General features: G+C 60.8%; 43 protein-coding genes and 2 riboswitches (2 of these 45 cut by a window edge). Of the genes, 20 read left to right on the top strand and 23 right to left on the bottom strand.

The genetic code is table 11. The features are described from left to right. The 6 genes in view from pepN to AC07S6_RS20695 are tightly spaced (at most 14 nt apart) and all read right to left on the bottom strand, a layout consistent with a single transcriptional unit that may run on beyond the window. Positions 1-2,645: the 5' portion of an aminopeptidase N gene (gene pepN, locus AC07S6_RS20720; protein ID WP_495112935.1), read on the bottom strand. It extends 13 nt beyond the left edge of the window; the window shows 2,645 of its 2,658 coding nt (coding positions 1-2,645); the start codon lies at positions 2,643-2,645; its stop codon lies beyond the left edge, outside the window. Positions 2,646-2,658: 13 nt separating this feature from the next. Continuing rightward, positions 2,659-3,489: a DUF2797 domain-containing protein gene (locus tag AC07S6_RS20715; protein WP_495112934.1), complete on the bottom strand. Its 831-nt coding sequence runs from the start codon at positions 3,487-3,489 to the stop codon at positions 2,659-2,661. Further along, complete coding sequence (locus AC07S6_RS20710) at positions 3,486-3,746, bottom strand: YeaC family protein (protein WP_003190750.1); 261 nt, start codon at positions 3,744-3,746, stop codon at positions 3,486-3,488. Before AC07S6_RS20710 ends, AC07S6_RS20715 begins: the two co-directional genes overlap by 4 nt. Before the next feature lie 14 nt (positions 3,747-3,760). Next, positions 3,761-4,630 (bottom strand): rhomboid family intramembrane serine protease, encoded by an 870-nt coding sequence (locus AC07S6_RS20705; RefSeq protein WP_072434500.1) that lies wholly within the window; start codon positions 4,628-4,630, stop codon positions 3,761-3,763. Beyond that, the gene (locus tag AC07S6_RS20700) at positions 4,627-5,601 is read right to left on the bottom strand and encodes a metallophosphoesterase (protein WP_161793215.1); all 975 of its coding nucleotides are present in this window, start codon (positions 5,599-5,601) and stop codon (positions 4,627-4,629) included. The genes AC07S6_RS20705 and AC07S6_RS20700 overlap by 4 nt, the downstream gene beginning before the upstream one ends. Then, positions 5,598-6,488 carry an NAD(+) kinase gene (locus AC07S6_RS20695; protein ID WP_003217892.1) on the bottom strand — a complete coding sequence of 297 codons (891 nt, stop codon included), beginning with the start codon at positions 6,486-6,488 and terminating at the stop codon, positions 5,598-5,600. Before AC07S6_RS20695 ends, AC07S6_RS20700 begins: the two co-directional genes overlap by 4 nt. A 144-nt stretch (positions 6,489-6,632) precedes the next feature. On the opposite strand from AC07S6_RS20695, the gene AC07S6_RS20690 reads away from it, so the two are divergent. Then, entirely contained in the window at positions 6,633-7,580 is a 948-nt protein-coding gene (locus AC07S6_RS20690; RefSeq protein WP_495112933.1) for a DUF1853 family protein, read from the top strand. A 114-nt stretch (positions 7,581-7,694) separates the two neighbouring features. Here the strand turns inward: AC07S6_RS20690 and AC07S6_RS20685 are convergent, their stop codons facing one another. From AC07S6_RS20685 to cobW, 4 genes are all read right to left on the bottom strand, one after another. Then, a complete protein-coding gene (locus AC07S6_RS20685; protein ID WP_495112932.1) occupies positions 7,695-8,297 on the bottom strand; it encodes a vWA domain-containing protein in 603 nt (200 codons plus the stop codon). A gap of 53 nt (positions 8,298-8,350) precedes the next feature. Continuing rightward, positions 8,351-9,355: a magnesium chelatase ATPase subunit I gene (locus AC07S6_RS20680; RefSeq protein ID WP_495112931.1), complete on the bottom strand. Its 1,005-nt coding sequence runs from the start codon at positions 9,353-9,355 to the stop codon at positions 8,351-8,353. A gap of 152 nt (positions 9,356-9,507) precedes the next feature. Further along, positions 9,508-13,269: a cobaltochelatase subunit CobN gene (cobN, locus tag AC07S6_RS20675; RefSeq protein WP_495112930.1), complete on the bottom strand. Its 3,762-nt coding sequence runs from the start codon at positions 13,267-13,269 to the stop codon at positions 9,508-9,510. Positions 13,270-13,271: 2 nt separating this feature from the next. Then, positions 13,272-14,333 (bottom strand): cobalamin biosynthesis protein CobW, encoded by a 1,062-nt coding sequence (cobW, locus tag AC07S6_RS20670; RefSeq protein WP_495112929.1) that lies wholly within the window; start codon positions 14,331-14,333, stop codon positions 13,272-13,274. A gap of 93 nt (positions 14,334-14,426) precedes the next feature. Next, a riboswitch (cobalamin riboswitch) is annotated at positions 14,427-14,626 on the bottom strand. Positions 14,627-14,667: 41 nt separating this feature from the next. Then, a riboswitch (cobalamin riboswitch) is annotated at positions 14,668-14,880 on the top strand. 97 nt (positions 14,881-14,977) lie between these two features. Here cobW and AC07S6_RS20665 point away from each other — a divergent pair. The 4 genes from AC07S6_RS20665 to cobM all read left to right on the top strand — a co-directional run bounded on the left by AC07S6_RS20665 (position 14,978) and on the right by cobM (position 17,087). Further along, positions 14,978-15,166 carry a CbtB domain-containing protein gene (locus tag AC07S6_RS20665; RefSeq protein ID WP_003190735.1) on the top strand — a complete coding sequence of 63 codons (189 nt, stop codon included), beginning with the start codon at positions 14,978-14,980 and terminating at the stop codon, positions 15,164-15,166. A gap of 11 nt (positions 15,167-15,177) precedes the next feature. Continuing rightward, positions 15,178-15,882 carry a CbtA family protein gene (locus tag AC07S6_RS20660; RefSeq protein WP_020301552.1) on the top strand — a complete coding sequence of 235 codons (705 nt, stop codon included), beginning with the start codon at positions 15,178-15,180 and terminating at the stop codon, positions 15,880-15,882. After that, on the top strand, positions 15,879-16,271 hold the full coding sequence (locus AC07S6_RS20655; RefSeq protein WP_495112928.1) for a cobalamin biosynthesis protein: 393 nt from the start codon (positions 15,879-15,881) through the stop codon (positions 16,269-16,271). Before AC07S6_RS20660 ends, AC07S6_RS20655 begins: the two co-directional genes overlap by 4 nt. 69 nt (positions 16,272-16,340) lie before the next feature. Next, positions 16,341-17,087: a precorrin-4 C(11)-methyltransferase gene (gene cobM, locus AC07S6_RS20650; protein ID WP_495112927.1), complete on the top strand. Its 747-nt coding sequence runs from the start codon at positions 16,341-16,343 to the stop codon at positions 17,085-17,087. Positions 17,088-17,203: 116 nt separating this feature from the next. Here the strand turns inward: cobM and nfuA are convergent, their stop codons facing one another. Beyond that, positions 17,204-17,788: a Fe-S biogenesis protein NfuA gene (gene nfuA, locus AC07S6_RS20645; RefSeq protein ID WP_003190728.1), complete on the bottom strand. Its 585-nt coding sequence runs from the start codon at positions 17,786-17,788 to the stop codon at positions 17,204-17,206. A gap of 213 nt (positions 17,789-18,001) precedes the next feature. Here nfuA and AC07S6_RS20640 point away from each other — a divergent pair, with 213 nt between their 5' ends. Continuing rightward, complete coding sequence (locus tag AC07S6_RS20640) at positions 18,002-22,354, top strand: SET domain-containing protein (RefSeq protein ID WP_495112926.1); 4,353 nt, start codon at positions 18,002-18,004, stop codon at positions 22,352-22,354. A 188-nt stretch (positions 22,355-22,542) separates the two neighbouring features. On the opposite strand, the gene AC07S6_RS20635 is transcribed toward AC07S6_RS20640, so the two are convergent. Next, complete coding sequence (locus AC07S6_RS20635; RefSeq protein WP_490614060.1) at positions 22,543-24,834, bottom strand: fatty acid cis/trans isomerase; 2,292 nt, start codon at positions 24,832-24,834, stop codon at positions 22,543-22,545. A 167-nt stretch (positions 24,835-25,001) separates the two neighbouring features. Between AC07S6_RS20635 and metH the strand changes: the two genes are divergently transcribed. The 3 genes from metH to AC07S6_RS20620 all read left to right on the top strand — a co-directional run bounded on the left by metH (position 25,002) and on the right by AC07S6_RS20620 (position 34,461). Beyond that, entirely contained in the window at positions 25,002-28,712 is a 3,711-nt protein-coding gene (gene metH, locus AC07S6_RS20630) for a methionine synthase (RefSeq protein WP_495112925.1), read from the top strand. Between the two features lie 633 nt (positions 28,713-29,345). Next, a complete protein-coding gene (locus tag AC07S6_RS20625; RefSeq protein ID WP_495112924.1) occupies positions 29,346-34,190 on the top strand; it encodes a dermonecrotic toxin domain-containing protein in 4,845 nt (1,614 codons plus the stop codon). 52 nt (positions 34,191-34,242) lie between these two features. Continuing rightward, a complete protein-coding gene (locus AC07S6_RS20620) occupies positions 34,243-34,461 on the top strand; it encodes a DUF2970 domain-containing protein (RefSeq protein ID WP_019820265.1) in 219 nt (72 codons plus the stop codon). On the opposite strand, the gene AC07S6_RS20615 is transcribed toward AC07S6_RS20620, so the two are convergent. Continuing rightward, complete coding sequence (locus AC07S6_RS20615; protein ID WP_495112923.1) at positions 34,458-35,525, bottom strand: ABC transporter substrate-binding protein; 1,068 nt, start codon at positions 35,523-35,525, stop codon at positions 34,458-34,460. The genes AC07S6_RS20620 and AC07S6_RS20615 overlap by 4 nt on opposite strands. A 425-nt stretch (positions 35,526-35,950) precedes the next feature. On the opposite strand from AC07S6_RS20615, the gene AC07S6_RS20610 reads away from it, so the two are divergent. From AC07S6_RS20610 to poxB, 4 genes are all read left to right on the top strand, one after another. Beyond that, positions 35,951-37,609 (top strand): nitrite/sulfite reductase, encoded by a 1,659-nt coding sequence (locus AC07S6_RS20610; protein ID WP_003190712.1) that lies wholly within the window; start codon positions 35,951-35,953, stop codon positions 37,607-37,609. Continuing rightward, complete coding sequence (locus AC07S6_RS20605; protein WP_003190711.1) at positions 37,593-38,087, top strand: DUF934 domain-containing protein; 495 nt, start codon at positions 37,593-37,595, stop codon at positions 38,085-38,087. The genes AC07S6_RS20610 and AC07S6_RS20605 overlap by 17 nt, the downstream gene beginning before the upstream one ends. A 207-nt stretch (positions 38,088-38,294) precedes the next feature. Next, positions 38,295-39,527: an NADH:flavin oxidoreductase/NADH oxidase family protein gene (locus tag AC07S6_RS20600; RefSeq protein WP_495112922.1), complete on the top strand. Its 1,233-nt coding sequence runs from the start codon at positions 38,295-38,297 to the stop codon at positions 39,525-39,527. Between the two features lie 78 nt (positions 39,528-39,605). Next, the gene (gene poxB, locus AC07S6_RS20595; RefSeq protein ID WP_495112921.1) at positions 39,606-41,330 is read left to right on the top strand and encodes a ubiquinone-dependent pyruvate dehydrogenase; all 1,725 of its coding nucleotides are present in this window, start codon (positions 39,606-39,608) and stop codon (positions 41,328-41,330) included. A gap of 113 nt (positions 41,331-41,443) precedes the next feature. Here poxB and AC07S6_RS20590 read toward each other — a convergent pair whose 3' ends face one another. After that, complete coding sequence (locus AC07S6_RS20590) at positions 41,444-42,001, bottom strand: NADPH-dependent FMN reductase (protein ID WP_073452303.1); 558 nt, start codon at positions 41,999-42,001, stop codon at positions 41,444-41,446. Positions 42,002-42,229: 228 nt separating this feature from the next. Here AC07S6_RS20590 and AC07S6_RS20585 point away from each other — a divergent pair, with 228 nt between their 5' ends. Next, a complete protein-coding gene (locus tag AC07S6_RS20585) occupies positions 42,230-42,466 on the top strand; it encodes a hypothetical protein (RefSeq protein ID WP_032874044.1) in 237 nt (78 codons plus the stop codon). Positions 42,467-42,515: 49 nt separating this feature from the next. On the opposite strand, the gene AC07S6_RS20580 is transcribed toward AC07S6_RS20585, so the two are convergent. Beyond that, positions 42,516-42,854, bottom strand: a complete 339-nt coding sequence (locus AC07S6_RS20580; protein ID WP_198862080.1) for a hypothetical protein — start codon at positions 42,852-42,854, stop codon at positions 42,516-42,518. 183 nt (positions 42,855-43,037) lie between these two features. On the opposite strand from AC07S6_RS20580, the gene AC07S6_RS20575 reads away from it, so the two are divergent. Further along, the gene (locus AC07S6_RS20575; protein WP_495112920.1) at positions 43,038-43,946 is read left to right on the top strand and encodes a LysR substrate-binding domain-containing protein; all 909 of its coding nucleotides are present in this window, start codon (positions 43,038-43,040) and stop codon (positions 43,944-43,946) included. Positions 43,947-43,950: 4 nt separating this feature from the next. Here AC07S6_RS20575 and AC07S6_RS20570 read toward each other — a convergent pair whose 3' ends face one another. The 3 genes from AC07S6_RS20570 to dnaQ all read right to left on the bottom strand — a co-directional run bounded on the left by AC07S6_RS20570 (position 43,951) and on the right by dnaQ (position 48,070). Further along, complete coding sequence (locus tag AC07S6_RS20570) at positions 43,951-44,520, bottom strand: GNAT family N-acetyltransferase (protein WP_019820276.1); 570 nt, start codon at positions 44,518-44,520, stop codon at positions 43,951-43,953. Between the two features lie 20 nt (positions 44,521-44,540). Then, positions 44,541-46,796: an Orn/Lys/Arg family decarboxylase gene (locus AC07S6_RS20565; protein WP_495112919.1), complete on the bottom strand. Its 2,256-nt coding sequence runs from the start codon at positions 46,794-46,796 to the stop codon at positions 44,541-44,543. Between the two features lie 533 nt (positions 46,797-47,329). Further along, entirely contained in the window at positions 47,330-48,070 is a 741-nt protein-coding gene (gene dnaQ, locus AC07S6_RS20560; protein WP_495112936.1) for a DNA polymerase III subunit epsilon, read from the bottom strand. Positions 48,071-48,274: 204 nt separating this feature from the next. Here dnaQ and AC07S6_RS20555 point away from each other — a divergent pair, with 204 nt between their 5' ends. Then, a complete protein-coding gene (locus tag AC07S6_RS20555; RefSeq protein ID WP_440841707.1) occupies positions 48,275-48,580 on the top strand; it encodes a DUF2388 domain-containing protein in 306 nt (101 codons plus the stop codon). 10 nt (positions 48,581-48,590) lie between these two features. Here AC07S6_RS20555 and AC07S6_RS20550 read toward each other — a convergent pair whose 3' ends face one another. The 5 genes from AC07S6_RS20550 to AC07S6_RS20530 all read right to left on the bottom strand — a co-directional run bounded on the left by AC07S6_RS20550 (position 48,591) and on the right by AC07S6_RS20530 (position 52,717). Then, positions 48,591-49,163 carry a nuclear transport factor 2 family protein gene (locus tag AC07S6_RS20550; protein ID WP_440841705.1) on the bottom strand — a complete coding sequence of 191 codons (573 nt, stop codon included), beginning with the start codon at positions 49,161-49,163 and terminating at the stop codon, positions 48,591-48,593. A 105-nt stretch (positions 49,164-49,268) separates the two neighbouring features. Further along, positions 49,269-50,372 carry an NAD(P)-dependent alcohol dehydrogenase gene (locus AC07S6_RS20545; protein WP_495112918.1) on the bottom strand — a complete coding sequence of 368 codons (1,104 nt, stop codon included), beginning with the start codon at positions 50,370-50,372 and terminating at the stop codon, positions 49,269-49,271. Between the two features lie 140 nt (positions 50,373-50,512). Continuing rightward, positions 50,513-51,427: a helix-turn-helix domain-containing protein gene (locus tag AC07S6_RS20540; RefSeq protein WP_495112917.1), complete on the bottom strand. Its 915-nt coding sequence runs from the start codon at positions 51,425-51,427 to the stop codon at positions 50,513-50,515. 47 nt (positions 51,428-51,474) lie between these two features. Next, a complete protein-coding gene (rnhA, locus tag AC07S6_RS20535; protein ID WP_003173571.1) occupies positions 51,475-51,927 on the bottom strand; it encodes a ribonuclease HI in 453 nt (150 codons plus the stop codon). A 31-nt stretch (positions 51,928-51,958) separates the two neighbouring features. Then, a complete protein-coding gene (locus AC07S6_RS20530; RefSeq protein ID WP_003190694.1) occupies positions 51,959-52,717 on the bottom strand; it encodes a class I SAM-dependent methyltransferase in 759 nt (252 codons plus the stop codon). Positions 52,718-52,782: 65 nt separating this feature from the next. Between AC07S6_RS20530 and gloB the strand changes: the two genes are divergently transcribed. From gloB to AC07S6_RS20510, 4 genes are all read left to right on the top strand, one after another. After that, the gene (gene gloB, locus AC07S6_RS20525) at positions 52,783-53,550 is read left to right on the top strand and encodes a hydroxyacylglutathione hydrolase (RefSeq protein ID WP_020301566.1); all 768 of its coding nucleotides are present in this window, start codon (positions 52,783-52,785) and stop codon (positions 53,548-53,550) included. 98 nt (positions 53,551-53,648) lie between these two features. After that, positions 53,649-55,049 carry a transglycosylase SLT domain-containing protein gene (locus AC07S6_RS20520; protein WP_020301567.1) on the top strand — a complete coding sequence of 467 codons (1,401 nt, stop codon included), beginning with the start codon at positions 53,649-53,651 and terminating at the stop codon, positions 55,047-55,049. Positions 55,050-55,259: 210 nt separating this feature from the next. Beyond that, on the top strand, positions 55,260-57,089 hold the full coding sequence (locus AC07S6_RS20515) for an extracellular solute-binding protein (protein ID WP_495112916.1): 1,830 nt from the start codon (positions 55,260-55,262) through the stop codon (positions 57,087-57,089). Next, a protein-coding gene (locus AC07S6_RS20510; protein WP_054920846.1) for an extracellular solute-binding protein crosses the window boundary here: on the top strand, positions 57,086-57,671 show its beginning. The gene runs 1,247 nt beyond the window's last position; only the first 586 of its 1,833 coding nucleotides appear in the window; its start codon is at positions 57,086-57,088; its stop codon lies beyond the right edge, outside the window. The genes AC07S6_RS20515 and AC07S6_RS20510 overlap by 4 nt, the downstream gene beginning before the upstream one ends.

Below are 57,671 nucleotides of genomic sequence, written 5' to 3'. Positions count from 1 at the left end.
TTGCTGACCACCTCAAACACATCGCTGGACAGTTCACCCGCGCCCAGGATGCGCTCCAGCTCCGCCTTCATCAGCGCCTGCCGGGCGCTGTCGTATTTACGCCAGCGTGTCAGCGGCGCCAGTTGGCGCGAGGCGATCTGCGGGTTCAAGGTATTGAGCTGAATCACCAGGTCCGCCAGGAAGCGATAGCCCGAGCCATCCGCCGCATGGAAGTTGATCAGGTTCTGCCCGGCAAATGCGCCCACCAGTGCGCGCACCTTGTTGGGGTTCTTGATGGTGAACGCCGGGTGTTCCATCAACGCCTTGACCCGCGCCAGCCCGCCCGGCAAGGTGCTGCCGGCCTGTACGCTGAACCATTGGTCCATGACCAGCGGGTTGTCCTTGAAGTTTTCGGCAAACACCGCCAAGGCCTGGGCTTTCTCTGCTTCGAACGGCGAGTTCACCAACACCGCCAACGCCGTCAGGCGTTCGGTCATGTTATCGCTGGTGTCGAACTGATCCAGGGTGGCCGCCAACACTTCTGGCTTGCCGCTGAGCATCAAGTAAGACAGCGCGATGTTCTGCAGCGCACGGCGGGCGAAGTGCTCGGCTTCTGCCACGTAAGGCGTTTGCTTGGACAGCTCGCGGTTGGCCTGGTAGCGCAGCCACAAGCCTTCGAACAGGTTGTCGGCCAGTTGCTTGCGGGCAAATTCGCGGGCAGCGTGGATGGCATCCACATCCGCCACTTCGCTGATTTCCGTGAGGTAGGCTTCACTCGGAAGCGAGAGCATTTCGGCGACCATGGCCTGGTCCAGGCTTTCATCGCTCAACACCGAGCGCAGCGCGTCGATCAAGCGTTGATCAAGCTTCAGCGGCTGGCCCGCCTGATGCTGGCCGATCAGCTCCTGCAACACCTGCACAGCCAACTGCTGGCCGGCATCCCAGCGGTTGAAACCGTCGCTGTCGTGCTGCATCAGGAACATCAGTTGATCGCGGCTGTAGGGGAAGCTGAGCTTCACCGGCGCCGAGAAACCACGCAGCAACGAAGGCAAGGGTTTTTCAGCGATGTCGACGAAGGTAAACGTCTGCTCCGCTTCGGTCACCGAGATTACCCTTGAGGTGCCACCCGCCGTTGCTTCACCGGCCAGGCGCAAGGCGATACCCGCGCCCTGCCCGTCCAGCAAGCCCAGCGCCACCGGGATCACGAAGGGCAACTTCTCGACCTTGTCCGGAGTGGGCGGGCAGCTCTGGCGGAAGGTCAGGCTGTAGGTCTTGGCCGCCGCATCGTAGGCCTCGCTTACCGCCAGGCGCGGGGTGCCGGCCTGGCTGTACCAGCGCTTGAACTGGCTGAGGTCGGCGCCATTGGCGTCTTCCATGGCTTTGATGAAGTCGTCGCAGGTCACGGCCTGGCCGTCATGGCGTTCGAAATACAGGTCGCTGCCTTTGCGAAAGCCTTCGGCACCGAGCAAGGTGTGGATCATGCCGACCACTTCCGAGCCCTTTTCATACACGGTCAGGGTGTAGAAGTTGGATATCTCGATAAAGCTGTCCGGGCGCACGGCGTGGGCCATGGGGCCGGCATCTTCAGCGAACTGGTGGGTACGCAGGTACGCCACGTCCTGGATGCGTTTGACCGTGGCCGAGTTCATGTCGGCAGAGAAGCCCGAGTCACGGAACACGGTGAAGCCTTCCTTGAGCGACAGTTGGAACCAGTCGCGGCAGGTCACGCGGTTGCCCGACCAGTTATGGAAGTATTCGTGGGCGACGATGGCTTCGACGCGCTGGTGAGCGGCGTCTGTAGCGGTTTCGGCGCGGGCCAGCACGGCGCTGGAGTTGAAAATATTGAGGCCCTTGTTCTCCATGGCGCCCATGTTGAAGTCGTTGACCGCGACGATCATGAAGATGTCCAGGTCGTACTCGCGGCCGTAGGTCTCTTCGTCCCAGCGCATGGATTTTTTCAGGCTGGTCATGGCGTGCTGGCACTTGTCGATATTTTCCGGCTCGACGTAGATGCGTAGCGCGACTTCGCGGTTGGTCATGGTGGTGAAGCTGTCTTCGACGCACCACAGGTCACCGGCCACCAGCGCAAACAGGTACGCCGGCTTCTTGAACGGATCTTCCCAGGTCGCCCAGTGCCGGCCGTCTTCACCGGGGCCGCTGGCGATCGGGTTGCCGTTGGACAACAGCACCGGGTAGCTGTGCTGCTCGGCGATCACCGTGGTGGTGAACACGCTCATCACGTCCGGGCGGTCGAGGTAATAGGTGATCTTGCGGAAACCTTCGGCCTCGCACTGGGTGCAGAACATACCGCTGGATTTGTACAAGCCTTCCAGGGCGGTGTTGGTTTCTGGGTGGATCTTGACGGTGGTGTCGAGGGTGAAGGTCTCACTCTTGGGCTGCACGGTCAGGTGGCTGTCGGTCAGCTGGTAGTCAGCGTCCGTCAACGGCTGGTCGGCCAGGTTGACACTCAACAGCTCAAGTTGCTGGCCATCGAGCACCAATGGCGGCAAACCGGCGCCGCGCTCGGGGTTGCGGCGCATCACCAGCTGCGCGTGGACCAGGCTGTGGTCCTCGAACAACTCGAAGGTCAGGTGCGTCTCGTCGATCAGGTAGTCCGGCGCCTGATAGTCCTTAAGGTAAATCATCTTCGGTTGTTCGGTGCGCATGCTGGGGATCCTTCTACTGATGCACGGCGAGCTGATAGGCCGTGTATTTACGAATGTTGATGACGCCGGTGTCGAAGATCAGGTATTGGCCCTTGATCCCCAGCAGCGTGCCTTCGGCAATCGGGTTCTTGTCCAGGTTGAAGCTGACGATCTTGGTCGGATACTGCTCGACCGGGTAGCGGATTTCAATCGGCTCGATGTCGGCAATGGTTTGGATGGCTTGCAGGCCAAAGCGTTCCTGCAAACCCAGCAAGCCCTCGGCGCAAGAGGCGAACAGCTCATCACGCACCTGCTTGAGGTCCACCGCTTGCGCGTCGCCCTTGAGCAAGGCGCGCCAGTTGGTCTTGTCGGCCACCTGGCTGCGGAGCAGGTCTTCGACGAAGCCCGATTGCTGACGTGTCGCCACGCGCATGATCGGCAGCGCCTGGCTGGCGCCCTGGTCCAGCCAACGGGTGGGCAACTGCGTAGCACGGGTAATGCCGACCTTGATGCCCGACGAGTTGGCCAGGTACACCACGTGGTCGGTCATGCAGAATGTCTCGCCCCAGCCCGGATCGCGGCAGGTACCGGCGTCGTAATGGCAACGCTCGGGGCTCATGATGCACAGGTCACACTGGGCCAGCTTGGTCATGCAGGGGTAGCAGTAGCCCTGGCTGAAGCTGGTCTTGGTCTTGCGCCCGCAATGGCTGCAATGAATCGCGCCCAGGTATTCCAGGCGGATATGGGTGCCGATCAACGGATTGACCGGCACCTCGGTGTCGCCCAGGCGAAAGGCGTATTGAACGGTCGGCTCACCGAGTTGCGCCGACATTTTGCTGACTGCACCGCGACCAATTTCAATCAATGGATCGCATCCGACTTGAACAGGATATTCGGTACTGGCGCGGATTTGGACGCGCACTCCTGCGGGCCCATATAACCGGTGCGCTGTTCTTCGGGCAGGTTCTGGATCTCCCAGGCGATCATCGCTTGCAACGACAATTCGCGCTGCTCGGCGGTGAGCTTGCGGCCATCGGACCATTTACCAATCTCTACCGCGAGCTTGAGGCTCTCGTAGATGTCAGGGGTGATGTTTTCGATCATTTCAGCAAAAGAGGACATAAGGCTCTTCCTTATCAAAGAGACGCTTTGCGACGGTTGTACAAACCGCCGAGCAAACCCGTCAAGCAACCGATGACCAACCCGCCCACATGGGCCGCGTTGGCGATTTCGCCGAAACCGATCATCGAGACCAGCCCCGACAGGCAGAGCAGCAACCACACCAGCATCATCACCAGCACCCCACGGGGCAGGCGATAGGCCGGGTTGGGCGACAATAATTGAAAGATCCAGCAGTGCCCGAGCAGGCCGTACAACACGCCAGACAAGCCGCCAAACAAGCCGGGGCCACCGTAGGCGTATTGCGCGTAGTTGGAGACAAGGCTGAACAACAGGGTCAGGCCCAGCAGGTTGATGCTGCCCTGGCGCGCTTCAATGCGCCGACCCAGCTCCCAGTACCACATGCCGTTCATCGCCAGATGCAGGATGCCGAAGTGGATCAGCATCGGCGTGACCAGGCGCCACCACTGCCCCGAGGCCAGGGTGTCGGCCAACGGCGTGAACTGGATGTACTCGCCCAGCACCCGGAATGGCAGGAAGGTCAGCCAGGCCATGGTTTGCAGGTTAGCGCCGAGCAACGTCACGGCCGCGACGATGAGGCTAGCCAGCAAAACCAGCGCGGTGACCGGGCTATGGCGCACTTGCTGGACAAAGCCCGGCCGCGCAACCGGCGCCTGCTCGGGAATATCCAGTTGCTGGTCCGGGTCGCCAGCGGGGAAACGTTGATACAGCACGCGCACGTCGTCGCTGATGGCCTCGGGCACCCACAGCACCTGTTCACCGGCCTCCTCGCTGACGCGGTGCGGCACCTGCATGCGGTGCAGCAACTTGACGAAACCACCCAGGTCGACGCTCAGGGGCAAGCGCAATACAGCTACGGTACTCATGGAATGGCCTCTGGTCGCTCAACGTCGACCCATACGAATTTACGCGGATCCAGCTGGGTTTCCTGGTCCAGTCGATACGCTACCAGCTTGCCGTACAGCACCGCGCTGTAGTCCAGGCAGGCCAGGTTCGGGCGGATCGGCGCGGGTTTGCCGCTGCGCCAGTAGTGGCCGACGAACAACAGCGGTTCATCGACGCCATAGCGCAGCAAAGAATTCTTTTGTGTGGACGACAACGGCGTGCGTGCCACCGGCTCCGGCAAGGCGTCGGGCTGGAACACGATGTCGCCGTAGGTCTTGGGGTCGTCTTCCCAGAACTTGGTGCGAAAGAACGAACGCGTCAGGCCATCGCCACCGGTCAGGGTGAGCCCATCGGGCAGGCGCATATCGGTGCCGCGCAACAGGCGATCGAACGCATTGCAGGCGAAACTGCCCGGTACGGCGGCGGCTTGCAGGAAGTGTTGGTCGATGCAGCCGTCCGGGAAGGTCGCGCGCAGCGGCTGGATAAAACTGTCATCCCAGCACGCGTGCACTACGCGAAAACGCCCGGCGTCGACAAACAGCGGCATGTCGTAGAACCAGCCGAGGAAGTCGTGCCAGTCGGCCGGGTGGTGTTCGAACTGGGTCAGGGTCTCTTGGATCAAGCGGGCGTGGCGCGGGTTGTGCTCACGCACGAACTGCTTGCCACTGCCCGGCGGTGCCGGCGTGGTCCAGCCCAGCGCATTGAACTCGTGGTTACCCATGATGCACAGCGCCTGGCCGGCCTCGGTCATATCGTGGACGATATGCAGCGCCTCACGGATGCGTGGGCCACGGTCGATGATATCGCCCAGGAACACAGCCATGCGTGACGGATGGCGCCAAGTGCCGCCCTGCTTGTGGTAACCCAATTGGTCGAGCAAGTGCTCAAGGGTATGAGCGCAACCGTGCACGTCACCAATCAGGTCGTAGCTACGCGCGGGATCGAGCATCAGTCGCCTCCACCTCCCAAGCGGCTGCCCCAGCCCAACTTGGTGCGGCACACTTCGTAGTAGTTGTGATCCAGCGGGTGGATCAAGCGCAACTTCTGTGCCTTCTTGCTCACGGTGATGGTGTCACCGGGGGCGCAGGTGAAATGGTTCTGCCCGTCGCAGGAGACTTGCGGGTAGATTTGCATGTCTTTGGACACCACGATTTTCAGCTCACTGTTGCCATCGACCACAATTGGCCGACTGGACAACATATGGGGGTACATCGGCACGATCACAATGGCATCGAGCTTGGGGTGCATGATCGGGCCGCCGGCCGACAGCGCGTAGGCGGTGGAACCTGTGGGCGTGGCGACGATCAGGCCGTCGGCCTTCTGGCTGCAGACGAACTGGCCGTCGATATACAGCTCGAACTCGATCATGCGCGTGGATTTGCCGGGGTGCAGCACCACGTCGTTAAGGGCATCGCCCTGGCCGATCGCCTCGCCATGGCGGCGCACTTCGGCCTGCAGCAGAAAGCGGTTCTCCACCAGGTAATGGCCGTCGAGCACCTTGGCCACTTCGACTTCCAGCTCATCGGGGCGGATGTCAGTGAGGAACCCCAGGCTGCCACGGTTGATCCCCAGCACCGGCACGTTATGCCGCGCCAGCGCCCGGGCAGCGCCGAGCAGGCTGCCATCGCCACCGACCACGATGACCATGTCGCACACCTCGCCGAGCATCTTGCGCGACGAGGTTTGCAGGCCGTGGCCAGGGAGGATTTCAGCGATGGTGTCTTCGAGGATCACATGCAGGTGGCGCTCGAGCAGAAACTTCTTCAGCCGGCGGACGGTGTCCAACACCTGGGTACTGCCCAGGCGACCGATAATGCCGATATTGCGAAATTGCTCCATGGGGCTCCTGCGGGATCTGGGGTGAGGCAAAAAGAGCGATTATGGGCGAAAGGCCGCCTCAGGCAAAATCCTTTGTCGCCGCCACGCCTTGATGACAATGGTTCTCAGGCACCTTCTGCGCGCTGAAAAGGCTATGCTCGGACCATGACGCCATTCCCCGACTTGCACACCCTGCCCCGCCAACTGCGCCACCCCGAGGTGCGCGACCTGGCGTGGGTGATGCTCGCACCACCGATGCTGGCGCAGACGCCTTGGCCGCAGCGCCATCCGCTGGCGGGCAGTGACTGGGTGCAAGCCCCTCACCAACTCGAAGCCTGGCTGCGCCACCTGGACCAGGACAGCAGCGCGTTGCAGCAGTGGTTGAGCCTGGCACGTACCCGGCGCCTGGGCCTGTACTACGAGCGCTTGTGGCAATTTGCGGTGCAGCAGGCGCCGGGTGTGGAGTTGCTGGCCGCCAACCTGCCGATCCGCCGTGCCGGGCACACCCTGGGCGAACTGGACATGCTGCTGCGCGACCGCGATGGGGTGCACCACCTGGAACTGGCGATCAAACTCTACCTCGGCCCGCAGGACGGCAACGGCCAGGACGCTACGCAATGGCTGGGGCCTGGCTGCCATGATCGGCTGGACCGCAAACTCGCGCATCTGGCCGAGCATCAATTGCCAATCTCCGCGCGGGCAGAAAGCCGCGAGGCCTTGGCGGCGCTGGATATCCAAGCGTTCGATGCGCACTTGTGGCTCGGTGGCTATCTGCTCTACCCCTGGCCCGGCGCGGCGCACTCCCCCCTCGGCGCACACCCGCAGCATCTGCGTGGGCGCTGGTTGCATCAGCGCGACTGGACAGACTTTGTCAGCACCCGCCCGGCGGGCCGCTGGCAACCCCTGCCCCGCCATGCCTGGCTGGCGCCCGCGCATTACCCGGCCGATGAAGTGTGGAGTGAGGCGCAGATGCAAGGTTGGCTGGCAGACCTGGACCCAATGGCCCCGGCGCAGTTGCTGGTGCGCATGGTGCCGAACGGTGAGGAGTGGGAAGAAGCCGAGCGGTTGTTTCTGGTGGCCGATCTTTGGCCGAATGTACCGGGGACAGGCTGATAGGTGTGCGGTGTAATTGAGGGCCTCATCGCAGGCAAGCCAGCTCCCACATGGAACCGGCGGCGCCGCCAGAATGTGGGAGCTGGCTTGCCTGCGATGGCGATAGCCCAGGCGCTACAGCTTATCGATGTGCTGATACTCCAACTGCAATCCCACCGCCAATTCCTCAGCACGCCCCAACCTGATAGGCCCACGTTCGATGTCAATCAACATGCCTGGACACTCCAATCGCGGCAGCGCGCCCATCGCCTTGAGCCGCCCATCGGTCACCACCAGCAGCTTCTGTTGCTCGGCGGAATAGCGCTTGCGTCGCGCCGCCAACCAATGCCCCGCCTCGGTCAGCGCAGCCAGCAACGGCGTGCCCCCGCCCGCCCCCAACTGCTCCAACCAGTCGGACAAGCCTTTCGCCGCCTTCAAACCTTGCACCTGCCACTTCGGCGATTGCCCGCTGGCCGTCAATAACGCCATGCGCGCCCGTTGGCGATAAGCATCATCAAACAGCTGGGCCAGCAGCCCCTTGGCATCGGTCAGTGCCCGATGGCGCCGCGTGGACGCCGAGGCATCGACAATCACCAGCCACAGTTCAGGAGCCGACCGGCTGCGCAGGTGGAACAGCAGGTCCTCATGGCATTGCGGCCGCCCACCCAGCAACGTGCCCGGCCAATTGATCGCCCCGCGCTGTGCGCTGCGGGCCTTGCCCTGCCGGCCGGTGTTCAATCGCCCCGCCTGGGGCCGGGCATCCGCCCCCGCGTCACGTCGGGGGCGGATGCCTAGGGCTTTTTTGGCCAGGTGGGTACATCGCGGCGGGCGCCCGTGGGCAAGGCGGGTGCGGGCATATCGCCCCACTGGCCTTGGCCGGGCGAGGTGTCAGAGGGTGACGATGACGGCCCGTCATTCGGCTGGGGCGGCGCGCCTGCCGGCGCTTGCTGCTGACGTCGATGGCGCAAGGCGAACTCCGCCACCGCGTCGATATCTTCCTGCTCAATAGCGACAGCGCCACGCCACGCCGCATGGGCACGGGCGCCACGCAACCAGACCAGGTCGGCACGCAGGCCGTCGACCCCAGCGGCAAAGCAGCGCTCGGTGATGTGGGCCAACGCCTGGTCATCCAGGGCGATACTGTCTAGCCGTGCCCGCGCCAGGGTGCAGCGTTCGCGCAAGGCAGCTTGCGCTGGCGCCCACTGCGCGCAGAACGCCGCCGGGTCAGTGTCGAAATCCAGGCGACGACGGATGATGTGCCCGCGCTCGGCGGGCAAGGTTTGCCCGCTCAATGCCACGTTGAAGCCGAAGCGGTCGAGCAACTGCGGGCGCAGCTCGCCCTCCTCCGGGTTCATGGTGCCAATCAGTACAAAGCGCGCCGCATGGCGATGAGAAATCCCGTCGCGTTCGATCAGGTTGGTGCCGCTGGCGGCTACGTCCAGCAATAGGTCCACCAAGTGGTCGGCCAGCAGGTTGACTTCATCCACGTACAACACCCCGCCGTCGGCCTTGGCCAACACGCCGGGGGAGAATTGCGCGCGGCCTTCGCCCAGCGCGGCATCCAGGTCCAGGGTGCCGACCAAGCGCTCTTCGGTCGCGCCCAAGGGCAAAGTGACAAACTGCCCGCTGGCCAACAGGTCTGCCAGCCCACGGGCCAGAGTGGACTTGGCCATGCCCCGTGGCCCTTCGATCAGCACGCCGCCGATCTTCGGGTCGATGGCGGCCAGGCACAGCGCGAGCTTCAAGTCATCGGCGCCGACCACGGCGGACAGCGGAAAATGGGTAATATCAGTCATAGTCAACTCTTAATAACGCGCTTCAACGCTCCCGCGTGCGAACGCTTCGCTGGACGCTCGGCGTCCGTTCTTGTGACGCAGAGCGTCACGGGCTGCATTCCCACGCGGAGCGTGGGAACGATCAACGCTCAGCGGAGCGCGGGAACGAGCACTCAGCTGTCTTCTTCTATGTCCAGCAACAGGTTTTCCAAGGCTTCGCGGTACGCCCCCGGTGCCTGCCACAAGCCACGTTGCTGGGCTTCGAGCATGCGTTCGGTCATGTCGCGCAGGGCATCTGGGTTGTGCTGTTGCACAAAGGCACGGGTATCAGGGTCCAGCAGGTAAGCATCGGCGAGCAAGGCGTATTGGTGATCGTCAATCAGCGCGGTGGTAGCGTCGAAGGCGAACAGGTTGTCCACGGTCGCAGCCATTTCAAACGCGCCTTTATAGCCATGGCGCTTCACGCCTTCGATCCACTTGGGGTTGGCCGCACGGGAACGGATCACCCGGTTGAGCTCTTCCTTCAAGGTGCGGATTTTCGGCACGTCCGGCTGGCTGTGGTCGCCATGGTAGCTGGCGGCCTTTTCGCCGCTCAGGGTTTCCACGGCGGCCAGCATGCCGCCCTGGAATTGGTAGTAGTCGTTGGAGTCGAGCAAGTCGTGCTCGCGATTGTCCTGGTTCTGCAACACCGCCTGCACCTGGCTCAACCGCTGGGCAAATTGCTCGCGAGCCGCAGTGCCTTCGTCAGCCCCCCCGTAAGCGTAGCCACCCCAGTTCAGGTAGACCTCGGCCAAGTCCTCGCGGCTCTGCCACAAGCGCCCGTCAATCGCGCCCTGCACGCCCGCGCCATAGGCACCCGGTTTGGCGCCGAAAATGCGCCAGCCGGCCTGCTTGGCCGCGGCACCTTCATCCAGGCCCGCCTCAAGCAATGCTTGGCGTTCACTGCGCACTTTGGCGGCCAGCGGGTTCATGTCGTCGGGTTCATCCAGGGCCGCCACCGCTTGCACCGCCGCATCGAACAGGCGGATCAGGTTGGCAAACGCATCGCGGAAGAACCCGGACACGCGCAGGGTCACGTCCACGCGCGGACGGTCCAATAAGCTGATCGGCAGGATCTCGAAATCGTCCACCCGCTGGCTGCCGGTGGCCCATACCGGGCGCACGCCCATCAGCGCCATGGCCTGGGCGATATCGTCGCCGCCAGTGCGCATGGTGGCAGTGCCCCACACCGACAGGCCGAGCTGACGCAGGTGGTCACCGTGGTCCTGCAGGTGCCGCTCAAGAATCAGGTTGGCCGACTGGAATCCGAGACGCCAGGCCGTGGTGGTTGGCAGGTTGCGTACGTCCACGGTAAAGAAGTTACGCCCCGTAGGCAGCACATCCAGCCGACCGCGACTCGGCGCACCGCTGGGCCCTGCCGGGACAAAACGCCCACTCAAGGCATCGAGCAAGCCACGCATCTCTGCGGGGCCGCAGGCATCCAGGCGTGGCGCGACGACGATGCGCAGGCCTTCGATCACCGCCTTCACCTCCTGCCAGCCGGGCTCTTCCAACTGTTCGATGGGGCCTTCCAGTGCCTGCTCGATCAAGCGCGCCGCGTACAACTCCAGACGTTCACGGGTATCCCCGGCCGTACGCCACAGCTGATCGTCAATCTTCTGCAACACCAACGGGCGCCGCCCCGTCCAGGGCTCGGCCAGTGCGCAATCGAGCGGATCAAACCCCAGGTCGAATGCCTTGGCCAACACTCGCAGCAGGCTCGACTGCGGGCCCCGGCCATCGCCACGGGGAATGCGCAACAGCGCCAGCAAGGTGTCGATACGCAAGCGGCCCTCGGGCGACTCGCCAAAGATATGCAGGCCATCGCGGATCTGCGATTCCTTCAAGTCGCACAGGTAGGTATCCAGGCGCGGCAGCCACACCGCCGCGTCCGCCTCACTGCCCAGTTCAAGCTCCTGGTCGATACGGGTTTCGCGCACCAGTTTGAGGATGTCTTTTTGCAGCTCCAGCGCACGGCGCGGGTCGAGCAATTGCGCCTCGTAATATTCGTCGGCCAATAACTCAAGGTCACGCAGCGGGCCGTAGGTTTCGGCGCGGGTCAGCGGTGGCATCAGGTGGTCGATGATCACCGCCTGGGTGCGCCGCTTGGCCTGGGCGCCCTCACCCGGGTCGTTGACGATAAACGGGTAGATATTCGGCAGCGGCCCCAGCAATGCATCCGGCCAGCAGTGCTCCGACAGGCCCACGCCTTTGCCGGGCAGCCACTCCAGGTTGCCGTGCTTGCCCACATGGATCACGCCGTGGGCGCCGTAGGTATGGCGTAGCCAGAAATAGAACGCCAGGTAGCCATGGGGCGGCACCAGGTCCGGGTCGTGGTACACCGCGCTGGCATCTACCTGGTAACCCCGGGCCGGCTGGATGCCGACAAAGGTCAGGCCCAGGCGCAGGCCGGCGACCATCAAGCGGCCATCGCGGCACATCGGATCGTTTTGCGGCGCGCCCCAACGCTCCAGCACGGCCTGGCGATTGGAGGCCGGCAAACGATCAAACATCGCCTGGTATTCCACAAGGCTCAGGCTTTGATGGCAGGGGCGCAGGTCGAGGCTGTCGAGATCGTTGGTGACGCCGCCGAGCAGTTCATGGATCAGCGCGGTGCCGCTGCCGGGCAGCCGCTCCGCCACCGGGTAGCCCTCGGCTTGCAAGGCGCGCAGGATATTCAGCGCTGCCGCCGGGGTGTCCAAGCCTACGCCGTTGCCGATGCGACCGTCGCGGGTCGGGTAGTTGGCGAGGATCAACGCAATCCGTTTCTCGGCATTGGGCACCCGCGCCAACTCGACCCAACGGCGTGCCAGCTCAGCGACAAAATCCATGCGTTCGGGCGCTGCGCGGTAGCACACCACGTCCGACTGGCTGCGCTCGCTGCGCCAGGCCAGATCCTTGAAACTGATCGGCCGGCTGATGATGCGCCCGTCCAACTCCGGCAAGGCAATGTGCATCGCCAGGTCGCGGGGCCCCAGGCCTTGTTCGCTGGCCTGCCAGCCGGGCTGGTTGTCCTGGGCGCAGATCGCCTGGATCACCGGGATATTACGGCGAAACGGGCGCAAATGCGGCGCTTCCGGGCTCGATTGGGCAAAGCCGGTGGTGTTCAGAATTACCGCGGCTTGCACGTCATCCAACAGGTCCTCGACCACCGTGAGGCAGCCGGGTTCTTTCAAACTGGCCACCGCGACAGGCAACGGGTTGAGGCCCGCCGCCTGTAAGCGCTGGCAGAACACATCAATAAAACCGGTATTGGCCGCCTGTAAATGGGAGCGGTAGAACAGCACCGCAGCCACGGGCCAATCGGCGTGCCAATCGGCCTGCCAGTCAGTGAGGCGGGCATTGGCGTTGTGCGGGTGATAGATCGCCGTGCGCGGCAGCGCTTGCGGCTCGGCCCAGACATAGTCGCGGCCCAGGTGGGCACTGGCCAGGCAATGGTAAAAATCCAGGGCATTGCCCAGGCCACCTTGGCGCAGGAAGTGCCACAGGCGCTCGCGGTGTTCGGCCGCAACGGTGCTCAGGCTGCTGAGTTCCGGGTCCGGGCGGTCGTCACCCGGCACTAGAATCAGGGTGACGCCGCGTTCGGCCAACTCCACCAGGCGCTCGATGCCGTAGCGCCAATACCCGATGCCGCCGTGCAATGACAGCAGGATGACCTTGGCGTGGCGCAATACCTCGTCGACGTACAGGTCGACCGAGGCATGGTTCTGCACCTGCATCGGGTTGGCCAGGCGCAGGCTGGGGTAATCCTCGGGCAATTGCTGGGCGGCTTCGGCGAGCAGCGCCAGGCTGGAATCGCCGCTGCACAGGATCACCAGTTCAGCGGGGGTCTGGCCAAGGTCAGCTATATTGTCGTCCGCGACGAAACCACCGGGTTGGGTCCTGAGCAGGTGCATGGTTAAACGCTGAGGGCAGCGCGCAATTGCGCTTCGAGGCCAGCGGCGTCCAGTTCCTGGCCGATCAGCACCAGGCGCGTGGTGCGTGCTTCGTCAGCGCCCCAGGCACGGTCGAAGTGTTTGTCAAAGCGCGTGCCCACGCCCTGGATCAGCAGGCGCATCGGTTTGTTGGGGATCGCGGCGAACCCTTTCACCCGCAGGATGCCGTGCTGCACCACCAATTGGGTCAGGGCGTCGAGCAGCAGCGCCTCATCGGCTTGGGGCAAGTCGATGGAGATGGAGTCGAAGGCATCGTGATCGTGGTCGTCTTCACCTTCGTGGTGATGGTCGTGATGGCTGTGACGCCCGTCGATATGTTCCTCGGAACCGACGCCCAGGCCGATCAGCACGTCCAGGGGCAGGCGACCGCTGCTGGCTTCGATGATCTTCACCGCGGCCGGCAGTTCTTCGGCGACTTCCAGGCGCACGCGGGCCAGGTCTTCGGCGCTGATAAGGTCGCTTTTGTTGAGGATCACCAGGTCGGCGCTGGCCAGTTGGTCGGCGAACAACTCATGCAACGGCGACTCGTGGTCCAGGTTCGGGTCAAGTTTGCGCTGGGCGTCGACCTGGTCCGGGAAGGCGGCAAAGGTACCGGCGGCCACGGCCGGGCTGTCGACCACGGTGATCACCGCGTCAACGGTGCAGGCGCTGCGGATTTCCGGCCACTGGAAGGCTTGCACCAACGGCTTGGGCAGGGCCAGGCCCGAGGTTTCGATGAGGATATGGTCCAGGTCACCGCGACGGGCGACCAATTCGCGCATCACCGGAAAGAACTCTTCCTGCACCGTGCAGCACAGGCAACCGTTGGCCAGTTCGTAGACGCGGCCATTGGCTTCTTCTTCGGTGCAACCGATAGAACACTGCTTGAGGATTTCACCGTCGATGCCCAGCTCGCCGAACTCGTTGACGATCACCGCAATGCGACGGCCCTGGGCGTTGTCGAGCATATGGCGCAACAGCGTGGTTTTGCCCGAGCCAAGGAAGCCGGTAACGATGGTGACGGGAAGTTTGGCCAGTGTTTTCATCGGATGCCCTTTGGGGCGGGCATACGGGACGACAGGCCCTGCGGCGGCGCGCAGCAGCGGATTTCGTCACCGGATCACCCCGCCCGGTTGAATTGGAAAATCGGTTGCGAGGCAGGTCTCCTGGCTTGGGGTGTGCAGGTCTTGCGACCAACGCTGACTGCGCCTTCCCGCCCTATCGGCAGTGGCGTGGCAGTCAACTGAACCCTTCACAGTTGCGGGGGCAGCCGCGGCTTGAACCGCGTTCCCTTCTTAGCTTCGGCCTGGGCCGAAGAACCTCGAAGATGCAAGGCTACAGTGGCTTGCAGCATTTGACTACCGTCCCGGCCCATGCTCTCCTACACGCCTTGTTTCGGGTGCCCTTCACAGGGTGAAACGGGAAACCGGTGCGTCATAGACCTATGACCAGTCCGGTGCTGCCCCCGCAACGGTAAGCGAGCGAAGCGTCACGGCCACTGTGCTTTTGCATGGGAAGGCGATGCTTTCAGGAGGACTCTTTCAAGAGCCGCCCCTCGCAAGCCCGGAGACCGGCCCGAAAAATTCAGATAACAAACCCGCGGTGGGCGGGCGCTGTTCAGAACCCTGCGTGCCTGGCGCGTGGGGTTTTCATGCGCTCGTTTCACCCTGACACCTGAAAGGGACGCGCCATGTCGATCATCAGCAGCACTTCGCACACCGCTACTAGCACCGCCACCCTCAGCCAACGCCTGACCGCCGCCATCGGTGCGTCGATCCTTGGCGCGTGCCTGGTGTATTTCGCCGGGTTCTCGCATATCGAGGCGGTGCACAACGCCGCCCACGATACCCGCCACAGCGCTGCGTTCCCGTGCCATTGAGAGCTGCCGACATGATCAAGCGTATTGCGCAAACCGCAGGGTTCACTGGGCTTTTGGCTGCCTTGCTGCTGACCCTGCTGCAAAGTTTCTGGGTGGCACCGCTGATCCTGCAGGCGGAAAGCTTTGAAAAAGCCCCGCCAGCCGCCGAAATGGTGCACGAGCACGCCGCTGGCGCTGCTGCCCACAGCCACGATGCCCAAGCCTGGGAGCCGGAAGATGGCTGGCAGCGTGTGTTGTCCACCACTGGAGGCAACCTGGTGGTGGCCGTAGGCTTTGCACTGATGCTCGCCGGCCTCTACACGCTGCGTGCGCCGACCCGCACCGCCCAAGGCCTGCTCTGGGGCCTGGCCGGCTACGCGACCTTTGTACTGGCCCCCACCCTGGGCCTGCCACCGGAACTGCCGGGCACTGCGGCCGCGGACCTGACACTGCGCCAGACCTGGTGGATCGGCACCGCAGCCTCCACCGCCGCCGGCCTGGCGCTGATCGTGTTCGGTCGCAATTGGCTGTTGAAAGGCCTTGGGCTGGCGATTCTTGCCGTGCCCCACGTCATCGGCGCGCCGCAACCTGAGGTACATTCGATGCTGGCCCCGGAGGCGCTCGAAGCGCAGTTCAAGATCGCCTCGCAATTGACCAACGTCGCTTTCTGGCTGGCCCTGGGCCTGATCAGCGCCTGGTTGTTCCGCCGCAACCGCGACGACCAATACTCGGCATGATCCTGGTTGTCGGCTTGGGCTGCCAGCGGGGCTGTGAGGTTCACAGCCTGCTGGCGTTGCTCGACAGCGCCCTGGCCGAGGCCAGCATTGAGCGCTCACACATTACGGCGCTGGCAAGCATTGAGCCCAAACGCGATGAGCCCGGGATGCTGGCCCTGGCCCAGTGCCTGAACTTGCCTTTGCAATTTTTCTACGCAGAACAACTGGCGGGCTATGAGCATCGGCTGAGCTATCGCTCAGCGCTGGCTTTTGCTCACACCGGCTGTTACGGCGTGGCCGAAAGCGCCGCCCTGGCCCTGGCCGAACAGCTGTCCGACAGCCCTGCCCGCCTGCTGATCCCGCGAAAGAAAAATACCCAAGCGACCCTGGCATTAGCCTGCGCCGGTTAAAATCTCGATAATTGCCACTCTCGATCATGAGCGTTGTTCATGCTCGCTCGTTTCTCAACAGGATTTTTCATGACCGTCTACTTTATTGGCGCCGGCCCCGGCGACCCGGAATTGATCACCGTCAAGGGCCAGCGGCTGATCCGCAGTTGCCCGGTGATCATCTACGCCGGCTCGCTGGTGCCCGCCGCCGTACTGGAAGGTCATCAGGCGCTCCAGGTGGTCAACAGCGCCGAGCTGCACCTGGAACAAATCATCGAGCTGATCAAGACGGCCCATGCCCAAGGCCAGGATGTGGCGCGGGTGCACTCCGGTGATCCCAGCCTGTATGGGGCGATTGGTGAACAAATACGCCATTTGCGTGAGCTGGGCATCCCTTTCCAGATCATTCCAGGGGTCACGGCGGTCGCCGCGTGCGCGGCCCTGCTGGAGACCGAACTGACCCTGCCGGACATCGCCCAAAGCGTGATCCTGACCCGTTACGCCGATAAAACCCGCATGCCCCCCGGTGAAGACTTCGACAGCCTGGCGCGGCATGGCACCACGATGGCGATTCATCTGGGGGTCAATCATCTGGAGAAAATCGTTGCCGAGCTGCTGCCGCACTATGGCGCAGACTGCCCGATTGCCGTGGTACACCGTGCCACCTGGCCGGATCAGGAGTGGGTGTTGGGCACGCTGAGTGACATTGCCGAGAAAGTCGCGGCCAAGGGGTTTCGGCGGACAGCGTTGATTGTGGTGGGCCGGGTGTTGTCCAGTGACAGTTTCAGCGAGTCGTCGCTGTACCGCGCAGGGCATGCGCACCTCTATCGCCCCTGAAGCCAGCTCCCACACTTGATCTGCTTTATCAGATATATTTTGCAACTCTATGAATTTAAATAATAAAAAAACGGCGCTCACGGGCGCCGTTTTTTTGTTCGCAGTGAACACCTTACTCAGTAGTAGGCGTTTTCTTTCTGCGTGTGGTCAGTCACGTCACGTACACCCTTGAGTTCAGGAATACGTTCCAGCAGCGTGCGCTCGATGCCCTCACGCAAGGTCACGTCCGCCTGGCCGCAGCCCTGGCAGCCGCCGCCGAACTTCAGTACGGCGATACCGTCATCCACCACGTCGATCAGGCTCACCTGGCCGCCATGGCTGGCCAGCCCCGGGTTGATCTCGGTTTGCAGGTAGTAGTTGATACGCTCATTGACCGGGCTGTCGGCGTTGACGTTCGGCACCTTGGCGTTGGGGGCCTTGATGGTCAACTGGCCGCCCATACGGTCGGTGGCGTAGTCGACCACGGCGTCGTCCAGGAAGGCTTCGCTGAAGGCATCGATGTACGCGGTGAAGCTTTTGAGCCCCAGGGCGGTGTCTTCAGGCTTCTCTTCGCCGGGCTTGCAGTAGGCAATGCAAGTCTCGGCATACTGGGTGCCGGGCTGGGTGATAAAGACGCGGATGCCGATACCCGGGGTGTTCTGCTTGGACAGCAGGTCAGCCAGGTAATCGTGGGCGGCGTCGGTAATGGTTATGGCAGTCATGGAAACTCCTCACAGGCTTGCCCGCAGTTTACGCCAAATTATTACGCAGGTACAAAGTCCGAGTATTTTTGTCGGGAAAGACCTGTTCCTGTTGGCCTGACGCATCGTGACACCTGGCCATTTCTGCGAAAACCTGTGCCTACCTATATAGCCCCCCCGCAAACCCCGGCTCAATAGAGTGAATCCTCTTCGACTACGGATTGTGAGGATTGAATGAATAACGCATTGCAGAGCTTCTATTTCAAGGGCTTGCCGGAACAGCAAGTGCATTTGGACCATCTGATTGATTTCGTGACGACACAAGGCTCGCTGACGGCATCCGCCGCCGAGGTGTACTACTGCCCCCCGCACAACAGCGAACTGCATCGCGAGTGCAAGGAAGCCTTTCGAGTCTTGGCAAAGCTGGAAGCCGATGAAGACTTTCAGCGCTTCCTGCGGGAAAAGCCCGAACCGGATGATTCCATTATCGGCCGGGACTTCCTTTACGACCTGCTCTCCACCTTGTTCAGCAGCACGCGCTCACCGATACCCGACCCTGCCGAAACGTTCAGCATTGCCGACCATTCGGTCATCCTGCGCCATATGCCCACCTATTGGTACATCGACGCCGACGTGTTGCTGGATATCAACCGGCGTGTGGGTAACGGCCTCAAAAGCGACGGTTCGGTGCGGTTTGATCTGGTGCTCAAGTATTACTCGATCATCCCGGCACAGCCCAAAACCCGCGAGCAGTGGAAAGCGGTTCTCGCTGTCTTGCAGGAACATCACACCCTGAAAAAACTCGGACACGAAGGCAACCTCAGCGATTTGCAGCACTTGCTGGATGCGCCTGCCGACCAGAAAATCAAGGAGATTATCCGCCAGATCGAAACACAAACCCGTCAATCGCTGTTCCGTCATGTATTGCCCGAAACATTTACCGCCTCACAACAGGACATGCTCACCACCACCCCCACCGCGCTGCTCGAGCAAGTGCTCAATAGCCCCGATAACCTGGCACTGGGCGAACGGATTGCCAAGGCCTTGGACTGGTATGGCAGCCAGAAGGACGAAATCTGCCCAGACCCGGTACGGGTGAAATTACTGTGGCGCGCGTTGTGGCTGACGATCATTCCCAGCACCGACTCGCTGATCGACAACGAATTGAAACTATTCATCGCGCCTGGCGCGTCTTATTCGTCGGTCCGCCAATCCTTGATCAGCCGCTATGAACATAGCTTGTCGATCAGCGCTGACGCGGCACAATTGGCGGTGTGCGTCCTCAAGGCCAATGTTGCCAGCGAAGTCTGGGTGGCCGATATTCCCGATGACCTGCCCTACGCTGCCACCAGTACCTGGGTCAATTTCAGAAGCGGCTTTCTGCTGGCCGAAACGATTGCACCGGGTTCATCGCGCCACATGAGTTTCGAACAATTGCTCAACCTGGCGGCGGAACACTTTCGCGCCAGCGGCGATGACATTAAACAACAGGCACTGGTCGCAGCGGCCAAGTTGGGCCCCACCGTGCAATGGGCACAGGCCAACGGCCTGATCGCCAGCCGATCGTCGGGCCACTCACGCGATGAGCTCACCCAGGCCGTCACCGCCCTGGAGCAGCATGAATATGAGATGTTCAACGCAATTCAGAACCTCAAACTCAAACTGCCCAGCCGTTGGCGCTTTGTCTCGGACATGGAGTACGACAAAGCCTTTCGCGACGCCCTTGAGGTGCCGAGAAACGCCTACAAGACCTTAATCCAGTCACTGCTTGCGCACCTGGGCAATGCGACCCTGGATGTGGATCAGGACGAGATCACCGTGTATTCATTAAGAGAAGCCCTGGACAAGGTGCCCATCGAATATGAAACCAAAGCCAAGACCGATGCCGTTCGTTACCGGACAGGTTTTATCCTACGCATCGCCAAGCCCCGCTCGCCCCTCCATGCCATCTACATCGAGGTATTCCCCTTCGCCGGCCTGCTGCGTCGACGCAAAGACCTGCAAAGCCTACCGCTAAACGGCAAAGTGGTAGAGCTACGCGACGCCATGAGCTGGGACAAGTACAGGCTGGCCACCGAAGTACCGTTTGATCGAGAGGCTTACCGCGAGAACAAAGCGCCCAGACCAGGCAAAAAAGCTGAGTTGATCGTTGAACAAGTCGGCGAGACACTGCCTGGCATCGACGCAGGGCCGCGCATCCCATCGTTCGCGCCCAACACGCTGTATGCGCCGCGCAGTGAAACCCTGGCAAGCATGATTGCCCGCGAGCTGTTTTTCTGCGATGAGCAAGCCCTCCTGGAAAAAACCCGCAAAGACACGCGGGAGGTAGACATTCCCGCTGAGGTACTCGAAGACTTGGCGTTCTGGGGCAAGATTTTTATCCCGTTTTGGGGCGGTATCGACGACATCGCCTCCGGTGATCCCCAGCGCATCAAGTCAGGCGTCGCCGGCCTGTTCATTGACATCGTAGCTTTCGCGTTGCCGGTAGGGCGGTATGTGGCCGGCTCCACCCGCCTGCTCATCCACGCAGGCAAGACCGGGCTGCGCCTGGCGCTGCCTAAGCTCGCGAAACTGACCGGGAAGCTGGTAATTGCCACGCTCCACGAACTCAACCCCCTGGCCGCCCTGCCCAGCCTGCTCAGGCTCGCGCGCTTTGGTTTGCTCAAGCTGGGACATAAATTGATGCGCCAGGCAAAACGGGGTATTGCCCAGCTGCGCGATGGGACGATCGCCGCAAGGCACATACGCTCGGTTGACCCTGACAGCTGGAAGCCGCTGCAGGCGGGCGATCAACTGTTTACCGTGGACGGCTTCGCCAATGTCCCGATGCGCAACGTCGGCAGCCTCGAGGCGCCGGATTATCGCTTGATCGATACCGCCTCCAATAAAGCCTTCGGGCCGCGCTTTAGAGAGCCGATCACGGTCATCAGCAACAGCAGCCCGTTGATTCGTCAGTACGCGGTTGACCCGGAGTTGATCAGAGGCCTCAAGCCCGACGCACGCGGTATCTTCTCCCGAGCGGACTACAACCAGAAGTTCATCTGTAATGTTGATGACGAGGGCAAAATCGCGGTGTACCAGGTCCGCGACAATTCCTATGGGTTCATTCAGGAGGCCGCCGCGGGCGCCGACACCAGCTTTTCTATCGTACTGGTCAATCCGAGGAGCAATCGCGATTTGTCGATCACGCTGTCGTCGGTGGAGCCTGGTCATTGGTATTCAGGCCCGATCAAGCTCGCGGGCGGCGCGCCGGATGCGCCAAGCGTGGTAACGCCCTCAGTGCTGTTGAAATGGACCGAGGCCAGTGAAGACGCCCTGAAAAAAACCATGGACAACTTCGTCAGCACTTACAACCTGGACCCCAGCGCCTTTCGGCAGTTCGTCAACAGCCGCAACACCCTGACACCCCGAGGGCGAAAGATGCTGGACCGAGCAGGGACCGCCCGCACCTGCGTCACTTACGAGCATATGGAGCACTGGAGCAAGGCGTCCCAGCGCGAGCGCAACAGCCTCACCCTTGAAGGCTTCGCCGCCGACCATAACCTGGACCCGGTGGCCTTTGCCGAGCATGTAAACATTGATGGCACCTATCGAGCGGCAGGCAAAGTACTCGCCAAATACGCCAGAGGTGAACAATTCGACGACCTGAAACCCGAACACCTGCAAGAGTGGAACAAGCACTACAACGCCACCAACTCAAGGGTGTCCATGCACGCATTTGTCGAGCAGAACAACCTCAACCCGGTTATCTGGAGTGACTACGTCAATGACAATGGCAGCATGACCCGCGCCGGTAGAGAAAGGTGGCTGTTCGGACAACGAAGCCCGGTGGACGAGCCCGTGGCCAGGAAGCGGCCTGCGCCCCCCACGGCAGGTAGCTCAAAACGTCCGCGGCTGGACGATGACGCCACACCCACGCGGCGCCGATCCACTTCAATCACGGCGTCTTTTGATCATAAAATCAACAATAATGCGCCAATTCTGCAAGACCCCAACGACGTCAGGCGCAGCTTGACCCTTGAACTTGAAGGTCCGTTGCAAAAAATAGAGATCACCGACGCCAACCAGTTTTTTGACGAGTTCACCGGCCTGCAATACGTCGAAGTCAAAGAGGCTGCAACCAAGAGTATCCGTGAATGGATCGCCAAGGAAGGCAATCATCATCGCCGGCTTGATCGCCTTTTGGAGGTCAAGAAACTGCAGGAGGGCCCAGAGCGTGGCCTGTCGGTTGTAGCCAGAACCGATATAAAACGCTTCGATGTCCTTGGGCCGTATACCGGCAAGCTGCATCTTGATCAAGCCTCGATCAATACCGAGATACTGGAAAAAGGTGAAGCGGCCGTCGGCACGTATTTATTCCAGACCCACACTCATGGCGCGACTATCAGCGGCCACGGTAACAGCAACACGCTAAGCCTGATCAATGCGGTCAAGGTGCCCAATCTGCCCGACGTTGGCATCGAAAATGTCGGCGCCCTGTATGTAGGCAAATACATGGTGTTCATAGTCGCTTGGCGGGATATCCCTGCCGGGACCGAGTTGCTGATGGACTATGGTAAAGCCTACTGGAAGTACGTGAGGCCCTGAGCCGCCAAACGGCAGTCCTAATGCTTTTGCCTGATGGGTAACGCATCATCAATGCCAAACCAATGTTTGAGCCTGCGATGCGTAGCCTTATACAACACCTGGTAACTGGCCAATACGCCCAGCGCAATGACGGCGATGCACACCGCTATCATTGCCCTGTGCTCGATGGCCCAGCGCAACGCGAGCAGTTATAGGTTCTCATAGCGGTTCATGTCCAATACGCCCTCTTCCACCGGCGTGGTTTCGTGAATGTACCGCGACAAGTCATGGAAGTACTGCCAGAACAGCGGGTGACTGCGGCGCACACCCCAGCGGTCGACGATTTTCTCGAAGCTCTTGGCGTCCTTGGCCTGCTCCATCTGCGCGACAAACTCAGGCACTTGCCGGGCCGGGATATTGAACATGAAGTTCGGGTAGCTGCTGAGCACGCCTGGGTAGATCGTCACCGTGTCCAGCCCCGGCTGATAGCGATACGCCTCTCCCAGCAGGAACGCCACGTTACTGTGGGCACGGTTGCGCAGCAGGCTGTAGACCTCGCGCTTGCCGCTGGCGGTTTCGATGCGCAGCATGGTGGCTTCGGGCAATTGCTCGATCACCTTGAGCCCCGCCGCCGGCCGCGAGGTCAGGCGGCTCAGGGCTTGCTCGGCATCCTGCAAGGCCGGGTCAATGCCGTCGCGGGAGCAGAACGCGCCGCTGCAGCGGTTGATCGGGTCGGGGCTGGCGTTCAAATGGCCGTAGCGGGTCAGCAACTGGTTGGCGAAGTCACGCTTGGGGTCCTTCTCGCTCAGGTGCAAACCACTGGCCTTGTCATCGTCAATCGCTTCGTAGTCCAGCCACAGCTTGAGCTTGCCGCTGTTCTGGTACCAATCGTCCATGAAGTCTTCACGGGTGTCGGCGGGCATCAGGCGTAGGAAGTTCTGCTCGGCGCCGTTGCGGATCAGGTCGAAATACAGGCGGGTCTGGGCCTGGTGCGAGACGTTGCCAAACACATCGAAATTCACCGCCAGCTGGTAATAGGTGCGTTCCAGCAGTGGGTAGTCGAACAGCCACATCGTCTGCGGAACCTCGCCAATCAGGCCCTTGGTCACCGAGGCGCTGTCGAAATGGCGGAAAATGCTCAACAAGGCGTTGTCATTGCCCGCCCACAATGTCGACCAGCTCGGCGCCGGCAGGTCTGCATAGTTGTCACGGCGCAAGGCTTCGTATTGGTTGCGCTTGTCACGATAGGCCAGCCACAGGCTCAGCACACTGCCCACGTCGTCATTCTGCCCGGGCATGGCCAGCAACGGCGTGGCCTGGCCGCGATAACGCGCATCGGTGATGTACAGATCGTGGTCGGGGTCCTGGAACAGCGTCCAGAAGTTATCGCGGATCACGTCCGTGGCGATCTGCCCACGGCACACCGGCCCGCGAATGAAGGTACGCACGAAGTACTCAGCGTTATCGAGCATGAATTGGTAGCGCGCTTTAGCCGGGATGGCTTCGAATGTCGCGAACGGGTTGGCGCGGCTGCCGGGGCCGTAGCCTGGCAAGGCCGTGACCTGCCAGTCGCCGGCGTAGAACAACGCCTTGATCCGCGCCATCTTCGCCGCGCTGAAGGGGTAAGTGATGTGGGTTTTATGCACGATCACGCCCTGCACTGGCCACAGGCGGTAGTACACCTGGGTGCCTGGGTCGTCGTTGGGGCGACGTGTGGCGATCAGATCAATCGGCTGGCCACTGGGCGTACGCGAACGCACCCACTGGAAGTAATGCCCCGGCTCGCCGTTCTCGAAATAGATATGCGCCAGGAACAAATGCTCGAACAGCCAGCGCGCCACCAGGCTTTCCCGGGCGCCCGGCTGGTTGAACAGGTTTTCCCACTGTTGCACTTGCAACGCTTCCCTGGCACTCGGCGCCAGGCCCTGCTCGTCAATCGGCGCGCCGGAGGCCAGCCAGCGTTGCAAAGTCTGGTATTGCTGATCGGTCAGGCCGGTGACCGCCAGCGGCATACCTTCCTTGGGGTGAGCGCCGGCATAGGCACTGAACTCGCCGGGCGTTGCGCACATATTTTCGCGGTTGAGCCCCAGCACAATGTTGTCGGGCAGCTTGGCATTGGGCGCCAGCGGCGCGTTGTGCCCCAGCTCCAGCATGCGCGCCATCAGCGCAGCCTGGCTGCCCTGGGCGTCCAGCACCGAATAGAAGCCCTTTTGCTGCCACGCCTGCTTACCGAATGCGTCATAAAACAAACGCGTCGTTGGCGTGGCCTGGCTGCGCTCGCCGTCATACACCGGCATTTTGCTTGCACCGCGCGCGGCGCCCTCGGCACTGCCCAGGTTGAGCTGGCAGGCGGAGTCGTAGCAGGCGTGGCAGGCCACGCATTTCTCGGTGAAGATCGGTTGGATATCGCGGGTGTAGGAGATCGCCGAAGCGGGACCTTCTGCCTGCGCAGTACTGGCTATCAAGGCCAGGACGGCGCTGACGATCAAACGAAGTGACATGTATCCGGTCCCGATTCAAGGCGTGCGGTGTGTGAAATGGCGGTGATTCTACCGGGCCATGACCGCCAGCAACATGAGCGATATTCATGCACAACCCGGACATGCTCCAAATCGGCACAGGTTTGCTATGATTCACGCCCTCCGTAATGCCTGACCAGAGTAGTCCCATGCCCGATCGTAGCGCTCGCCTGCAAGCCCTTCACCAAGCCCTCGAGGAACGCATCCTGATCCTTGATGGTGGCATGGGCACGATGATCCAGAGCTATAAGCTCGAGGAGCAGGACTACCGTGGCAAACGCTTCGCCGATTGGCCAAGCGACGTCAAGGGCAACAACGACCTGCTGGTGCTGACCCGCCCGGACGTGATCGGCGGCATTGAAAAAGCCTACCTGGACGCCGGCGCCGACATCCTTGAAACCAACACCTTCAACGCCACGCGTATCTCCATGGCCGATTACGGCATGGAAGAACTGGCCTACGAACTGAACGTGGAAGGCGCACGCCTGGCGCGCAAGGTGGCCGACGCCAAAACCCACGAGAACCCGGCCAAGCCGCGTTTTGTCGCCGGTGTACTGGGCCCGACCAGCCGTACCTGCTCGCTGTCGCCAGACGTGAACAACCCCGGCTACCGCAACGTGACTTTCGATGAGCTGGTGGAAAACTACACCGAAGCCACCAAGGGCCTGATCGAAGGTGGCGCCGACCTGATCCTGATCGAAACCATCTTCGACACCCTCAACGCCAAGGCCGCGATCTTCGCGGTGCAAGGTGTGTTCGAGGCGTTGGGCGTGGAACTGCCGATCATGATCTCCGGCACCATCACCGACGCCTCAGGTCGTACCCTGTCGGGCCAGACCACCGAAGCGTTCTGGAACTCCGTGGCCCACGCCAAGCCGATCTCGGTCGGTTTGAACTGCGCCCTCGGCGCCAGCGAGCTGCGCCCCTACCTGGAGGAGTTGTCGAACAAGGCCAACACCCACGTTTCGGCGCACCCTAATGCTGGCCTACCCAACGAATTCGGCGAGTACGACGAGCTGCCATCGCAAACCGCCAAGGTCATCGAAGAGTTCGCCCAGAGCGGCTTTCTCAACATCGTCGGCGGCTGCTGCGGTACCACACCGGGCCATATTGAAGCCATCGCCAAGGCCGTGGCCGGTTACGCGCCGCGCCCGATCCCGGACATTCCCAAGGCCTGCCGCCTGTCGGGCCTGGAGCCGTTCACCATTGATCGCCGTTCGCTGTTCGTCAACGTCGGCGAACGTACCAACATCACAGGCTCGGCCAAATTCGCCCGCCTGATTCGCGAAGACAACTACACCGAAGCCCTGGAAGTCGCCCTGCAGCAGGTGGAAGCCGGCGCCCAGGTGATCGATATCAACATGGACGAGGGCATGCTGGATTCGAAGAAGGCCATGGTGACCTTCCTCAATCTGATCGCCGGTGAGCCAGACATCTCCCGCGTACCGATCATGATCGACTCTTCCAAGTGGGAAGTGATCGAAGCCGGGCTCAAGTGCATCCAGGGCAAGGGCATCGTCAACTCCATCAGCATGAAGGAAGGCGTAGAGCAGTTCATTCACCACGCCAAGCTGTGCAAGCGCTACGGCGCGGCGGTGGTGGTGATGGCGTTCGACGAAGCCGGTCAGGCTGACACCGAAGCGCGCAAGAAAGAAATCTGCAAACGCTCTTACGACATCCTGGTCAATGATGTCGGTTTCCCGCCGGAAGACATCATCTTCGACCCGAACATCTTCGCGGTCGCCACCGGTATCGAAGAGCACAACAACTATGCCGTCGATTTCATCAACGCCTGTGCCTATATCCGTGATGAGTTGCCCTACGCGCTGACCTCCGGTGGCGTGTCCAACGTGTCGTTCTCGTTCCGGGGCAACAACCCGGTGCGCGAAGCGATCCACTCGGTGTTCCTGCTGCATGCGATCCGTGCGGGCCTGACCATGGGTATCGTCAACGCCGGCCAGTTGGAGATCTACGACCAGATCCCCGCCGAGCTGCGTGACGCCGTCGAAGACGTGGTACTCAACCGTACGCCGGACGGCACCGACGCCCTGCTGGCGATTGCCGACAAGTACAAGGGCGACGGCAGCGTCAAGGAAGCCGAGACCGAGGAATGGCGTGGCTGGGAGGTCAACAAACGTCTGGAACACGCGCTGGTCAAGGGCATCACCACGCACATTGTCGAAGACACCGAAGAATCGCGCCTGTCGTTTGCGCGCCCGATCGAAGTGATCGAAGGCCCGCTGATGTCCGGCATGAACATCGTCGGCGACCTGTTTGGCGCCGGTAAGATGTTCCTGCCCCAGGTGGTGAAATCCGCCCGGGTGATGAAGCAGGCGGTGGCGCACTTGATCCCGTTCATCGAGCTGGAAAAAGGCGACAAGCCCGAAGCCAAGGGCAAGATCCTGATGGCCACGGTCAAGGGCGACGTGCATGACATCGGCAAGAACATTGTCGGCGTGGTGCTGGGTTGCAACGGCTATGACATCGTCGACCTGGGGGTGATGGTACCGGCGGAGAAGATCCTGCAGGTGGCCAAGGAGCAGAAGTGCGACATCATCGGTCTATCCGGCCTGATCACGCCGTCTCTGGATGAAATGGTGCATGTGGCCCGCGAGATGCAGCGCCAGGATTTCCACCTGCCGCTGATGATCGGGGGCGCCACCACCTCCAAGGCGCACACGGCGGTGAAGATCGAGCCCAAGTACAGCAATGACGCGGTGATCTACGTCACCGACGCCTCCCGCGCCGTGGGCGTGGCCACCCAGTTGCTGTCCAAGGAGTTGAAGGCCGGCTTCGTCGAAAAGACCCGTCTGGAATACATCGACGTACGTGAGCGCACCTCCAACCGTAGTGCACGCACCGAGCGCCTGAGCTACCCGGCGGCCATCGCCAAGAAGCCGCAGTTCGACTGGAGCAGCTACACCCCGGTGGTGCCAACCTTTACCGGCGCCAGGGTGCTGGACAATATCGACCTCAACGTCCTCGCCGAATACATCGACTGGACGCCGTTCTTCATCTCCTGGGACCTGGCCGGCAAGTTCCCGCGCATCCTCACCGATGAAGTGGTGGGTGAAGCGGCAACCGCGCTGTATGCCGATGCCCGGGAAATGCTCAAGAAACTGATCGACGAAAAACTCATCAGCGCCCGTGCGGTGTTCGGTTTCTGGCCGACCAACCAGGTGCAGGACGATGATCTGGAAGTGTACGGTGACGACGGCCAGCCCATCGCCAAACTGCATCACTTGCGCCAGCAAATCATCAAGACCGACGGCAAGCCGAACTTTTCCCTGGCCGACTTCGTCGCGCCCAAGGACAGCGGCGTGACCGACTATATCGGTGGTTTCATCACCACCGCCGGCATCGGTGCCGAAGAAGTGGCCAAGGCTTACCAGGACGCCGGCGATGACTACAACTCGATCATGGTCAAGGCCCTCGCCGACCGTCTCGCCGAAGCCTGCGCCGAATGGCTGCACCAGCAAGTGCGTAAAGAGCACTGGGGCTATGCCAAGGACGAGCAACTGGACAACGAAGCACTGATCAAGGAGCAGTACAGCGGCATACGCCCTGCCCCCGGCTACCCGGCGTGCCCGGACCACACAGAAAAGGCCCAGCTGTTTCAACTACTGGACCCAGAGGCGCGTGAAATGCACGCCGGGCGCAGCGGCGTATTCCTTACCGAGCACTACGCGATGTTCCCGGCGGCGGCGGTCAGTGGCTGGTACTTTGCCCACCCACAGGCGCAGTATTTTGCGGTGGGCAAAGTCGACAAGGATCAGGTGACCAGCTACACCGCACGCAAAGGCCAGGACCTGAGCGTGACAGAGCGCTGGCTGGCGCCGAACCTGGGTTACGACAACTGAAGGCCTGCCCGGCTCGTTACCGCCGTGTCGACGGCCCCGGTTGCGGCGATGCCGGACCGGGCCGTGGCGCTACGGTGACAGTTGCCTGTAATGCCTGCATCTCCTTAACAATTGTCGGGACAGCCCCAGCAAACGCTGGCCCTTGATCAGCCGTCGCATACCGGTACGCCTCGGTATCGTGCAGTGGTTCGAGCAAATGGAAAAACCGCTCATGCCCCGGCTCATCGGCCAGTTGTTGCCATAACTGCCGCCTGGGGACGGCCAGGTCCTGCGGTGGTCGCTGTACTTGTCGCCAATGGCAAAATACACACAGCCTGTCAGCCTGATTTTCATCAGGCTCATTCCCGCACATAACCTGAAGTTGCTGCCGGTTGCTTGTCAACGAAGCGCTGGGTGGGTAGATCAGACATTCGGTCATTCCTGGGATTGGGAATGACAGAACATCACCCTCCAGACGCTGCTCGGTGGTGAATATATACGGTGCAGGGTCGTTAGCACCCCAACTGATAGGCTCGCGGTAATCACCTACCGCACCCGCAATGACCAAATGCGATTTCCTGTGCCGGACCGATTCCCGGTCCGCTGGGCCGGCAGCTCAGAACAACCGGTTTTACACAGGAAACGGATTTCGTCATGCCCGAACCCATTACCCCCGCGTCAACCCTGGCCTTTCGCCAATTACCCGCCCAAGCCGTACATGCGCGTTTCGCCACCCGCCCAGCCTTGTATTCAGTGCTGTTGAACGCCCTGCGCGAGCGTATTCTGGAACGCTACCCGTCGTTGAAGCTGGACTGGCAGACGGTCAAACTGGCAAGCCCTCAGCCATCCGGCGGTTACGCCTATCCTGCATTGATGGAAGTGGCTATTGCCCATGTGCTGAACCCGCGGACGCTTGACCTGCACTCCGTGCGCGAGCGTCCCTACTTCCTCACCCAGACGCCACCCGAAGTGATCAAGCCCGAGGGCCTGCCGGGTCTCGACATGCAAGTAATCGCACAGATCATCGACGAGCTGCCAGCCTCGCTTTATCTGTACATGCAGCATGAACTGGCCGACTACTGGAGCCAGGTTGACGAGCATGGCAACAGTCGCTGGCAGTGGCTCAGCGAGTTCCTCAATGGTCGGATGACCGCCGCGGCGGCGGGTCCTTCAACCCTGACCGACACGCAGCGTGACATGTTGGCGGTGGTCGCCGCCTGGCCGGCACAACGTGAGCGCCTGCCCCGCTCTTCACCTGCCACCTATGTGTATTTCATAGAAACCACGCTCGCCGACGCCGGCAAAACCGTGCGCGTACTCACCCCAGATCTGCTGCTGGTACGTGAAAAACAGCTGCTGCTGTACAGCGTGGCCGGCAAGATCGACACGTTCGACTCACTGGCGGCGTTCAGCCAGGCCTGGGGCGCGAAGATGCAGGAGCAGTTCCGATTCGACAGCCTGACCTGGCGGCGCAACGAGCCGGTCGCCAATGTGTTTGAGCAACAGGCGGGGCTGATCCTCAATACACACCTGGAAGACCTGGAGACCCTGTCTTTCCAGGGTCAAGACGAAAAAACCCTTGAGCAGCACCTGGAGAAAATCACCGATCCGGCACGCTATTTCATCGACGTCCCGATCGCCGCCGCCGAACGGCTCGATGCCGTGAGCCAGCGACTGCCGGCATGGCTCGCACAAGCCAGCAGCGCTGATCGATTTGCCTACCATCGCCATCTGCAGGACATGGCGCAGGTGCTGCAAAAAAACCAGGGCCGCGCGTTCAACGAAGGCATTGAAAACATCCACACGTTCAGCCGGGCCGCGCTACGCAAGCAGATGCAGGCTGATCACGGCGACGTCGACCCCGATGCCGTGCTGTTGGATTTCACTGTGGCCGCCGGTTATCCAGGGGGAGCCGGAATTGTCGAGCATGTGCGCATGTCGCTGACGGACCTGGCTCTGAAGAACCTCGCTGGCAAGCCCTCTGGCACGCTGAAGCTATCCTCCAGCACGACAACACCGTTGCCAGGCTGGTTGAACGAAGATTACCTGTTGGGCAGCAGCGGCCTGATCCAGCGCGTTGATATTGGCACTACCTACCCTGACGCTCTCAAAGAGCTGTTGTTATCCAACACCGCCGATGCCCAGCGCAGGGAGTCGCTGTTTACTCGTGAACTCAAGGTTCATCTGCCGATGCAGGCACTGGAATACAAGATCCGCCAGCAACACGGCATGACCGTCACCGGTTATCGGTACGTCAAGGCGCTGATGGCGCAAATGCCCGCCGACAGAGTGGTTGATGGCCAGGAAATCGTCTTGCGCCCGCTGGCTCTGTGCCGCAAAGCCGGGGCTTCGCCGGATCAGGCAAACAACATGTTCATCATCGAGCCACGCGATATCAGTGCGGGTCCACATTTGCTGTATCGACCGTTGTATGCCGACGCCCTGCATCAATACCCCAGCCGCCAGGCGCTGTTGGAGGCCATTGCCCAGCCAGGCGAGTTGCAAAACAGCGTGCTGGACTGGTTATCGGAGAAAGCCCGCCCCATCTATGCCCACGGCGGAATCAAAGAACCGCACATCATTCGTTTCCTGCCCGGCGATGAATACAGCCTGGCCGAGAAACCCGCCCCGGCGACCCTGGCGGTTGATGAGGGTGCCGGTGAATGGCTGCAATCGCAGGTCAACGGCCAACTGCTTAATCATCTGTTCGGCAGTACAGCGCGGGCGCTGGTCGATTTGGCGGACCGTGAATCAGTCTCCAACACCGAAAGCCGCTGGGCCGTCTTGATGGAAGGTGCGTGGTTGCTGTTCAACACCTTGTTGCTGCCGCTGGTACGCGGCCCAGCCATGTTGGCGGGCTGGTTCCTGGTGCTGGTCGCCAGCCTGGAGCAGGATCTGGCGGGGTTGGACAGCACGGACCCGATTACGCGTGAATCGGCATTGATCGATCTGCTGCTCAATACCGCCATGGTGTTGCTGCATGGCGCATCCGCGTCTGGCAGGCCGTTACTGGAAGCTGATACAGAGGCCCGTGGTTTGCGACTGGCAGCCTGGCGCCGTGCCCCGGGCATGCCGGAACCGGAACAAATGTCAGCAATACGCGAGGGCGTGGTGTCGCTGCCCGGTGAGCCGCCGGCGACGGGTGATACGGTGCTGGACTTCAGCCGGTCCCTGGCCAGCCCTCAAGCCAGTGAACGGCTCAGAGCGATGCTCGATATTCAGGTGCCCTGGCCCTCGTCACTGCCGGCCCCGCAAGCGAGCGGTGCACTCAAGGGCCTCTACCGCATCGACGGCGTCTGGCACGCCAGCCTTGGCGGGCTGCTGTTCCAGGTCAGCGTGACACCGGGGTTCGGCGAGGTCTACCTGGTGCACCCCAAACATCCTCAACATCCAGGCTTCAGGCTGATAAGCGACGGCCAAGGACATTGGCGCCTTGACCGCCACGCGAGGCTCAACGGCGGCATGCCCCGTGACCGATTGAGTACCTGGCAAAAGGAACGCGCCGAACGCCTGCGGACTCTGAATTCAGAGCTCACAGCGCTCAACGCCACGATGTTTTCCTTGATGGGTGCCTCTTTTACCTCTGAAAGAGCCCTGACGATCGCCCGTACCAATCTGGTCGAACAGAGTAAGAACCTGCGCAAGGATTGGTTGCTGCTGGCCAGTTCCAAGAGCATTCCGAAACTGCACGCCGAAGTGGTCAAGCGTCATGAGCAACGCCGCATTGCAACCGCACAGGCCAGGATCCAGTGGGATATTGCCCTGGACAACCAGCGCCGACACGGGCTACCCGTTGTCGAACTGATGAAAAAAATCCAGGCCAAGGCCAACGAGCTGATGAGCCTGGACAGGACTGACCCGGCCCACGAGCGCGCGCGGGACAGGGCCATCAAAACCCTTTACAGCTTCTGGGGCGGGCTTTATGAGTCTCTCTCCCAACGAATGTCAGACACCCTTGAAACCGAGCGCGGCGAAAGTTATGACGAACTGAATGCGCGCACTAAGCAGGAGTTGCCCAATGACATCACCGATGCCTACGACGACTACATCAACCTGCAAAAACGCCAGGTCCAGGCGCTCGAACACATGATCGAGCCCGCAGAAAAAATCGAGACACTGCTCAAGGAAGCTACCCCGGCAACGCGTCAGTTTTTACTGCAAGACAGGCCCACCGATCAAAACATCCACTCAGTGATCATCAAGCAACATGCGCTGCTGGTGTTCATCGACTTGGTATTAAACCGTGCGCATGGCTCAAGGGAGTTGGCGGAGTATCCTTTCGTCAGTGAACTGACCGACCCACGCACGGCAACCAGCCTGTCGGCGCATACGGAAATGATGACGACCAGCGGCTACTCGACCCTAGAGCAGATCGATGTACTCAAGAGTGTCCTGGAGCGCTATGAGCAATTGGAAAACGCCGTCAACTCATTGACTGAAATGGGTTCAGGGTTTATTCGCGAAGAATATCGCGAGCCCTTCCTGCAACATCTGGCCCAAGCCCGCACCAGCCTTGAAACCCAACTGGCCCATTCGATTCTGGTCGAGGAGGGTTTTGCCCCTGTCACGCCCCCCGACAGCGCCACGCGACTCAAAGCCTCGAGTCGCAGAGTCATCACCACCCGCGACAGGAGGACCCTGGTAGGAGACTTGCGTGCCGGCCAGCCGGATGCGCCAGGCAATTTCGTCGATATCAAAGACCCGCTGACCGGCAAGACGCTCGCCACCTACCTTGAACACGCCAGTGAGGGGTTCTGGAATGTCGTTGAGCCAGCCCGCGCCGCACCGCCTGCTGATGTGGCGCTTAAGCGCCCACTGAGGGCAATAGAGGCACAGGCACAAACGGTCAAAGACGAGCGCGCGGGAATTGATCGCAGTATTCATTTTCAACAACGCAAACTCAACGACCCCAGCCGACTGGAAAGCCTGGCCCCCCATGAATGGGATGTCATGCTGACGCAACATGCGCAAAAATTCACAATCCTGGCTGAAGAACTCAAGCGCGACCATGCCACAGACGCCCGTGCCACCGAGCTGATCGACCGTTACCAGGAAGAGGCCGCCGCCGCCACCCGGCAAGCACGCGAGGCATGCAGCCTCGGTTACAAGTTGCAGCGCCCCAGGGCAGCCCATGTGGCCTATTTATGGCGACACGGTTTTGTCGACATCAACCTGGTCCGCAGCCGTGTCCCGTTAAAAGCGGGGGACTACCTGACCGAGTATGCGATACGCGATAAAAGCAAAATCAGGGAAGGCAAACAAGGTGAGGATGCCGTGCTGTGGTACGCCCACTTCCACTACGCGACGGCCGACAAGCCGCCTGCCAGCCCTGACTTCGGGCATCTGAAAACCAAAGCTGAACGGCTGTATACCCGCAAGGACCTGATCGAGCGGGCACGTGCCGACAACCGGGCCGTGGTCAACCTGGAGAAAGCCGAGATCAAGCCGCCGCTGGACCAACAGCTATTCCTGGGTCTGGAGGTGCTCAGCCCAAGATAAGCCGTAACCGATTGTCTATGCTCTGTACGATGACCCCGTTGACGAGGGCTGTATGGACGACCCAATCGATAACAAGCCGCCGACCTTCTGGCAGATGCTGCACAGCGTGATGGCGGCGGCTTTTGGTGTGCAAAGCGGCAAGAACCGCGCCCGCGATTTTACCCACGGCAAGCCTAGCCACTTTGTAATGCTGGGCATCCTGTTTACGGTGGTGTTTGCCTTGACCTTATTTGGCATCGTCAAATTGGTGCTGCACCTGGCCGGGGTTTAACGCAGCAGTAGTTGCAAGCTGAACGGGTAACGGTAGGACGGGGGCTTGCCCACCGCCGACAGTGCGCGAAATTCCACCGACCGCATGGGCCCCATCAGGCGCCGTGCCTGGGCAACATCGATCAATTGGAACAAGGCCTGTTGGCGGTTGCGACCGCCACGGGCGCCGATATCGACACCCTTGGCCTCATCATGGATCAACACCATTGCCCAGCCGCCCAGGGTGAAGTGCCCCGCCACCAGCGTACTCAGGCGCCCGTCCAGGCGTGCTGCAAGGATCTGCGGCGAACTGTTGACCGCACTGAACAACACATCCTTGCCCGGTACCCGACCGCTGTCTTGCAGGGCCTGCATGGCGCCCAATGCCATCTCATCATTGGCCGACCACACCAGCGCCGATTGTGGATAGCGCTTGAGCATCTGCGTGGCTTGTTCGTAGGCGCGCTGGCGGTTCCATTCACCGTAGACCAACTGGCGCAGGCGCACTTGCGGATGTTCGGCCAGGGCGCGGCGCAGGCCCTGTTCACGCAACTGCGCCGCCGGTGTGGTCTTGGCACCGGAAAATGCCAGCAGGTCCAGCGTTGCGCCAGAAGCGATCGGCCCGTGTTGGCGCAACAAGTCGGTCAACATCAGGTAGCCGGCCTGCTCGTCGTCCGCGACCATGCTGCCGATCAACCGGGTGTCGTGGTAGGCGTCCAAGAGCTGCGTCTGGTCGGGCGTCAGGGCGTTGTTGACGATCAGTAATTTCACCCCGCTGCCCTGGGCCATGCGCATGATTTGCGGGGCAACGTATTGCTCATTCACCAGCACCAGGTAGTTGGGCCGCTGATCGCCCAGCAGTGCCTCTCGCGCATGGGCCAGGGTGACTTGGTTGTCACGCTCGGAATAGCGCACACGCAAATCCAGGCCGAGGTCCTTGGCGCCGGCCTGCATGAATTGCGCATAACTGACCCAGAAGGTTTCCGAAGACCGGCCAGGGTTGAGAAACACCACCGACGCAGCCTGGGCGATGGCCCCGTACGCCGACCCCAGCAACCACACACACGTCATCAGAACCTTCAACATGGTTGTCTGAACCTTGAATATAGAGCGCCATGATAGTGGCAATTAGACATTCAATCGAGGTTCAATCAACCCGCAGCTTTACTGGTGGCTAACCCAGAACACGGCGGTTCCCACCACCAGGATGATCAAAAATAAAATGGCCCAGGCATCCACGGTACTGTCGGGTTTACGGGCTTTGGTGGAATTGCTCATCGCATCGCCTCTTGTCGGTTTTATAGGTGACTGCACTAAGACTCGATCACAGTAAAGACCAGAGTTGTCCCTGTGACAAATGTGGGTATGGCGATAACGGTTCTCATTAGTCAGTTTGGTTATTTACATATACCCAAACATCACTTTTGCGCATATACGCAAACTGTTATCGTGCGCCGGCTCCGTTGGGAGTGCGCGGCCGTGCGCGCAGATTTGCCGAGAACAGGACCTATATGTACGTATACGACGAATACGATCAGCGCATCATCGAGGACCGCGTCAAGCAGTTCCGTGATCAGACCCGACGCTACTTAGCAGGTGAACTGAGCGAAGAAGAGTTCCGCCCTCTGCGCCTGCAAAATGGCCTTTACGTTCAGCGCTTTGCGCCGATGCTGAGGGTGGCCGTGCCCTATGGCCAACTGACGTCGCGCCAGACGCGAATGATGGCCAAGATCGCCCGCGACTTCGACAAAGGCTATGCCCACATCAGCACGCGCCAGAACGTGCAGTTCAACTGGCCAGCCCTGGAAGATGTGCCGGACATCCTGGCTGAACTGGCTACCGTGCAGATGCACGCCATTCAGACCAGCGGTAACTGCCTGCGCAACGTGACCACCGACCAATTTGCCGGCGTCGCTGCCGATGAGCTGATCGACCCACGGCCATGGTGTGAAATCGTGCGCCAGTGGACCACCTTCCACCCCGAATTCGCCTACCTGCCGCGCAAGTTCAAGATCGCCATCAACGGCTCGACCTCGGACCGTGCGGCCATCGAAGTACACGACATCGGCCTGGAGCCGGTGTACAACGCCGCCGGCGAGCTGGGCTTTCGCGTATTGGTCGGCGGTGGCCTGGGCCGTACCCCGGTGGTCGGTGCGTTCATCAACGAGTTCCTGCCGTGGCAGGACCTGTTGAGCTACCTCGACGCCATCCTGCGGGTCTACAACCGCTATGGCCGTCGCGACAACAAGTACAAGGCCCGGATCAAGATCCTGGTCAAGGCGTTGACCCCTGAGGTGTTTGCCCAGAAAGTCGATGCCGAAATGGAACACCTGCGCGGCGGCCAGACCACCCTGACCGAAGCCGAAGTGCACCGCGTCGCAAAACACTTCGTCGACCCTGAGTACAAGGCCCTGAGCAATCAGGACGCCGAGCTGGCCGCACTCGACCAGCAACACCCAGGTTTCGCCCGCTGGCGCACGCGCAATACCCTGGCGCACAAGAAGCCCGGCTACGTGGCAGTGACCCTGTCGCTCAAGCCCACCGGTGTTGCCCCTGGCGATATCACCGACAAGCAGCTGGATGCCGTCGCCGACCTGGCCGAGCGCTACAGCTTTGGCCAACTGCGCACCTCCCACGAGCAGAACATCATTCTTGCGGACGTTGAACAAAGCCAATTGTTCACCCTGTGGGGCGAACTGCGCGAAGGCGGCTTTGCTACGCCGAACATCGGCCTGCTGACCGATATCATCTGCTGCCCGGGCGGCGACTTCTGCTCCCTGGCCAACGCCAAGTCGATCCCGATTGCCGAGTCGATCCAACGCCGTTTCGACGACCTGGATTACCTGTTCGACATCGGCGAGCTGGACCTGAACATCTCCGGTTGCATGAACGCCTGTGGTCACCACCACGTCGGCCACATCGGCATCCTGGGCGTGGACAAGAAAGGCGAAGAATTCTACCAAGTGTCCCTGGGTGGCAGCGCCAGCCGCGATGCGAGCCTGGGCAAGATCCTCGGCCCATCCTTCGCCCAGGAAGCCATGCCAGAGGTGATCGGCAAGCTGATCGACGTGTATATCGAACAGCGTACCGAAGATGAGCGCTTCATCGACACCTACCAGCGCATCGGCATCGACCTGTTCAAGGAGCGTGTCTATGCAGCGAATCATTAAGAACAACGCAGTCGTCGACGAAACCTGGCACCTGCTGCCCAAGGACGCGAGCTTCGACGGCATCTCCAACTGCGACGACCTGATCGTGCCGCTGGCACTGTGGCGCGAGCACGGCCATGCCCTCAAGGCCCGCGATGGCGGCCTGGGCGTGTGGCTGGACGCCGATGAAGAAGCCGAAGAAATCGGTGATGACGTGCAGCATTTTCAGGTCATCGCCCTGAACTTCCCGGCCTTCACCGACGGGCGCAACTACTCCAATGCCCGCCTGCTGCGTGACCGTTATGGCTACAAGGGTGAACTGCGGGCCATTGGCGACGTGCTGCGTGACCAACTGTTCTACCTGCACCGCTGCGGGTTCGATGCCTTCGCCTTGCGCGCGGACAAAGACCCGTACGAAGCGCTGGAAAGCCTCAAGGATTTCTCGGTGACCTATCAAGCGGCCACCGATGAACCTTTGCCGCTGTTCCGCCGCCGCTGACACCTTGTCCCTGTAGGAGCGAGCTTGCTCGCGAAAAACCTGAACGATAACGCAGGTCGCCTGGCTGTAGTGGCGCCCTCGCGTTCTTCGCGAGCAAGCTCGCTCCTACAGTTCCGTCGCCCGTCAATCCTTCGTGATCGACTCCCGCTTGACATTAAAGTTAACTTTAAGCTTAGCCTGAGACCTCCCCTGCTCAGGAGTTAACCCATGTCACCGTTCGAATCGCTGCAACTGCCTAACGGCCAAGTCATCGCCAACCGCATCGCCAAGGCCGCGATGGAAGAGAATATGGCGGACCTGCATCAGGCACCGTCCAAAGCGTTGAAGCAGCTGTACAAGACCTGGGCCGACGGCGAACCCGGCCTGCTGCTGACCGGTAACGTGATGATCGACCGCCGCGCCATGACCGGCCCTGGCGGTGTCGCGCTAGAAAACGAGCAACACCTGGCCAGTTTTCGTGAATGGGCCGACGTAGCCCGGGCCAAAGGTGTGCACTTCTGGGTACAGCTCAGCCATCCGGGCCGCCAGACCATGGCCAACCTCGGTCAACAAGCGTTGGCCCCCTCGGCTATTGCGCTGGATGTGGGCAGTTTTTCCAAGATGTTCGCCAAACCCAAGGCCATGACCGAAGACGACATCCAGGACGTCATCAAGCGCTTCGCCACCAGCGCCCGCCTGGCCGAGCAAGCCGGGTTCAACGGCGTACAGATCCACGGTGCCCATGGTTATTTGTTGAGCCAATTTCTCTCGCCCTTGAGCAACCATCGCACCGACCGCTGGGGCGGCCCCTTGGAAAACCGCGCACGCCTGTTGCTGGAGGTCGTCCGTGCCGTACGTGCCAGCGTCAGCCCTTCATTTTGTGTGTCGGTAAAGCTCAATTCCGCAGACTTCCAGCGCGGCGGCTTCGATGAGACCGATGCGCGCGCAGTAGTGGAGATGCTCAATACACTGCCGATCGATTTGCTTGAGTTGTCCGGCGGCAGCTATGAAGCGCCGGCCATGCAAGGTGAGGCGCGGGACGGCCGCACCTTGGCCCGTGAAGCCTACTTTTTGGATTTCGCCACACAAATGGCGAGCATCGCCACCATGCCACTGATGGTGACCGGAGGTATTCGCCGCTTGCCGGTGGTCCAGCAAGTATTGGATAGCGGCATCGCCATGGCCGGCATCGCCACCGCCCTGACCCTGGAGCCGCAACTGATCAAACAGTGGCGTGAAGGTCGCGACCTCAACCCACAACTGCGGCCCATGGAATGGAAGCGCAAACCCCTGGCCGCCCTCGCCACCCTCGCCGTGGTGCGCGACCAGATGCGCCGTCTGAGCCGCGGCCGCCTGCCCAACCCCAACGTTGCGCCCTGGCTGGCACTGGCGTGTGACCAGTGGTTTATCGCGCGGCGTACGCGGCAATACCGCGCAAGCATGACGCAATCTTCACATTAAAGGCGGAGCATTCGCCGTGATTGAACTGTCCCCTACTGATCAGCAGTTTTTCAACCTCACTGACGATTGGAGTTCCTCATGGCGAAAATCAACCTGGCCCAGCAGTTGGCGACCACCCTGGAACAAGCGGGTATCAAGCGTATCTGGGGGCTCACCGGCGACAGCCTCAATGGCCTGACCGACGCCCTGCGCAGCATGGACAGCATCGAGTGGATGCATGTGCGCCACGAGGAGGTCGCCGCCTTCGCTGCCGGTGCCGAAGCGGCGGCCACCGGCGAGTTGACGGTGTGCGCCGGCAGTTGCGGGCCGGGCAACCTGCATTTGATCAATGGTTTGTTCGATTGCCATCGCAACCATGTGCCGGTGCTGGCGATTGCCGCGCAGATTCCGTCATCGGAGGTTGGCCTGAATTACTTTCAGGAAACCCATCCCCAGGAACTGTTCAAGGAGTGCAGCCATTTTATCGAGCTGGTGAGCAACCCCGAGCAGATGCCCCATGTCCTGCACCGTGCCATGCGTTCGGCGATTCTTAACCGAGGCGTGGCGGTGGTGGTGATTCCGGGGGATGTGTCGCTGCTGGAGGTGGAAGATAAGCTCAAGCCGTGGCCGGCCTTGCACGCACCGCGCACCCTGCCGGTTGAGCAGGACTTGCAGCGCCTCACCGACATGCTCCGGAGCAGCGAGAAAGTCACTCTGCTGTGTGGCAGCGGCTGTGCCGGTGCCCACGATCAAGTGGTGGCGCTGGCCGACGCCCTCGGCGCGCCGGTGGTGCACGCACTGAGGGGCAAGGAGCATGTGGAGTGGGATAACCCGTTCGACGTCGGCATGACCGGCCTGATCGGTTTCAGCTCCGGCTACCACGCCATGCTCGATTGCGACACCTTGGTCATGCTCGGCACCGACTTCCCTTATCGCCAGTTCTACCCGACCGACGCCAGGATCATCCAGGTGGACCGCAACCCCCAAGCCCTGGGGCGTCGTGCGACCCTGGATTTGGGCATCGCCGCCGACGTCAGTGAAACCATCGACGCGCTGTTGCCGCGCCTGACCCGCAAGACCGATCGCAGCTTCCTCGAGACCTCCCTCAAGCACTACGAAAAGGCCCGCCAAGGCCTGGATGACCTGGCGCAACCGTCCAAGGCCGGCCGGCCAATCCATCCCCAGTATGTGGCGCGCTTGCTCAGCGAACTGGCCGATGATGATGCGATCTTTACCGCCGATGTCGGCTCACCCACCGTGTGGGCAGCGCGTTATCTGAAGATGAACGGCAAGCGCCGGCTGATCGGCTCGTTCAACCATGGCTCGATGGCCAACGCCATGCCTCAGGCTATCGGCGCCCAGGCGGCGTTCCCTGGACGGCAGGTGATCTCGATGTCCGGGGACGGTGGTTTCACCATGTTGATGGGGGATTTCATTTCCCTGGCGCAACTGCAATTGCCGGTCAAACTCGTGGTGTTCAACAATTCGTCCCTGGGCTTCGTCGCCATGGAGATGAAGGCTGCGGGTTACCTGGACACCGGCACCGAGCTGAAAAACCCGGACTTCGCGGCCATGTCCAATGCCATGGGCATTTTGGGCATACGTGTGGAGCAATCCGAAGACCTGGAGCCGGCACTGCGCCGAGCCCTGGCCCACGATGGCCCGGTGTTGGTGGATGTGGTGACCGCCACTCAGGAACTGGTGATGCCGCCGAGCATCAAGCTGGAACAGGCCAAGGGGTTCAGCCTGTACATGCTCAAGGCGGTGATGAGCGGGCGTGGCGATGAGGTGATAGAGCTGGCGCGGACCAACTGGCTGCGATAAACCCATTGTGGGAGCGGGCTTGCTCGCGAAGGCGGTGTATCAGCCGATGATGTCTCTGCTGAACCACCGCCTTCGCGAGCAAGCCCGCTCCCACATTTGAGCGCATTGCCAAATCAATCCTTCTGTTTTTCTACCCACTTACCGTAGGCATCGATGAATGCCTGCAGGAACGGCTTGGTCTTGTCCGACACCTTCCCCGCCTCATCGAACACACTGCCTGCCCCGCCCAGATAGGCTTCCGGCTGTTGCATGCACCACACATCCAGGAACACCAGGGACTGGCGCAAATGGTGGTTGGCGCCAAAACCGCCAATGGCACCCGGCGACACGCTGATGATCGCCCCCGGCTTGCCACTCCAGGCGCTCTGCCCGTATGGGCGCGAGCCCACGTCAATGGCATTTTTCAAGGCCGCCGGCACGGAGCGGTTGTATTCGGGGGTGACGAACAGCACCGCGTCGGATGAACTCACTTGTTTGCGGAAAGTACTGTAGGCTGCGGGCGGTGTTGCACCGTCGATGTCCTCGTTGTAGAGCGGCAAGTCGCCGATTTCAACAATGTTCAACTTGAGATTGGCAGGGGCCAGTTCGGCCAGGGCCAGGGCGACCTTGCGGTTGATCGACTCTTTTCTCAAGCTGCCCACCAGGACGGCAATCGTGTAGACCTTGCTCATTGAGGTTTCCCGACTTCTGAATAAAGGAGCTTGTAGTTATAGAGGCTTCGCGGCGCGTTCACCAGAGGGTTGTGCGGATTCCCTCGACGTTTTCCTTGCAAGCACTTGCGTAGGAAGCGTCTGAAAAATATCAGCGAATAGTATTTTTTTCTTATAGGTAAACTACCCCGCTCCCTGACGGTCTACAGAACCGCAAATCGAGTGTTTATCTCCAGAGGTTCTAAACAGATGGCTGCAGTACTTGTTGGACAGTTTCATGCCAGAGACGCGGAAGGCCGCGTTTATTCGGTGCATGAGTTTCAGGAATCCAACCCGGCGCAAGGCGACCTGGCCGGATCGACGCCCACCACGACCTACAAGCTGGCCATTGGCGACCGTGTGGAAAAGCTGGAAGGTGATGAATTCAAACTGATCCAGTCGGGCACCATTCTCGTGCGCGAGTCCGAAACCACTCTGGCATCGTAAGCGCTTGCCTTGTTCACCTGCTCAGTCCTGGTGGCTGGGCTGGGGACGTTCATGGGCGGCGGATCTGCGTCACCTCTATGCCCTGCTCGTCTTGCTTGAGCGTTACCAGCACTTGGCCGTGCTCCCCTTGCACGGTAAACATCGAGCGCTTGTAACCTGCCGCATTGTACGCGGGGTAAGCCTCCACCTCCCTGACCAGGTTGATCTCCACGACTGCGCCCACCTGCTCGCCCACCTGTTGCTGGGAGCGAATAAAGGCTTCCAGTGCGAGATTGTCCGGCGTCGGTTCATCCTGATGATTGAAGAAGTAAGCCGCCAGGCCTCCCACGGTCACCAGGACCACGAGTTGCTTGGCCGTTACCCCGAAGAAAGTCGAGGGTAGAGGCATATGAGACCAGACCTGTTTTTTATTTTAAGTACCGGCAAACCGGCAGGGGTCGTTGCTGATCAGACCCGCCATTCTAATGGGGTCCTGGCTGAGCGCCATAGGCCGGGACGACCCCGGCAGTCTTTTTTGCGCACGAAGGCCTGCGCCATTGAATCCCCTGCGCACTGCACATAGACTCCGGCCATGCGTTTACGTCATATCGAAGTGATTCAGGCCATCTTGCAGACCGGCCACCTCGGCACCGCCGCCGAGTGGTTGCAACTCCCCGTGGGCGATGTAGACGCCACCCTCAAGGATGCCGAGCAGCAACTGGGCTTCATGCTGTTCGCCAGCGTGCGCGGGCGCTTGCAGGCCACGCGGGAAACCCTGGAGTTGCAGGCACAAATCACAACTCTGTATGAAGCCCTGGAGCCGTTGCAACGCCTTGCCAGCCGCTTGAAACACCATCATGCTCCGCCCCTGCGCGCCCTCTGCACACCGCCGTTGGCCAACCAACTGTTGCCGCAGAGCATTGCCGCGCTGCGTCGACGCTTCCAGGACATGCCGTGCAACCTGTCGAGCCGGCCAGTTGGCGAGATCATCAACAGCCTGCTGTTGCATGAAGCCGATGTGGGCCTGAGCCTGCATGACCCAGAACACCCCCATATCCAGAGCACGGTGCTGGCCCAAGGCAAATTGCAGTTGCTGGCCCCCCATGGCTGGCTCAAGCCCAAGCAAAAGTACATTGCGCTGCAGGAGTTGGCCGGCCAATCGTTGATCGGCCTTGAAGGCCATGACCCGCTTAGCCGTTTGCTGGACGCCAAGCTGCATACCCTACGGCCGGTGCCCGTGGTGCAGACGCGCGTACAAACCTACCCGATGATGCGCGGCCTGGTGGAAGCCGGAGAAGGCCTGGCGATTGTCGACCCGTTCACCGCCTTGGGTGCACGCGAGTCCGGGCTTGATGCGTGCCCGGTGTCACCACCGATAGTGGTCAGCCTGTATGCGTTGACCTTGAAAGACGCTGCGCCCTCCCCGGCATTGAATGCGCTGCTGGAGATCGTCATCCAGAAAGCCGAAAGCCTGCTTGGCAACGACACCAAGCCCCTGTAGGAGGTCAGACCGCCTCCACTTGCGCCTTGAACAACCGATACCAGAAAATCGCCACCTCGCGGGTTTGCGGGTCAATCCCGCGATAACGCAGTTGATCGATGCCGCCCATTACATAGCCACAACGCTCATACAGGCGACAGGCGCCGAGGTTGTTGTTCTGGGTCTCAAGCATCATGCCCGGCAGGTTCTTCTTGCGAGCCCAGAACTGCGCCACGTCCAACAACGACTTGGCCACGCCATGTCGACGCGCCGGTAACGCCACAGCCAGCTCGTCAACATGGGCGAAACCGTTCCAGTTGGTGCTGACCACGATATGCCCCACTGCGCGGTCATCCAGGTACGCCATGAAGATCGAGCTGTCGGCGGCGTCACGAAAACTGGCGAATTCTTCCGGGTCGATGCCATAGCACTTGCGGTACGGCAGCACTTTTTCCACCGGCCATTGTTCGACGCGCTGGCCCATTTGCGGCACCCCATAGGCACTGACTTCAAAGCTGAAATCATTGCCCCACACATAGGCGTCAAAACCTTCGTCGGCGACTCGCACACTGAGCCCTGGATACTTCGGGTTCATTACAGCTTGCATAGACTTCCTTAACCCTTGATGCAGTCGACGGTATAACGACGGCCACTGCCGTCATCTTCGTGTTGCAGCCCATGCACATCCGCGACAAAACCGGGGAAACTGCTATCGAACGTGCGGGCAAATGCCAGGTAATCGATGATTGAACGGGTTGACTCGGTGAAGCGTTCGCCGGGCATGATCAGTGGTATGCCCGGCGGGTATGGCACCAGCATCACGGCGGCGATGCGTCCTGCCAAGGCATCGATGCAGACCGCCTCCACCTCGCCCCTGACCAACTGGTCGTAGGCATCGGCGGGTTTCATCGCGATTTGCGGCAATACCGTATACATACGCTTGAGGTGCCTGGCCGTGGCATTGCTACGGTAACAGCTGTGCAACTGGTCGCAAAGGTCGCGCAGCCCCAGGCCTTGATAACGTGCCGGGCCTTGGGCATACACCGACGGCAAGCAACTGGCCAGGCTGACATTGGCATCGTAGCTACGCTTGAACTCCAGCAGCTCGGTGAGCAAGGTGCTCCATTTACCTTTGGTAATGCCCATGGAAAACAGCACGAGAAACGAATACAGCCCAGTCTTCTCCACCACCAGCCCGCGCTCCCAGAGGAACTTGCTGACCACTGCAGCGGGAATCCCACACTCGCTCAAGGCCCCACCGGCGTTGAGGCCAGGCATCACCAGCGTGACTTTGATCGGGTCCAGCAGCACGTAGTCCTCTACCACGTCGCCAAAGCCATGCCACTCATCCCCAGGGTGCAACAACCAATCCGCTGTGGCGACCAGGTCGATGCCCGCGACCGAGGGTGGCTGCCAGATGGAAAACCACCAGTCTTCGGCCGCGATATGCTGGCGCAAGTTGGCCAGGGCGCGACGAAAACTCAAGGCCTCGTCGAACATTTCCTGAAGCAGCGAGCGCCCGGCCGGGCCTTCCATCATTGCCGAGGCCACATCCAGCGACGCGATGATGCTGTATTGCGGCGAGGTGGAGATATGCATCATGAAGGCTTCATTGAAGCGGTCACGGTCCAGTTGCCGTGCGCCGCCGTCCTGTACGTGGATCATCGACGCCTGGCTGAATGCCGCCAGCAACTTATGCGTACTGTGGGTGGTGAACACCAAGGGGCTGTCCGGCGTGCGCGAGGTACCCATGCCATAACGCCCGGCGAAGAACTCGTGAAAGGCGGCGTAGGCATACCAGGCCTCATCAAAATGCAGCACCTCGACACTGTTGCCCAGTTGCTGCTTGATCAGTTCGGCGTTGTAACACAGGCCGTCATAGGTGGAGTTGGTCACCACCGCCAATTTCACTTTCGGTGGTCGCCCACGGGTCAAGGGGCTGGCGTCGATCTTGGCGCGGATCGACTCAGGGCTGAATTCGCTCAGGGGGATCGGGCCGATGATCCCCAGCTCGTTGCGCTCCGGGCACAGGTACAGCGGGATCGCGCCGGTCATGATGATCGAATGCAACACCGACTTGTGGCAATTGCGGTCTACCAGCACCAGGTCATCACGCCCCACCATGGAATGCCAGACGATCTTGTTGGCGGTGGACGTGCCGTTGATCACGAAGAACGTATGGTCGGCGCCAAAGTTGCGCGCGGCGCGTGCCTCGGCTTCGGCCAAAGGCCCGGTGTGATCGAGCAGCGAGCCCAGTTCGGGCACCGACACCGACAAGTCAGAGCGCAGGGTGTTTTCCCCAAAGAACTGATGAAACGCCTGCCCCACCGGGCTTTTGCGATAGGCCACGCCACCGCCATGACCGGGGGTGTGCCAGGAATAATTGGAATCGGCGGTGTGTTGCACCAGCGCCTTGAAGAACGGCGGCAACAGGCCATCCAGGTACGTGCGTGCGGCGCGGGCGACCTGGCGCGCCAGAAACGGCACAGTGTCTTCGAACAGATAAAGAATGCCGCGCAGCTGGTTGAGCTCGCTCATGGCATCGGCGGGCGCGTTTTCCAGCGTGACTTGCTCGCCCAGCGCAAAGATCGGCAGGTTGGGTGCGCGCAGGCGCGCCAAGCGAATCAACTCCACCATGTTTTGCAACAGATGGGTGTTTTCCCCGGCGCCTTCGGCGGCAATCAGCATGCAGGCCAGGCCGTGATGGGTAGCGGCCACTAGCCGCCCCTCGGCGTAGTCCACCGCAGAAAAAATACTGAAGCCCTCCTGTTCCAACTCCCTGGCGATGCCTCGAACCCGGTCACCGGCAACGGTGTCGGCCTTGATGTCACGGTGCACGATCAGAACGGGGAACTTCAGGTCTTTGTACATGAGCACTCTTACTCCGGAGGCTTTGCACAAGGGTAGAAGCTGGAAGCAAAAGTGGCGAATGAAGATTTCACAGGTGGTCGAGAGGTATCTACATAACTTCGGTACGGCGCTGAACCTGTGGCGAGGGAGCTTGCTCCCGTGACGGCCTGCCTACCGGGCCATACCTACCTGACACCCCGCGATCAAACTGTGGGTGGGCTGGGCCGGCATTCCGGCTTTTCCAAAATGACCCGCTGTCAGAGCGGAACGCTAAGTGGCTGTTACCGCAGGAATGGAGATGTATCCAATCCAACCGTGTTGACTGTCAGGCCGCATTCGCGAGCAAGCCCGCTCCCACAATTTGATCGCGGGGCGTCAGGTCGATAGGCGTTGTCTGGCAGGCCGCTATCGCAGGCAAGCCAGCTCCCCCAGTTTGATCGCGCAGCGTCAGGTAGATAGGTGTTGGCTGGCAGGCCGTCACGGGAGCAAGCTCCCTCGCCACAGATGCAACTGTGTAAGTACCCATGGCTGCAAGCCTGCTCCTACATGAGCGGTTATTGTTGAGTGAGTTGAGTCCACAACGCCGGCGCACCCGCAGCCTTGGCAATCGCCTCCAGCCGCGCCGCATGCTCGGCCAGGTCCTGCTCGCTGGCACAGATGATCGGCGTCGGCTTGCGGTCAGCCGGCAGCCGGCGGATTTCCGAAGGGCGGTTGCCCGAACCTTCAGCCGAACCGCTGCCATCGGATGCATTACCGGCCAGGGACAGGCTGGTCTGCCCGCCGGTCATGGTCAGGTAAACGTCGGCCAGGATCTCGGAGTCAAGCAAGGCGCCGTGGAGTTCACGGCCGGAGTTGTCGACGCCATAACGTTTGCACAAGGCATCAAGACTGTTGCGCTGGCCCGGATGACGCTCGCGGGCCATCATCAGGGTATCGAGGATCGTGCAGTGCTGGGAGATGTCCGCACGGTCGGTCTGCCCCATCAGGGCAAACTCGTTATTGATGAAGCCGATGTCGAACGCCGCGTTATGGATGATCAACTGGGCGCCATTGATGAATTCGAAGAACTCATCGGCCACTTCGGCGAAGCGCGGCTTGCCCTTGAGGAATTCGTCAGTGATGCCGTGGACGCCAATCGCGCCCTCATCACTGTCGCGGTCCGGTTGCAGGTAGACGTGGAAGTGGCGACCGGTCAGGCGGCGCCCCATCAGTTCGACACAGCCGATTTCGATGATCCGGTGACCATCGGTCACCGGCATGCCGGTGGTTTCGGTATCGAGTACAACAGATCGGATGGCCATCAGGGTTCAGCTCTCAACGGTTTGGTGCATTTCAAGGGGCGGGATATTAGCACGCTCCCGAACCGATGCGCCCCATGGCAAAAAACCACGGCGGGTCGCCCAACAGTTTTTTACAAGGTTTAGCAAACCTGCTGCAGTTTGCTCCCGCGCCCGTTGTTAGCCTGCACGCCTTATTCTTAATGCGGACTACCCGGATTCATGTGCACGCTAAAATGGCTGTTTATCCCCTGCCTGCTCTGCGCCGCGAGTGTGCAGGCCACCAGTTTTGTCATGACGACTGACGCGCTGGTGAGCCTGTCGATGAGTGCCACAGGAGGCACCAGCAGCAGCTTCAAGGACGATAAGATCGTGCTGGCGGCCAAGGCCGATGCCGCGTCGTTTGTCGCAAGCCAGGGTGATATACGTGGCGTTGCGCTGGAGTCGGCGTTCGAGCACATTCGCCGGATGAGGGCGGATCTACATTGCACGGACGAGCAACTCGCCCGTGCAATCCTAGCCCTCTAATCGGCTATGCTCACTGGGTCTTTTTGATCAGGTCAAAATCTCGCAAGGCTACGTAGGGGTCCCAGTACTCGCGCACAGACTGGATCTGCCCGTCCTTGGCCATACGCAAAATGGCAATAAAGGTCTGGTGATAAGGCCTGCCACTGGAGCGAATGACGCCGTCACTGGTGTACTCGAATACATAGGTGCCTTTTTCGGTGGTCTCAAGCAGCGTCCAGGTCTTGGGATCGCTGTACGTCAGATGGCCCATTTGCTTACTGAAATCAGTGAAGTAATTCGTTAGCTCTTGACGCCCCTTGTTTGCGCGCTTGAAACCGACACTCGGGAAGTCGTGGACTGGCGCATAAGCCAGTTCGTAAACGCCATCCTGAACATAATACTTAGCCATCTGGGCCGGATGTTCCGACCAGCCATTCAAGCTGCGCCAATAAAAATCCGCCACGTCGGCAGTGGTGTACCCCGGCGACAAATAGTAAAAGCCGCCCTGCTCCTTAATCGTTGCTTTGGGTTGAGCGTTAACGCCTGCGGCAAAGACTGCCGTGGTGACCAACAAGCCCAATAACCATCCACGAAGACTCATCATGTTTACTACCTCACTTTCGCTTGATTGACGGGTTGATACGGTTTTACTGCGCGCACGGCTTTGCCGGTGCGGCCATGGCCTGACCGCACCTGTACGAGCTATGAATCAATGGGGCATGCGCAGGACAGCCTTGATGGTGTCGCCAGAGTGGATATCGGCGATGGCCTGATTGATGTGTTTCAGATCGTAGAAGCGGATCATTTTGTCTACCGGGAAACGGCCCTGCTTGAACAAGTCCACCAACCGCGGCAGGAACACTGAAGGCACCGCGTCCCCCATGATGCTGCCCCGCACCACACGGCCGCGGATCAGTTGCATGACATCCAGAGACAGTTGGGTGCCAGGCGCGACCACACCAGTCAGCACGGCCTCACCGCCCTCTTCCAAGACGCTGACGGCATTGGCCATCACACCAACATGGCCAGCGCATTCAACGGCGTATTTCACTCCCCGGCCGCCGGTCAGAGCCATGACTTGCTGCGTTGCGTCAGCCTGGTTCGCGTCAATCAGTTGCGTGGCCCCCATCTCCCGAGCCACCGTCAGGCGTGAGGGTTGCGTGTCTATTGCGATGATCGGATTGCAACCCATCACGCGTGCCGCCATGACCGCACTGAGGCCGACGGCCCCCATGCCGAAGACGGCGATGGCAGTGCCAGGGGCTGGCTTGAGCGTGTTCATGACTGCGCCTGCCCCGGTCATCACGCCACAGGCAAAGGGCCCCAGAAACTCCAGTGGTGCATCATCCGCCACCTTGACCAGGCTGCTGGCGCTCACCACCGCGTAATTAGCGAATGAAGACTGGCCGAAAAAGTGGCTGTGCACCGGCCGCCCGTTGTCATGCAGTGCCACCGAGCCATCGGCACGAGAGGCTTTCCAGTTGTAGTCAAAATGTTCATCACAGTAACTTGGCAACCCACTGGCACAATGACTGCACTGACCGCAGAAGCCCAAGGACAGGATAACCTTGTCACCCACCTGCACATGGCTGACACCCGGCCCGACTTGCTCGACGACACCCGCCCCTTCGTGACCGAGCACCACGGGCATTGCCACCGCAATCTGGCGGTCACGCACGGCAAGGTCGGTATGGCAAATGCCGGTGGCAATGATTCTGACGCGCACTTCATCGCTGCGCACAGTGTCCAGTTGCAAGGGGCGCACATCAAACAGCGGGCCTTTGCCTTCAGTCACAGCAGCCAGGATTTTCATTGGATCTCTCTCGCACGATCAGTGGCTTGTTATTGATTACCGAGGTAACCAACCATTGAAGCCAGATTAACGAGCAGGTCCGCAGGTCGCTTTACCTTACTTGCTGACGTGTTGACGCTTATTGCGCAATGCAACGGAGCCTAGGGCCGACGCAACTCACTGGCGGACTGCCCGACAATCCGGCGGAACGCACGAGAGAACTGGCTGGCGCCGGCAAATCCGGTCTCCAGGGCAATATCCAGCAGACTGCGGTCGGTGGTGGTGATCAAGTGTTTGGCCCGGTTGACCCGACACAGCAGTAGGTACTGGTACGGTGACATGCCGAACGTGCGCCGGAATATCCGAGAAAAATGATAGGGGCTGAGATTGACGATGTTTGACAAATCGGCCAGGCGTACTTCGTTGGCCAGGGACGCCTCGATGTAATCGATCAACCGCTGGCGCTGCGCCCGCCCCAGCTCACCTGCGTTCACCAGTACGACCTCAGGCAGTTGTTGCAGTACACGCAGCTCCTGCATCAACAGCATGACCAGGGTTTCCAGATACAAGGTATCGGTCTTGCCGCCACGCACCACCTGATCCAACCGCTCGAGCAGAGCTCGCACAAATCCATCATGGCAACTGATCAGCGGCTTGAGATCCTTCTGCACCCGGTAGCTTGGACAGGCTGCCGCCAATCGCTCCTCGTCAATCGACACCAGCACATACCCCACTCGGGCACGCTCCCCGGCCCAACCTTCGAATAGGCAACCGGCGGGGATGAAGTCAATGAGCTGGTCCAAGGCCCGAGGCCCAGCCAAGCGCAAGCCATCGATGCTGACCTCGCCATCACTGACCGCCCCCTGTCGATACAGCACGAACTGGTGCTGCTGGCGGCGCATTTCAAAACGATGAGCGCGTTGTGCCACCTGCACACATTCAATAGCGCCCCATGGCGGCAGCTCACGGCGGATCATCTGCGAAATCCGTGGAGGCGTATAACTGAGCCCCTCAGGCTCACTCTCCACCGCTTCGTCAAGAAAGGCCTGGACATCGGCATGAGGTGAAAAGGACATTCCGCGCTCCCGGGTAGTATTCGAACGGCCGCTGCGATGTCGTTGATTCAGCTCTGCTTGTAGCCGCGCACTTCATCCACGCCACGGTTGGCCAACTGGTCGGCGCGCTCGTTGCCAGGGTGGCCGATGTGCCCGCGCACCCATTTCCAGGTAATGTCGTGACGGTTGCACTGTTCATCGAGCAATTGCCACAGGTCGGCGTTCTTGACCGGCTCCTTGGCCGCCGTTTTCCAGCCGCGTTTTTTCCAGTTGACCATCCACTCGTTGATGCCCTTCATCACATACTGCGAGTCGGTCACCAGGAGTACGTTGCAGCGCCGCTTGAGTTCTTCGAGGCCGCGAATCGCGCCCATCAGTTCCATGCGGTTATTGGTGGTATTGGCTTCGCCGCCCCACAGTTCCTTCTCCACGCCCTTGCACACCAGCAAGGCGCCCCAGCCGCCCGGGCCGGGGTTGCCCTTGCAGGCTCCATCGGTGAAGAGTTCTACGCTATCGGTCATCGGTTATTCGGCCTGAAATCAAAAAGAGGTTTTACGGTTCGCGTTGTTCGCGGTTGACCTTGGCCAACGGCATCGGCACGAGCTTGCCGATCGGCTCGCGGCGCACTTGTTGCACCGGTCGCAGCCCGACCACGATCTTGCGTGCAACCAGCAAATAGAAGCCACCACCCGACAGCTGCCAGGCCCCTGCGCGGCGTTCCCAACCGGCCAGGCGGCCCTGCCACTTGGCCGTCGCAAGCGGCGGACGATAGCACCCGAAGCGGCGTTTCTCCAGCGCGAAGCCCAGCAGGTTGAGCCAGTCGCCCACCCGTGATGGCGCGATGCAACGCGCCTGACGCAGTCCGTCATGGGCGAACACACGGCGCAGGCCCCAACTGCTCCAGGGGTTGATGCCGACAATCAGCAAATGGCCACCAGGGCGCACGCTGCTCGCCGCTTCGCGCAACAAACCGTGGGGCGACAGGCAGAAATCCAGGCCGTGCTGCAACACCACTACATCGGCGGCGTGTTCGCTCAAGGGCCAGGCCTGTTCCTCGCAGACGATCTCCACGCCCGGCAACGGTGCACCCAGGCGCACATTGCGTTGCACCTGCGGTGCCGAGGGCGGCGTGTCGGCCGACGGCCCGTAATGCACCAGGTAGCCACCAAAGAACCGGCCCAGCTCGTCTTCGAGCATGCGCCGCTCTTCTTCCAGCAAAAACTGCCCAATCGGCCCGGACAACCATTCGCGGGCGGCGCTGATCAGGGCCAGCCACTCAGGATCGGCCTGGGCGAACGCTTTATCAGTCATTGCATTCTCCAACTCGCCTAGACGTTCTAAGATGCACCAATGTGTTCAGCTTGGCGAATCGAAGAATGATACAGATCAGTGCCCTACCCGCCTTCACCGACAACTACATCTGGTTGTTACAAGACCCCACGACCCGGCGCTGCGCCGTGGTCGACCCCGGCGATGCCGCGCCAGTACTGGCCTGGCTCAAGCAGAATGCCGAGTGGCGCCTCAGCGACATTCTGGTCACCCATCATCACCATGATCATGTGGGCGGTGTGGAGCAACTGAAAACTGTCACCGGCGCCACGGTCTACGGCCCGGCCAACGAAAAGATCCCGGCGCGGGATGTGGCCTTGCAGGATAACGACCGTATCAGCGTGCTGGGCTGGGACTTCGACGTGTACGCCGTGCCTGGCCACACCCTCGGCCACATCGCCTTTTACCACCAGGGCGTATTGCTGTGTGGCGATACCTTGTTCGCCGCGGGTTGCGGTCGCCTGTTCGAAGGCACACCCGAACAGATGTACAACTCTCTGGAACGCCTGGCCGCCCTGCCCGCCGATACGCAGGTGTACTGCACCCACGAATACACGCAAAGTAACTTGAAATTTGCCCAGGCCGTGGAACCGCACAACGCCGACATCGCCGAACGGGTGGAAAATGTCGCCCAACTTCGCGCCCGTGGCCAGATGACGCTGCCATCCAACCTGGCCCTGGAAAAACGTACTAACCCTTTTCTGCGCACCGCTGAAACATCCGTTAAACAAAAAGCGGACGAACGGAACGGCCGCGACAACCGCTCTGGGGCCGAGGTGTTTGCTAGCTTGAGGGCTTGGAAAGATAAGTTCTAACCAGATGCAATCTGATACGTAATTTCTGAATGGTTGACCGGAACCAAAGCGCTTTCTAGAATCGCCCGACATTTTTGCCCGGAACTTACTTCCAGCCAATGTCGTCATCTATTCGTAAATCCATTTCTTCAGACGCATTGACCCGCCTGGCTCAAGCCGTGGCGGTGGCCGTTTCCGCGACTCTGGCGGGCTGCCAATCGACCAATTACGCTGCACAATCCACCGTGCAACCCAAACCGAATCTTGCTGCCAAGATCAAGCAAAAACCTATTTGGCTATCAGAGAAGCCCAGCCCCGAAGTACCCCAGGACGTCTGGGAACGCATGCGTCGGGGCTTTCAATTGCAGGACGGTGTCGGCGTCAACCCGCGCATCGAGCAACAGCGCCTGTGGTTCGCCAGTAACCCCTCCTTTCTGGAGAATGCCGGCGAACGCGGCAGCCTCTACATTCATTACATCGTCGAGCGCCTTGAAGAACGCAACATGCCCCTGGAGCTGGCGCTGCTGCCAGTGATTGAAAGTGCCTACAACCCAATGGCCTATTCGCGCAGCGATGCGGTGGGCTTGTGGCAATTCATTCCCTCCACCGGGCGCTACTTCAACCTGCGCCAGACCCGCGCCTACGATGGCCGCCGCGACATCACGGCCTCCACCACCGCCGCCCTGGACTATCTGACGCGTCTGCATGACATGTTCAACGGCGACTGGCTGCTGGCCCTGGCGGCCTATAACGCCGGCGAAGGCACGGTCAGCCGGGCAATCGAGCGCAACGAAAAGCTCGGCCTGCCCACTGACTACTGGAACCTGCCCCTGCCTCAGGAAACCAAGGACTATGTGCCCAAGTTCCTGGCCTTGTCCCAAGTAGTACTGGCGCCCGAGGCCTATGGCGTCAACCTGAACCCAATTGCTAACACGCCGTACTTCGAAGTGGTTGAAGTCAAGCAAAGCATGGACCTGTCACGGGTTGCCGCGCTGGCCGAGATCGACGAAGACGAACTGTTCCAGCTCAACCCAGCCTTGAAACAACGCACCACTCTGGATGGCCCCCAGCATCTGCTGGTACCAACCTCCAAGGCCCAACTGCTGACCAGCACCCTTTCGACGATGAAGCCGGAAGAATTGCTGAGTATGCGCCCGAAAAAGCCGGTGTTCGACGAAGTCGAGACCAAGGCGGTCGCCGGGCGGACCCGCAGCTACAAGGTACGCAGTGGCGACAACCTCACGTTGATCGCCAAGGCCAACAAGGTCGATGTGCATGACCTGCAGCGCTGGAACAAGCTCAACGGCCAGGCCCTCAAGGTCGGCCAGACCCTGGTGATGCAGGACACGCGTAAAGTCGCGGCGAAAAAACCGGTGCAGTACAAGGTCAAGAAAGGTGACTCGCTGTACATGGTGGCCAAGCGTTTCAATGTCGAGATGCAACATCTCAAGCGTTGGAACCCGCGCACCGGCCAGGCATTGAAGCCTGGGCAGATGCTGGTGGTTTCCGGGCCGCGCTAAGGCCTCAGGCATTCTTGGGAACCCCTGTGGGAGCGGGCTTGCTCGCGAATGCAGTGTGTCAGTCAACAGAGATGTTGATGTGCCACCCTATTCGCGAGCAAGCCCGCTCCCACATGGGCCTACAGCCAATTTCAAGATGCTTTTTACAACCGGAACAAGCTGTTACTGTACCGATCATAAAGCCCAAGCCGCCTGGATCGGATCTCTGACTTGAAGCGTCCCCTCCTTCTACTAATAAGCCTGGCCTTGAGCTTTGCGGCGAACGCGACGATCACCGAAAGCCACGGTTATGCGCAGTTCGGCACACTCAAGTACCCGGCCAAATTCACCCATTACGATTGGGTAAACCCTGCAGCGCCCAAAGGCGGGACATTGCGGGTGATGGCATTTGGCACCTTCGATACGCTCAACCCCTACACCTTCAAAGGTTCAAGCCCGGTTTCCACCGCCAATTTCCTGCAGTACGGTGTCAACGAGCTCAATGAACCCTTGATGGTGGGCACTGGGCAATACGCGCCGTCCGGCGATGAACCCACCTCCAGTTACGGCCTGATTGCCCAATCGGTGGAATACAGCGAGGACCGCAGTTGGGTGGTGTTCAACCTGCGCCCCGAAGCACGCTTTCACGACGGCAAGCCGATCACCGCCGATGACGTGGCGTTTTCCTATCGCACCCTGCTGACCGAAGGCCACCCGCAGTACCGCACCAACCTGCAGGAAGTGGCCCGGGTCGATATCCTCAACCCTCACCGTATCCGCTTTGTGTTCAAGCGCGCCGGCAATCCCTTGCTGATCCTGCGCCTGGGCGAGTTGCCGGTGCTGCCCCAGCACTATTGGAAAAACCGTGACTTCAAGGCCACCACCTTCGAGCCGCCCCTGGGCAGTGGGCCCTATCGCATTACCAAGGTTGCGCCTGGGCGGCAACTGGTGTTTGAACGGGTCAAGAGTTACTGGGGCAAAGACCTGCCGGTCAACCAGGGTTTCTATAACTACGACAAGGTCGAAGTAGAGTTCTATCGCGACAGCGACGTGGCCTTTGAAGCCTTCAAGGCCGGTGAATTCGACATTTATATCGAGCATCAGGCCAAGAACTGGGCCACCGGCTACAACTTCCCGGCGGTCAACCGCGGCGATGTGATCAAGGCGCAGATCGCCCATCAGATCCCCACTCAGAGCCAGGGCCTGTTCATGAATACCCGGCGACCGGCATTCAGCCAGGCCAAGGTGCGTGAAGCCCTGGGGTTGATGTTCGATTTTGAATGGACCAACCGCACGCTATTCAGCAGCGCCTACAAGCGTTCGGTGAGCTATTACCCCAACAGTGAATTCTCGGCCACCGGTCTGCCCGTGGGCCATGAGTGGTTGATGCTCTCGCCCTACCGCGACCAACTGCCGGCCGCGCTGTTTACCCAACCGTTCAGCCTGCCGCACACCGATGGCCGCGGCATCCCCCGCGAAACCCTGCGCCAGGCCCTGGCCCTGCTCAGCGAGGCCGGCTGGAAACTGTCGGGGCAGCGCCTGCTCGATAAGGACGGGCAACCGCTGCGCCTGGAAATCCTGCTGGTCAACCCGAACCTTGAGCGCATCCTGCAACCCTATGTCGAAAATCTGACCCGCATCGGCATCGACGCCCGCTTGCGCACCGTTGACCGCGCACAGTACAAACAGCGCCTCGATCAATTCGATTTCGACATGATTCTGATGACTCTCAACCAGACCTTGAGCCCCGGCCTTGAGCAGTGGCAGTACTTCCACTCCAGCCAGGCCACAATCAAGGGCAGCAAGAATTACGCCGGTATCGCCAACCCGGTGGTCGACCACCTGCTGGACCAACTGCTGGCGGCACAGACCCGCGAAGAACAACTGGCTGCCGGCCGCGCCCTGGATCGAGTGCTGCTGTGGCAGCACTACAGCATTCCCAACTGGTACCTCAACTATCATCGCCTGGCGTACCGCAACCGGTTCGCCTTCGTCACCACGCCGCCCTACAGCCTGGGCCTGAGCGCATGGTGGCTGAAAGCTTCGGAGAAAGCCCAATGATGTCCTTGCGTACTACCCTGCTCGCCAGCCTGTTGCTGTGCACAGCGGCGCACGCCGCGCCACAACATGCGCTGACCCTCTACAACGAGCCACCCAAGTACCCCGCCGACTTCAAGCATTTTGACTACGTAAACCCCGACGCCCCCAAGGGCGGGACCTTTCGCGAATCGGCCATGGGCGGCTTCGACAGCCTTAACCCCTATATCAGCAAGGGCGTACCGGCAGACAACCTGCCGCTGATCTACGACACCCTGGCCATGCAAAGCCTGGACGAACCCATCACCGAATACGGACTGGTGGCCGGCAAGATCGAAAAAGCCCCGGACAACAGCTGGGTGCGCTTCTATCTGCGCCCCGAAGCGCGCTTCCATGACGGCCATCCGATCCGCGCCGAAGATGTGGTGTTTACCTTCCAGACCCTGATCAAGGAAGGCAACCCGCTGTACCGCAACTACTACGCCGACGTCGATGAAGTCGTGGCCGAAGACCCGTTGCGCGTGCTGTTCAAGTTCAAGCGCACCAACAACCGCGAGTTGCCGTTGATCCTTGGGCAGTTGCCAGTACTGCCCAAACACTGGTGGG

The organism is Pseudomonas sp. GW821-FHT07B01 (assembly GCF_059419065.1).
This window is presented reverse-complemented; position numbering and strand designations above follow the sequence as displayed.

Excerpts from the sequence above, each read along its gene's own strand:
- AC07S6_RS20710 (WP_003190750.1), bottom strand. The coding sequence starts at position 3,746 with ATGTCCTCTTTTGCTGAAATGATCGAAAACATCACCCCTGACATCTAC.
- AC07S6_RS20705 (WP_072434500.1), bottom strand. The coding sequence starts at position 4,630 with ATGAGTACCGTAGCTGTATTGCGCTTGCCCCTGAGCGTCGACCTGGGT.
- AC07S6_RS20695 (WP_003217892.1), bottom strand. The coding sequence starts at position 6,488 with ATGGAGCAATTTCGCAATATCGGCATTATCGGTCGCCTGGGCAGTACC.
- AC07S6_RS20690 (WP_495112933.1), top strand. The coding sequence starts at position 6,633 with ATGACGCCATTCCCCGACTTGCACACCCTGCCCCGCCAACTGCGCCAC.
- AC07S6_RS20680 (WP_495112931.1), bottom strand. The coding sequence starts at position 9,355 with ATGACTGATATTACCCATTTTCCGCTGTCCGCCGTGGTCGGCGCCGAT.
- cobN (WP_495112930.1), bottom strand. The coding sequence starts at position 13,269 with ATGCACCTGCTCAGGACCCAACCCGGTGGTTTCGTCGCGGACGACAAT.
- cobW (WP_495112929.1), bottom strand. The coding sequence starts at position 14,333 with ATGAAAACACTGGCCAAACTTCCCGTCACCATCGTTACCGGCTTCCTT.
- AC07S6_RS20665 (WP_003190735.1), top strand. The coding sequence starts at position 14,978 with ATGTCGATCATCAGCAGCACTTCGCACACCGCTACTAGCACCGCCACC.
- AC07S6_RS20660 (WP_020301552.1), top strand. The coding sequence starts at position 15,178 with ATGATCAAGCGTATTGCGCAAACCGCAGGGTTCACTGGGCTTTTGGCT.
- AC07S6_RS20655 (WP_495112928.1), top strand. The coding sequence starts at position 15,879 with ATGATCCTGGTTGTCGGCTTGGGCTGCCAGCGGGGCTGTGAGGTTCAC.
- cobM (WP_495112927.1), top strand. The coding sequence starts at position 16,341 with ATGACCGTCTACTTTATTGGCGCCGGCCCCGGCGACCCGGAATTGATC.
- nfuA (WP_003190728.1), bottom strand. The coding sequence starts at position 17,788 with ATGACTGCCATAACCATTACCGACGCCGCCCACGATTACCTGGCTGAC.
- AC07S6_RS20640 (WP_495112926.1), top strand. The coding sequence starts at position 18,002 with ATGAATAACGCATTGCAGAGCTTCTATTTCAAGGGCTTGCCGGAACAG.
- AC07S6_RS20635 (WP_490614060.1), bottom strand. The coding sequence starts at position 24,834 with ATGTCACTTCGTTTGATCGTCAGCGCCGTCCTGGCCTTGATAGCCAGT.
- metH (WP_495112925.1), top strand. The coding sequence starts at position 25,002 with ATGCCCGATCGTAGCGCTCGCCTGCAAGCCCTTCACCAAGCCCTCGAG.
- AC07S6_RS20625 (WP_495112924.1), top strand. The coding sequence starts at position 29,346 with ATGCCCGAACCCATTACCCCCGCGTCAACCCTGGCCTTTCGCCAATTA.
- AC07S6_RS20620 (WP_019820265.1), top strand. The coding sequence starts at position 34,243 with ATGGACGACCCAATCGATAACAAGCCGCCGACCTTCTGGCAGATGCTG.
- AC07S6_RS20615 (WP_495112923.1), bottom strand. The coding sequence starts at position 35,525 with ATGTTGAAGGTTCTGATGACGTGTGTGTGGTTGCTGGGGTCGGCGTAC.
- AC07S6_RS20610 (WP_003190712.1), top strand. The coding sequence starts at position 35,951 with ATGTACGTATACGACGAATACGATCAGCGCATCATCGAGGACCGCGTC.
- AC07S6_RS20605 (WP_003190711.1), top strand. The coding sequence starts at position 37,593 with ATGCAGCGAATCATTAAGAACAACGCAGTCGTCGACGAAACCTGGCAC.
- AC07S6_RS20600 (WP_495112922.1), top strand. The coding sequence starts at position 38,295 with ATGTCACCGTTCGAATCGCTGCAACTGCCTAACGGCCAAGTCATCGCC.
- poxB (WP_495112921.1), top strand. The coding sequence starts at position 39,606 with ATGGCGAAAATCAACCTGGCCCAGCAGTTGGCGACCACCCTGGAACAA.
- AC07S6_RS20590 (WP_073452303.1), bottom strand. The coding sequence starts at position 42,001 with ATGAGCAAGGTCTACACGATTGCCGTCCTGGTGGGCAGCTTGAGAAAA.
- AC07S6_RS20585 (WP_032874044.1), top strand. The coding sequence starts at position 42,230 with ATGGCTGCAGTACTTGTTGGACAGTTTCATGCCAGAGACGCGGAAGGC.
- AC07S6_RS20580 (WP_198862080.1), bottom strand. The coding sequence starts at position 42,854 with ATGCCTCTACCCTCGACTTTCTTCGGGGTAACGGCCAAGCAACTCGTG.
- AC07S6_RS20575 (WP_495112920.1), top strand. The coding sequence starts at position 43,038 with ATGCGTTTACGTCATATCGAAGTGATTCAGGCCATCTTGCAGACCGGC.
- AC07S6_RS20570 (WP_019820276.1), bottom strand. The coding sequence starts at position 44,520 with ATGAACCCGAAGTATCCAGGGCTCAGTGTGCGAGTCGCCGACGAAGGT.
- AC07S6_RS20565 (WP_495112919.1), bottom strand. The coding sequence starts at position 46,796 with ATGTACAAAGACCTGAAGTTCCCCGTTCTGATCGTGCACCGTGACATC.
- AC07S6_RS20555 (WP_440841707.1), top strand. The coding sequence starts at position 48,275 with ATGTGCACGCTAAAATGGCTGTTTATCCCCTGCCTGCTCTGCGCCGCG.
- AC07S6_RS20550 (WP_440841705.1), bottom strand. The coding sequence starts at position 49,163 with ATGATGAGTCTTCGTGGATGGTTATTGGGCTTGTTGGTCACCACGGCA.
- AC07S6_RS20545 (WP_495112918.1), bottom strand. The coding sequence starts at position 50,372 with ATGAAAATCCTGGCTGCTGTGACTGAAGGCAAAGGCCCGCTGTTTGAT.
- AC07S6_RS20540 (WP_495112917.1), bottom strand. The coding sequence starts at position 51,427 with ATGTCCTTTTCACCTCATGCCGATGTCCAGGCCTTTCTTGACGAAGCG.
- rnhA (WP_003173571.1), bottom strand. The coding sequence starts at position 51,927 with ATGACCGATAGCGTAGAACTCTTCACCGATGGAGCCTGCAAGGGCAAC.
- AC07S6_RS20530 (WP_003190694.1), bottom strand. The coding sequence starts at position 52,717 with ATGACTGATAAAGCGTTCGCCCAGGCCGATCCTGAGTGGCTGGCCCTG.
- gloB (WP_020301566.1), top strand. The coding sequence starts at position 52,783 with ATGATACAGATCAGTGCCCTACCCGCCTTCACCGACAACTACATCTGG.
- AC07S6_RS20520 (WP_020301567.1), top strand. The coding sequence starts at position 53,649 with ATGTCGTCATCTATTCGTAAATCCATTTCTTCAGACGCATTGACCCGC.